Below are 57,671 nucleotides of genomic sequence, written 5' to 3' on the forward strand. Positions count from 1 at the left end.
GAGGCTTATATCGATAGTTGTTATCTCTAATCAAAGGCTTGTGCAACGGTTACCGGTGTTGCCACACGTTTTTATTTTCGTTCGCACCTGCTGAAAATCAGATTTATATCTTGTAGGTTTGACGAAATTTTAAATCTTTTTTCATTGCCTAAATACATAGGAAGTTGGTCAGATGCAACATCATATTTTGCAAATCCATTATTTGGAACAAAACCCTCGACCCAAACTCGGTCATCCCCTGTTAATTCCATTATACACCATTGTCCGTCAGAAGGCAGAGTGATTTCTTTCACAGACCTTGCTCCAATTATCAATCGAATAATGTCATTTTCATTATCCTTTTCGATTTGTGTTTTGGTTTCTGGAAAGTCCTCTAAATTTTGTTGTATAAATTTTATTTCTGCTCTATAATCTTGAGGAATTGCATATTTGTTATTGAAAATCTCTGCATAAACTTTTAGAGCTTCACTTATGACTTTTGATTTTCCTCTTGGTAGTTTATCTCCAAGTTTGGTTTGTAAAGTCAAATATGCTTGATAAGCTTTGTTATAATTCGCATTACCTTTAGATTTTTCAATTTCTAGTGCGTTTTGAGTCAGTCCACGCATTGCCATTGCACTTTCGTAGCTTTTTGTCAGCTCATTTTTGATTTCTATAATTTGTGGCGAATTTGCTAAATTAAATTCTGTAGTTTCCTCGTTTTCAGAATCAGTTTCTTCTTGTCCGTAATTATATTGCTTTGGTTCTACAAACTCTTCTTCTGTTTGGTTTTCAGGTAAGTTTGGTTTTTCGGTTTCTGATTCCTTTTCCGGTGTAAGTAAGGAATAAATAATAGCAATTGCTATAAATGCAATTATTCCGTAAACAATAAATTTAAAACATCCTTTCATTTATTAAAGCTTTTATTTCGTGATGGGTTAAGATTATTAATAAGATAAATTTCTAAAGCCGAAGCAAGACAAAAATGCTCATTTGGGAAGCCAATGGTTAAAATACCTGTTAATTCCTGCCATTTTTCAGTTGGTAAATATTTGTTGGGATTTAGTTGAAGATTATTGTTGACTTTAAAATATCTTTTTAGACGAAAACCCAAGCCGTGGTTTTTATAAATTCCTGAACCTTTACTAATACCAACACCCATATAAATTACTTCGTCATTTTTTAAGAGCGCATAACATCCTTGTTTATCGTGATTGGGTATAGTTCCGTTAAAATTCCATTCAGATTTTTCCCAAATAGGGATTTTTCCGTTTTTTGGATTCCAATAACAACTAAAAAAGTCATTTGTAACTGAATTTAAAAGGTCTGTCGTAATCATCTCTCAAATGTGTGGCAACGGTTAGTATAAGAGCAGTAGCGGATTAAAATGCAACTACTTTTCGGCAAGCAATATACTTAATTAAACGCAAAAACGGTTCGAGTTTGCACCCGAACCGCTATTGCTTTTATACAATGTTATGTGCTGCCTTTCCTTTTCAGGTGCGTTGGCTTGGTGGCTCTTTTGGATTTTTTAGCGTTGGATTGAGGGTTCGGAAAAATACAAATGTGCCACCAAATGTGTTGGCTGTACTTGTCGTTAAAAACTCCATTTCAGCCTTGTGAAAACATAGCTTCTAACTCCATTGTAAAGACTGTTTTTGTCGCCTGTGAATATTTGTGCTGCAATCAGTAAATTAGTATTTTCTGTCAGAGAGAAGTCAATTGTTGGGTTCAAGAAAATAGAGTTGTCGTCAATGTTCCAAATGGAATTTAAGTTGGCTTTTATTAATGGTGTAATGTCATAACCGACAGAAATGAAGGTTGAAACATAGTTGTTGATTAGTCCTTTTGCAGAAACGGGTTGAGTCAAAAATTGGATATTTGTGGTCTTAATAGGATTTGTATTTCCAATGAATTCAAGTCGGAAATTTAATGTGTTTGGCAGTGTGTAATCAAATGAAATGTCGCCTATAAAAGTCGGGTTTACGCCAACATTTTTGTAAGGTTGAAAATAGGTCAATTCTCCTTTAAAACCTGCATTCTTAATTTGGCCTGCCCAACCTGCACCAAGGGCAATATCTGTTTTGTATTTACCAACCAAAAATTGAAAGTCATATTCTTTAATATTTGTTTTGTAATTAGTTGCAAATATCATTTTGTCAAAAGTGCTATCAATGTTGGATGCGAATTCAATAGATGATAATGAACTTATATTGTACTTTACCAATGCAGCATCAGTTCCTCTGCGTTCTTCATAGTCAAAATCGAAAAATGAGTAAGCATTAAACAAATCGTTCGGGTTCCAAGCATACGTTTTCCCCCAATTAATTCGCTGTTTACCAATTATCGCTTGCCATTTATCTTTATCAAGTTTTAAGTTTGCACGGTCTATTGTTGAATGAATGAGGTAAGATTGCCCTTGCGAGACAATACCTCCTAAACGTATATAATCTAACGATTGATTAACTTGCTCGTCAAAATTTGGAATTTGTTGAACGCTATTCCCAAAGTAAATTCTATTTCTTGCTTCAGCATTAAGTGTAAGCCAAGAATTAGCGTAGTATTTAAAATTAACACGGTTATGTATTTGATTATCGAAAGACCATAATCCATTGAAAGAAGGAATAGCTACTGAAACCAAATCTTTCAGATACCCATTTATTTCAAACTTACTTGGATTGTTATTTTCAATTTGTTCTACATCAATTGTGTCTGTTGGATTAATGTTTTCATTTTGGGCAAATAAACCAAGGCTTGGAAAAAGAAGAAGAATTATTATAAGATTTGAATTTCGCATTTTTCATTTTGAAGTATCGCTTATCACTTTCCCATCTGCAAATACAATTACTCGTTTTGCCCTGTCAACTACTCTTTGGTCGTGAGTGGAAAAAATGAAGGTTGTACCTTCTTTTTGATTAAGTTCTTCCATAATGTTTAGCAAATCCGCAGTTGACTTACTATCCAGATTTGCGGTTGGCTCGTCAGCAATTACAAAAGTTGGTTTGTGAGCTAAAGCTCTTGCAACTGCAACTCTTTGTTGTTGACCACCTGAAAGTTTTGCAGGTCTTTCATTTATTTTATCTGCTAAACCAATTTCGGTAAGTAGTACGGTCACTCTTTTTTCTCTCTCTTCTTTTGGTTTCTTTTGCAGTTCCATTATAAACTCAACATTTTCTTTTGCAGTTAAAACTGGTAAAAGATTATACTGCTGAAACACAAACCCAATATTGTCTCTGCGAAATTGTGTCATTTTGTTTTCGGATAATTCGCTTACATTTTTTCCATTGATAAATACATTGCCACTTGTGGGTGTGTCAATGCCACCTATCAAATTAAGTAAAGTTGTTTTTCCTGAACCCGAAGCACCTACAATAGCGGTAAATTCTTTTGCCTTAAATGAAAGGGAAACATCATTTACTGCATTTACTGGAACTGTTTTTTCGTTGTAAATCTTGCGAAGGTTTTTTATTTCTATTACGTTCATTTTATTTTTTTTGTTGTTAATCTCTTAATACTGCATTAGGCTTAATTCTCATTGCTCGGTATGCTGGTATTGAAGCAATTGCAACCGTTAAAATTTTAGCAATTACAATTACCATTATTATAATTTCAGGATTCAATTTAGGATACATCACTGGTCTAATGCCTAACATATCAAGTCCTGAACTTATAGGCACACCTACCTTGCTGGCAATGAGAATTAAAACATAGCCAAATAATATTCCTGAAACTGCACCTATCATCATAAGCACTCCTGCTTCATTTAGTAGCATTGAAAACACCTTGAATTTACTTTGTCCAATGGCTCGTAACATTCCTATTTCGTGCGTTCTTTCTTGAACTATCATATTCATAATATTCATCAAGCTAAACCCTAAACCTAAAATGACAATGATTGTAAAAAGAACTCCAACCATATTTATAAAAGCATCAAAAGCATTGAGTTCTGGCAATAATTCTTTCCAATTATTCACTTCATATTCGGCAGATAGCGTTTCCTGAATACCACTCTGTGTTTCTATTAATTTTGTTGGGTCTTTAATTTTAATAGCGATTTCTTGCGGTTCAGAAATTGAACCCAATTCTTGTAAATCGGTGTAATTTACAATTACCGTATTTTCATCAAAAGGTGTACTTGGTGTTGCAAAAATTCCTGCTACTCTAAAACTTCCGCCAACAATTTCCTCTTGAGTGTTCTTGAGTGTGATAATGATTTTTGATTTCAATTTCAATTTTAACTTGTCGGCAGTTTTCTTACTGATTAGAATTGGCATTCTCATATCTGTACTTAAATAGCTGCCTTCAACCAAAAAATCTTGTACTACACTTATTTCACGTTCAGTTGTAGGTTCAACTCCCTTAATTTCACAACCTATGCTGTTTTCAGGTGAAGCTGCAACTGCATTTGTGGATATGCGTTTTGCAACAACATCTACATTTGCGTTTTCTTTGACTTTCTGAATTACATTTTCTGCGTTAGGAATAAAAAGTGTAATGTCCTTGTCGTCTTGAAATCCCATTTTGTGAATTTGCAAATCACTTGTTTGTAGATTCTTCGCATCATCCAAACGCTGTTGGGATATAGACTTCATTAAATTTAATATGAATAAAGCCATTGCAAATCCAAAGAAGGCTGCCAATAAAAAAACGGTTGTCCGTGTTTTGTTTCGCCAAATATTTCTCCAAGCTAATTTTGTAGTCATATTATTATCGTTTTATGGCTTCAGCCACTTTTTGTTTATTAATGATTTGAATAGGAAGCAAACTTGCAATTAGCATTATGCAGAAAACTATAAATGACATTAAAGCCCATAGTTTCGGTTTGATTCCAAATTGCATAATGGGTTCCGCACCCATTGCCTCAAAAGATTTTGCACCATCTCCTGTCAATGGAATTGGGTGGTAGTACATAAAAATCATAAATGGAATTGCGATTGATAATCCTATAATAATTCCTGTAATGCCCAACATTAAACTTTCTAAAAATATCACAGTTTGTATTTGTGATTTCTGTAATCCGATTGCTTGAAGCATTCCAAATTCTTTTTTTCGTTCCAATGCCATCATTATGATTGTTCCGATTATTCCAAAACCCACAATTAAGAAAAGACACGAGGAAAGCAAAGTAAAAATGGTGGTATCAATTTTGAGCCCGTTCAAAATTTCAGGTATCATTTCATCCCAAGTCATAATTTCATAATTGCTACCCAACTTTGATTTTAGTTCTTTGGAAATTCTGTTTGTTTGGGATTTGTCTTTAATGTTGAGCATTAAAGCGCTACACATTCCAAATGCACTATTGTATTCTTGTGCCAAAGACAAAGGCATATACACCAACATCACGTTCATTTGTGGATTAGGAATTTTTACAATTCCTGATATTGGGTATTTACCTGCTGCTACATTTGCCTGATAACCTTGTCCGATTAACACCAATGTATCGCCTACTGTAAGTTTTAAATATTTTGCTAACCCTTCTGCTATCACTACTTTTTTGCTCTTTGAAGTAAAAAAACTACCCTTTACAATTCTGTCTTTTACTTTGTTAAATTCATTTTCATTATCGCCATCAATGCCCAAAACCAAAGAAGCCTTTGAAGTTTTGTCTCCTGCGGCTAATGAGAAGTTTTGAAGTCGTGGAATAATTTGTGTAACACCTTCTATAGAGTTGATTTTGTCTATCAATTTATCATCATCCAAAAGCAAATCATTGATAGACTTATCTTTCCAATAATCCGCAGTATGTACTTGAATATATCCCACATTCTTTACACCTGCTTCTACCGTTTTATCGCCATTACCAAGCATTAAAGAACGCAGGCTAATTGTAATAATGATAGCAAAAGCAATACTGACAAGGACAATTACACTTCTTTTGCGTTTTCGCCAAATGTTTCGCCAAGCTAATTTTATAAGTTGCTTCATTTTATTTTACGGTTTTCATTTTTTCTTTTGAGAAAAAGTTATTGTCCAATTTCTCACTGAAATTTGCAGCTGAAATTGTTAGGATAGTCTTTTGTCCTTTTTTATTATTGGGTGTCATTTCTAAAGTGGTGGCTATTTTTTTACCTCCTACAGTTTTGAAATCACTATTGATAAGTGTGTTTATCAATGTTCCATCTTCATCATAGTATTCAGCTTTCCGTTGTAATATATCATCTTTGCTAATCCATAAAATGACCTTGCCCCAAACTACCGCTGCATTTGGTTTAGGTGTTGCTTGAATTTTATAACAAGTAACATTTTGAAATTTTTCTTCGCCTAATAGTTTATGCGTGTAGTCGTTCACTATCGAAGCTTCTTTTAATAAATCCTCATTCGTAAAATCTGAACCCATCCAAGATTGGCTCATTTGGGACGGTGAAATTTTGGTTACTCTTTCAATGGAAGGAAGCCAAGTCCAACCTTCCGATTTAATTCTCAAAGTCGAGATTCCTTTGTCTTTTGCAGGTGCTTGGATTACCATCATTCCGTAATCCGCATCTTTTGACCAAGATTTGAAAGTGAGTTCTCTTGTCCATTTTGGACGCACTAATTTCATTGTCATATTCATTGAGTAAGCACTACTTCGAACATTGTAATGAGCCTTTTTTACGATTTCGGTTGGTGTGTCCGCTGGTGCAAACGCCATTAGAAAAATGGCGACTGAAAGAAAACCGTATTTTAGAATTGATTTTATCATATACTTCGTTTGTTTTAAAACTTGTTGTCTGTTATCGAATAACTTGTTTTATTTTTGTAATGCAAAAATAGAATGTCTTAAAAAAACGTACAATAGCTAAATCGACCAAAGTGTCTGTTATGGAACAGATTCGGATAAAAGTTCAGTAAAATGAAGAAGAAAACTCAAAAGCCTGTTGATAGGCGAATTCAAAAATCAAAGAAGTATTTGTCAGATGCTTTTATAGCATTGATTTTAGAGAAAGGGTATGAAGCGGTAACAGTTCAAGAAATAATTGATAGAGCAAATGTAGGTCGTTCCACTTTCTACGCTCATTTTGAAAGTAAAGAACAATTACTCTTTAGTTTGCTTGGAACGATGAACGAGAAAAGTAAAGATGGGATAGATTTTGAAATGCTTTTCAATCACTGCGCAGACAATTTTCAAATTGCAAAAGCAATGTTGGGGAAGAAAGGTGGGGATTTAATTATCGGTCATATTCGAGATGTGATGAGTTTGAAAATTGCCAAAGATTTAAAACGTGATTCATCAAAATCAAAGTCAGAACAACTCAAAATATATTTTACAAGTGAAGCGTTGTCCGCTGCATTGGTCAGTTATCTAACAAATTGGTTGGATGAGGATATGCCTTACAGTTCAGAAGAAATGTCTGCAAAGTGTAATGAACTGGTCGAAAAGTTTACTTGATTGTTGTCAATCCATTCATCTTTTGGGGTGGTGGGTGGGCTTGGGTGCGGTTGGGCAAAATTAAATGTGGTGTTTTAGTGTGGGCTTGTGTGTTGGCAAAAACACCTCTTTTAATTTTGTGAAGGGTTGGCGTTTTGCATTCCTTCCATTTCAATGTTGCACTGTCGTTCGTTTTTTTAGGTTGCACATAACAATTGTATATAGTAACAAGTTACTATATTTCTATTTTAGAAATACTAATCTAATGGATTTTTAATTTTCTTAAAAGTATTGGTCGCCACATGGGTGTATATTTCGGTCGTCTTGCTGGAGCCATGACCTAAAAGTACCTGGATCTGTCTTAGATCTGTACCTGATTCCAAAAGATGGGTAGCAAAACTGTGCCGTAATACATGTGGGGTAACCGTATTTCTTATACCTGCTTTTGCCGCTGATTTTTTGACGATGTTCAATACACTTTCTGCGGTATATTTCGATGCCTTTCTTCCCTCGAACAAGTAATCCTGAGGTTTCCATTCTTTGTAATACAGACGAAGATCAACCAGCGTGGATTTTGATAGTAAAGTATATCTGTCCTTATTTCCCTTACCGTCCTTTACCTTCACCAGCATTCGCTTACTGTCCACATCTGAAATTTTAAGGTTCAAAAGCTCGCTCCGTCTAAGGCCTGAACTATACAAAAGTTTTACAATGCACCTATGCTTAATATTATTGGTGTTCTCGATAATCGCAATGATCTCCTCCTTTGATATAACCTTGGGTAGCTTGGACTCCTTTCTTGGACGTTCTATTTCATAAAATCTATTTGGCATGCCCAGTACTACCTCGTAATAGAATTTAATGGAATTAATCGCCTGGTTCAGATAAGAATTCGATACGTTACGATGAATAAGCTTTTGAAGGAACGCCCTGATATCACTTTCGTTAATGGCGTTCAGTTCCTTATGTTTATAATGGTTAATGAACATTTCAAAGAAAGAAACATACGTCCGTACGGTATTATTGGCATATTTTTTTAGTTCAAGTTTCAGAAGGTACTCTTCTGGACAACATCTATATTGGGGTATAGGTTTCCTCTTGCGATACCATTCCACATCTATCGATTCATTATTGGTGTTCAACGGTCTGTTTGTCAAGAATCGATTATAGTTTATCCAAACTACACCCTTAAAGGTGTTGAAGATAATGGCAAGGTTCGCCTTAGTATTTTCAATATAGGCCATATTGTACTGTTGGCTCCATTTGGGGTTAGGTAGTCCTTTGATTAAATTCTGTATCAACTTATCTGGCGTGAATTTGATACCGATCATCTTTACGTCTTTGATCATTAAATGATACAGGGTTATCGATTTTAAAGTATTCATGTACAAGTTTAACCATGTTTCAATTACTAAGTAGTATATTAACCGTATAATATACTTTTAAAAATGATTAAAATGAAGAACTGCCCGGTTTGTGATACGGAGTTAAAAGGAAGATCGGATAAGAAATATTGTTCTATAAAATGTAAATCCATACATCAGTATGAACAACGTCAAGAAACCGAGGCTTTTTTCCTGAAAGTGGATAGACAATTGAAAATCAATAGAAAATTGTTAAAGACATTTAACAAATCTGGTTTTACTACCATTAGAAGATCCGAATTAATTTCACAAGGATTTGACCCAAACTTCTTTACTCATTATTGGAAAAGTAAAAAAGGAGAGGTTTATTTATTTGTTTATGAATATGGTTTTTTGAGCAAGATTAATAGCGGCAAAGAAAAATACGTTTTGGTTACTTGGCAACCGTATATGGAACATTGATTTTTTACACTTTATACTACCTAAAATATCCTAATACACCTCGTATTCTTTTTTATAGGCTAGGGGAGTACGATCGGTAATGGTCTTAAACTGTTTATTGAAATTAGACAGGGTTTGAAATCCGCTTTCGTAACAAGCTTGTGAAACATTCATTTTTTGCTCAATGAGCAATTTACAGGCATGACCAATGCGTATTTCGCTTACAAACTCAGAGAATGATTTATTGGCATGCAATTTAAAATAGCGACTAAAAGAGGTCGGAGTCATATTGGTCAATTGAGCCAAATCTGATAGCAACATTTTCCTTTTAAAATTCTTCATCACATAAGCATACACCTTAAACATACGTTCCGTATCTGCTTCTCGCAGCGTATTGGTATAACCAGGGCTTGCTAACAATGTATATTCTTTTGTACGGCTTATGAAATCCAATATTTTTAGTAATTGAAGAATACCCTCAAAACCATCCATATGAACAAGGTCTAACATCAATTCTTTTAATGTTAGCGCAGTTTGCTCTGTAAATTCCATGCCTCTAAGGCTCTTGTGAAATACCTGTCGTAACCGTATGGCTTCATCTTTATGTAAAAGGTTTTCGCCCAGAAAATCTTCGTGAAAATATATAACGACCCCTTCAGACCATGCAATATTTTTTTCTTGTTCTTGCTCATTCTCACTACGCCACATGTGCGGTAAATTGGGGCCGGTAAAGGTGATGTCTCCTGCCTTATAGGGCTTTACACTATCACCTATAAAACGCGTACCACTACCTTTCTGTACTAGAAATAATTGATGCTCAGAATGAAAATGCCAATGAGGGTCAAATACCGGTTCGTTTAACGTCCGGGCCAAATAGGCTCTATTTTCGGGTATAGGTGATTTTTGAAGCGCAGATTTCATGATAGGTTAACAAATTTTATTTAGGTGTTAAAAACCAATTGTATACTAATTTATCAATTATTGCCAATAATTTGCAATCAAATGATAAAATACAGTCAGTATGTGATAAGTGAGAGTAAATTTTAAGGCACTATTTTTAGTAATATTGAGAGTAGAAAACAACGCTATTTATGAAACTCAGCCAATCATTTATTAAAATTACCCTTGTCTTACTTTTTTTTGCAGCCTGTACACCAGCAAAAAAGGAACGTTTAGACGATGCCCCTCGTAGAATAGAACTATTATTTTTAGGGCATGAAATTGAACACCACAATTCAAGGGCATACTTTCCCATTTTAGCATCGGCTTTAACAAAAGAAGGTATTAATATAACGTATACAGAAAAGACATCTGATTTGAATTCGGATAATCTAGAGTTGTATGACGGACTTATCGTTTATGCCAATCATGAGGAAATAAATAAGAATGAAGAAAACGCATTGTTGAATTTTGTAAAAGGGGGAAAAGCATTTATTCCGATACATTCTGCAAGTTTCTGTTTCAAGAATTCACCCGAGTATATAAATTTGGTCGGAGCACAATTTATGAGCCACGAAACCGGAACCTTCACAGCAGAAATCACCAATATAGAACATCCTATAACCAAAAACTTAAAACCTTTTGAAACCTGGGACGAAACGTATGTGCATGATAAAATAGCTGATGATATTACCGTTTTAATGGAACGTGTAGAGGGTGATCATAAAGAACCGTGGACCTGGGTAAAGGAAGTTGGCGAAGGAAAAGTTTTTTACACCGCCTATGGGCATGACGAACGTACATGGGAGAACAAAGGATTTCAAGAGTTGGTGAAATCGGGAATACTTTGGGCGGTAGACGACAAAGTTAAAAAGAATTGGGAAGCGTTCATGGTAGCTATGCCAACCTTAAAATATGAAGAGCGCGCGAATATACCGAACTATGAAAAGCGAGATCCGGCACCAAAATATCAATTGCCATTATCGCCAGAAGAGTCTAAAAAGCTTATACAGGTACCGGCAGGTTTTGATGTAGCATTGTTTGCTTCTGAACCCGATATTATAAACCCGATTGCGATGAATTGGGATGAAAAAGGTAGGCTATGGGTTATTGAAACTGTCGATTACCCTAATACGGTGCGTAACGATAATAGTATCGGTGATGATAAGGTTAAAATTCTAGAAGATACCGATGGTGATGGTAAGGCCGATAAGGTTACCGTCTTCGCAGATAAGTTGAACATACCTACAAGTTTTGTCTTTTATGATGGTGGTATCGTGGTTTCTCAAGCGCCACATTTTATTTTTCTAAAGGATACCAATGGCGATGATAAGGCAGATGTAAAAGAGATTCTTATTGATGGATGGGGTACGTTCGATACCCATGCAGGGCCATCTAACCTTCAATATGGCATCGATAATAACTTGTACGGCGTTGTAGGATATTCTGGCTTCGAAGGAAATATTTTTGGAAAAGGATTTAAGTTCAATCAGAATGTATATCGTTTTAATCCGAAGCGTAAAACATTTGAAGTTTTGGCGAATACCAGTAACAATACATGGGGGTTAGGTTTAACAGAGGATAATTCCATTTTTGCCTCCACTGCTAATAATACCCATAGTGTATTTGTAGGTATACCTAATGCAAATTTTGAAAATGTAAAAGGAATAGGTACCGATGGTAGCGCGAAAATTGATGGTCATTATGCTATGCAGGCTATCACTCCGAATGTGAGACAGGTAGATGTTTTTGGAGGATTTACTGCCGCTGCGGGTCACCATTTTTATACCGCAAGGGCATACCCAAGTTGGTACTGGAACACCATTGCATTTGTTTGTGAACCAACAGGCGGGTTGGTACACCAAGCACGAATTGTAAAAGACGGTGCCGGTTATGTAGAAGAAGATGCAGGAAATCTTTTTGCCTCTTCAGATGAATGGGTTTCGCCGGTAGAAGCTAAAACAGGTCCAGATGGTGTGGTTTGGGTAGCAGATTGGTACAATTTTATAGTACAGCATAACCCGACGCCTAATGCTGAACGAGGAGGCTACGATGCTGAAAATGGGGAAGGTAATGCCTATGTGAATCCGTTACGCGATAAAGGGCATGGTAGAATATGGCGTGTAGTGCCAAAGTATGATTATAAATATGAAGCACAACAATTAACAATAGAAGATCCAGAAGCATTGGTAGAAGCATTAAGCAGCGATAATCAGTTTTGGAGGCTTACGGCCCAAAGATTATTGGTCGAAAGAGGCGATACCGATGTGTTGAACGATTTATACCAACTAGTGAATAAAAAAGACGTCGATTCTAATGGCTTGAACAATGCTGCAATGCATGCCCTTTGGACTATTGAAGGGTTAGCTGCTTTAAAAACAGATAGTAATGCATTAGGGGTGGTAAAAGGTGCTTTATTTCATAAGGCATCGGCAGTTCGTAAGGCGGCAATACAAATATTACCGAGAAATGAGGATACCGATAACGCCCTGTTTAAAGCGAACACCTTAAACGATCGCGACCCAAATGTGCAATTGTCTGCCCTCATCTATTTTTCGGAACGACCATCTTCCCAAAAAGTAGGTTCCTTATTACATGACCTTGGCAAGAATGAAGCGGTTTTAAGTGATCTGTGGTTGTTTAAGGCCTTGTATGCGGCATCGGCAAAACATGTAGACGGATTCTTAAATGCGTTTACAGCAGCGAACCCAGATTACAAAAAACCATCCGATGAAGTAAGTGATATGAGTTCTGACACTTATGATGACTCAAATTGGGAAACTATGGAAATTCCTCAATATATGGAAGATGCCGGTGTAGAGATCGATGGGGTAGTTTGGTTTAGAAAAGAAGTGACCGTGCCAGCAAGTATGGCAAATAACGCTACGGTATTGGCATTAGGCCCTATTGACGATTCTGATATAACCTATGTTAATGGTGTAGAAGTAGGTAGTATGGCTTCGAGTTTTAGCTCAAACAGAAACTATGATATTCCAGTAGGTGTATTAAAGACAGGTAAAAATACCGTAGCGGTTAAGGTAGAGGATACTGGTGGAGAAGGTGGTATATATGGAAATTTTTGGCAGCTGTATTTACAATCGGGAGAAGAACTGATAAGAATACATGGTACTTGGAAATATAAAGTAGAAAAAAATTATACGGATCAGGTAAAGAAAACCTATTCTATTTCAGATATAGCGGCACTTTTAATGAAGTATTATGGTGCAGACGTAGATGAATCTTCAGAATTAAAGACCGAGGAAATTTCGAATGCAAAAGTGATTACGATTAAAACCATCACCAATGAAATGAAATTTGATGTCACCAAGTTCGAGGTTAATGCCGGTGAGCAAGTAGAATTGGTTTTAGAAAATCCAGATTTTATGCAGCATAATTTGGTCATTACCAAACCAGGTAAGAAAGAGGCGGTAGGTATGGCAGCCGATAAAATGGCAGCTGATCCAAATGCAGCAGAACTTAATTATGTGCCGCAAACAAGCGATGTACTATTTGCGACCGCATTACTGAATCCTGATGCAACGTATTCATTGAAATTTAAGGCACCGACAACTCCGGGTGAATATCCATTTATATGTACGTTTCCAGGGCACTGGCGCATTATGCAAGGGGTTATGATTGTCAAATAAATTTCAAAACAGTTAGCAAGAGTTTAAATGAGCAATAAAATAGATTTTGGGGTAAGTACATGGTTGTGGCAATCGCCATTTACCAGTAAAAGCATAGAATTATTTCCGAAGATTAAAAAATTGGGGTATGATCTTGTAGAGATACCTGTAGAAGATCCACTTTTAATAGATGCAAGAGAAATTAAAAAAGCCCTTTCTGATAACGGATTAAAGGTTTCGGTTTGTGGTGCTTTTGGTCCTACCAAAGATCTAACCCATGAAGACCCAAAAGTACATAGACAGTGTTTTGATTATTTAGAGCAATGTTTTGAATTATGTAATATTTTAGAAGTAGATTTTTTGGCTGGCCCTATGTATTCTGCGGTAGGTAAGGCACGCATGGTATCACCAGAGCAGCGTAAGGTTGAATGGGATTTAGCGGTGAATAATTTACAGGAAGTATGTATTATGGCGGCCGGTCATGAACTGTCAATAGCTTTAGAACCTTTGAATAGGTTCGAGTCTGATATGGTCAATACTGCAGAAGATGTAATGCGATTGGTTACCGATATCAATCATCCATCAGCACGTGTTTTGCTAGATGGTTTTCATATGACCATCGAAGAAAGGAATATTAGAGAAGCCATTAATACCGTTGGCGATAAATTAATTCATGTGCAGGTTTCTGAAAACCATAGGGGTGTGCCTGGTACAGGGCTTACACCATGGACCGATTTTAAGCTTGGTCTTGATGATATAAAGTATAGCGGAGGTTTGGTTATTGAAAGCTTTACCCCAGAAATAAAAGAATTGGCCGCTGCGGTATGTATTTGGAAAACCATGGCCAAAAGTCAAGATGAATTTGCCCAGCAAGGATTAAAATTTTTAAAACAAACATTTAACGATTAAGAGCATATAATGAGCGAGAAAAAAATAAGAGTAGCAATCGTAGGTCTAGGTTTTGGAGCAGAGTTTATACCCATCTATAAAAAACACCCTAATGCAGAATTGGTCGCGGTTTGCCAACGAAACGAAGAAAAATTAAATGAGATTGCCGATGCTTTTGACATAGTTAAAAGATATACTTCGTTTGAGGAATTGTTGAAAGATGATGAGATAGATGCGGTTCATATTAATACACCAATACCCAATCATGCCCAACAATCTATTCAAGCACTAAAAGCGGGTAAGCATGTTGCATGTACTGTTCCTATGGCGACTACGGTTGATGAATGTAGACAGATCGTAGAACTTACCGAGAAAACCGGACTCACCTATATGATGATGGAAACAGTAGTTTATGCCAGGGAGTTTCTATATATGAAAGAATTGTATGAGAATGGCGAATTAGGAAAGGTTCAGTTTTTAAAAGCAAGTCATCAACAAGATATGGACGGATGGCCTAATTATTGGCCTGGACTTCCACCAATGCATTACGCGACGCATTGTGTTGGTCCTGTGCTTGGTTTAACCAGGGATGAGGCAGAATATGTATCATGTTTTGGTTCAGGTACTATTCGAGAAGAATTGATTAAAGAGTACAACTCTCCATACGCGGTAGAAACCACCCATATAAAATTCAGAAATTCAGATTTGAGTGCCCAAGTGTATCGTTCTTTGTTCGATGTAGCACGACAGTATAGAGAAAGTTTTGAAGTGTATGGTTCTAAAAAGTCGGTAGAATGGCCTTTAATAGAAGGTAAGCCATTAGTAGTGCATACGGCCAAGAAACCAGAACCAGAAATTCCCGAGGAAGTAGAGAGTCCAGATTTCGCAAAACTATTACCAAAGGAGATTCAACCCTTTACAACCCATGGTGTTTACGATGAAGGCGATAATCAGCATTTATCATTTACCCAAGGGGCCGGTCATGGAGGTTCTCACCCACATTTAGTACATGCCTTTGTTGACGGATTGGTAAATGGTACATCACCCTACCCAAATGCAAAACAATCTGCCAATATTACCTGTGTGGGTATATTATCACATGAATCTGCCGAAAAGGGTGGTGAAATCATAAAATTACCAGAGTTTACTTTTTCAAAATAGAATACAACCAACCTTTATATATAGTGAAATACAGTTCGGATGTCTTTATTGACATTTCGGACTGTAATTTTTTTTATACTGAAGTGAATACTGCAAATTTGCTATTTATGAGTCCTTCTATGAATGATTTCACCGTTGTTAATGGAAATCGCTAATTTTAAGCACCATAAGGCAATGTTGAGGAATTCGCACAAAATGGTATAATGCATGGGTAATTTTTTAAAGGTATTGAGAGCAAGTATCGTTATCACTGTTACTATGGTGATAGTTCAATTGTTATTTGCAGATTGGAATACCATAAGCCTATATAGAGAACTTCAATTTACTTGGGTAAGTTTTATTTACGCCCTTGTGCTTACTTGCGTAAATGCCTATTATAATCTATATATCTCAAAGATTTATAGTTGGGACAAGCATACTAAAAAGAGATTGTGGATTGGCGCTTTAGGATCTATTGTACTAACTGTATTGGCTTTTGCCATAGTACGATGGTTTACAGAAGTTGTTTTATTCGGTATTGATTTTAATACGTTTATCGCTACCGAAAAATCTGAGTATTATATTTACGCCATAGTAATAACTCTAATTGTATCACTTTTTTTACATGCTTTTTACTTTTATAAAGCACTACAGGATACCAAAGTAAAAGAGCAAAAAATTATTGCCGGTTCTGCATCCGCTAAATTCGATGCATTAAAAAACCAATTAGATCCTCATTTTTTATTCAATAGCCTTAATGTATTGACAAGTCTAATAGAGGAAGATCCTGAACAGGCACAAAAATTTACAACCTCGCTATCTAAAGTATATAGATATGTGCTAGAACAGAAAAGTAAAAATCTAATTTCTGTAGATGAGGAGCTTCAGTTTGCGAAGACCTATGTGCGCTTATTAAAAATGCGTTTTGAGGACAGTATAAAATTTGAAATTCCTGATAAGGCATTAAATCCTGAGGCTAAAATAGTACCCTTGTCACTTCAGTTGTTATTAGAGAACGCAGTGAAGCATAATGTGGTAACATCCTCTAAACCATTACATATAAAAATTTATGAGGAAGATGATTATTTATACGTAACCAATAATTTACAGGAGAAGCAAGTGGTGAAAAAGAGCAGTGGTGTAGGCTTGCAGAATATACGCCAGCGCTATGCAATTCTAACCAAGAAAGAAATGCAAATCTTTAAAACTGCTAAAGAATTTAAGGTACGTCTGCCTATGTTGACCAGTGCTGTTTCGTTTAGGGAAACCCAAGAAACATTTATTAGTTCTAAACGGTATGAGAAAGCAAAGGAAAGGGTAGAGGCCATTAAAGGTTTCTATGGTAATCTTATGGCATATTGTATCGTAATTCCTGTTTTAGCCTATATAAATTATAGAACAACCAGTTTTACGTGGGTAATTTTTCCGGCACTTGGTTGGGGGTTTGGTTTGTTGGGGCATGGTTTAAAAGCATATGGGTATAACCCTCTTTTCGGTAAAAATTGGGAAGAGAAGAAAATAAGGGAATTCATGGAAAAGGATGACTTCTAATAGTAGTTTAAATCTGATAAGTAATGAAGCTGACAGCAGAGATTAAAGATGGGATAAGCGCAAGAGTCCTGTGCTGGCTTGCCACGTCATCTGCTGCAAATATGCCCAATGTTTCTCTTAAAGAGATTTTCAGCTATTTTGTAAGCGATAGTATCATTGTTGCGAATATTGCATCGCCACAAACCGTGTGTAATATAAAACAGAACAAGAACGTCTGCATTAGCTCTATTGATATATTAAAAACTGAAAGGCTTTCAGGTAAAAGTAACGGCTGAAATCATCTTCAGAATTCTCTAAAATGGAAATTGTTTTGAATACTATGACAGATGGTAAATTTCCGTTTGCCTCTATAACAAAAGTTATAATTAGTGATTCTAAGCACATTTTTGCTCCTAAATTCCTCCTCTATCCAAAACCAACCGAAGCAGAGCAAATTGAAAGTGCTAAGAAAGCATATGGTATTCAATGCTTAAAAACAATATTTGTTCGAGAGGAATAATACGAAGTGAAAAGGTGAAATAAAATTGACTGCCTTGTAGAAGGCAGGTATCGAGAACAATTCAGAACTCTTCAATTCAATTTGCAACCATTTCATTTATACTAGAATTGAGCAAACTTACAATTCAGTCACATAAAGTTACAACTGGGTAGTTCAATTTTTTAAAACCAAGAGTATCTCCCGAAATTTGAAGTATAGAAATCAAATAGTAGTAACCTAAAATCACTTAAAGATGGAATCAAATTTCACAAACAGCCAGAATTATAAATATCAAAAGGCAAAAGAAAAGGTACAGGCAATAAAAGGCTTTTATGGTAATGTATTGGCATATTGTATTGTTATACCAGTTCTAACCTATATCAATTATAGAACAACCGATTTTCCTTGGGCAATATTTCCCGCATTAGGTTGGGGGTTCGGCCTATTGATGAACGGTCTATATGCCTATGGATATAACCCACTTTTCGGAAAGAATTGGGAAGAAAGAAAGATTAAAGAATTCATGCAAGAATCATAACCTAATTAACCAAAGATCATGGATACTACGAAATATTTAAAAGCACGAGAGCGGGTAAATGAAATAAAAATGTTTTATGGTAAGGTAGCTTCAGCGTTGTTTACCATACTCATCGTCGCCTCTATAAACTATTATGTAAATGAATGGGAGCACCCCTGGTTTTTGTGGGTAGTTTTCGGATTAGGAATCAGCTTATTTATAAAAGCAAATAAAATCTTTAACTTGAATCCGTTTATGAACCGAGATTGGGAAGAGCGAAAGATTCAAGAATTTATAAAACAAGAAGAAAATACAAAACGATGGAATTAAACGAATTTGAACAGTCAGACAAATTAGCTAGAGCACAAAAGCAAGTAAAAGAACTAAAGGGATTCTATATTCACCTTTTAGTCTATATCTTGGTGAACGCTTTCATATGTACCATTACCACTATGGCAAGAATGAGTAGTGGTGAATCTTTTAGCGAGGCATTTTTTAATATAGGAACCCTTTCAACTCCTTTTTTCTGGGGAATAGGTTTGGCATTCCACGCGGCAAAAGTGTTTAATTATAGTCCGTTTTTTTCAAAAGATTGGGAAGAGCGACAAATAAAGAAATACGTAGAGAAGGAAAAGGAAGAAGCAGATAAATATAGATAATATGGAAACGAAAAAGGGCTATGAAGATCATAAAGAGATGAAAAATAGTGTATTGTCTAAATATGAAAGAGCAAAAATAAAAGTGGCCTCCATTAGGGGTTTTTACTATCACGCCATAGCATTTGTTATTATAAACCTCATGTTGTACTTATTTAGACATAAATTCACTTTTATTCTGATCAATAAAAATGCACTAGGAAATCCCGAATTTTTAGAGTGGATAGATTGGAATGTATTTGGTACCACCATAGTTTGGGGAGTTATACTCGCTATACACGGAATAAGGGTACTTGGCGAATTTTCGTTACGCGTAAGGATTTGGGAAGAACGCCAAATACAAAAGTATATGAATTCGAATAGTAACTAGAAATTAATTACGTTCTGAAAGTAAAAACCAAACCATGAAGACCATAATAATTGAAGATGAAAAGCCTGCCGCGCGTAGATTAAGTAGAATGTTAGAGGGTTTGGATTTAAACGTATCTACCATGCTACATTCGGTAGAAGAGGCAATAAACTGGTTTCAGAATAATGAACATCCCGACCTTATCTTCTTAGATATTCAATTATCGGACGGTCTCTCTTTCGAGATATTTGATGTTATTGAAGTGCATAGTGCCATTATTTTCACCACCGCTTTTGATGAATATGCCTTACAGGCCTTTAAATTAAATAGTATTGATTATCTATTAAAACCTATCGATGATGAAGATTTAGAGCATGCGGTACGTAAATATCAAACACGATTTAAATCGGCAAAAGAACCCAATACGATAGCTCTAGATTTTGAGGATATTAAAAAATTATTGGTAAATCCTTTAGAGCGGGAATACAAAAAGCGTTTTACGGCTAAAGTGGGGCAACATATAAAAATTATTAATTCGGAAGATGTTGAGTGTTTCTACAGTGAAAATAAAGGGACCTATGCCGCTACAAAAGACGGCCGAGATTATTTGTTGGATACAACCTTAGAACAACTTGAAAATGAGTTAAAACCACAGGTGTTTTTTAGGGTAAGTAGAAAGTTCTATGTTAATATCGATTATATAAAAGATATTATTTCTTATACGAATTCTAGGCTTCAGATTAAATTAAGTAATAATCCCCAACTAGAAATTATTGTAAGTAGAGAAAAGGTAAAGGACTTTAAGCTTTGGTTAGAATAGATCTGTTAGAATTTTGATTAATAGTAAGTTAAAGTATTTATTTTTCTTCGTCAATCCTATTTTCATCAAAAGCAGAAGGTAGTAACTTAGGAATAAGTTTAATAAAAATCGGAAGTAGAATTGCGCCACCTGGTAATATAAAAATGGCCAAAGACGGGATACTCTTGAAAATATCTAAAAGTTGATTTTGAACCTTTTTCTTTTCTTCTCTGCTTAAATCTCGAATGGTCGATTTTGAAAGCAAAGCCACAAGTTCGGCGCTCTGTGATAGTTCTTTATGTAGCCGTTTGCTATTACGTAAGATAAGTTTCTTTACAACTTTTCCCATGCTATCATAGAACTGATGAGCAAGGTTCTTTTCCTTTAAATAAGGTATGGTATCAAGATTTTGCTTAAAAAATTCTGTAACATGCATTATACATTCAGAAATAAGGTGATTTTCAATTCCTAAATCCTTACCAATCCCAAATATAAATTCAGATTCCGTGTAATCTAACGAGTGATCTTCCCAAACTGTCAAACAGGCCATATCTAATAGATATCTATTCTCCCAGGTTTCTTTATTTGCTAGTAGCCTATCTCTATAAGAACCATCAAATGTGCTGCCTGCACTATTAATATAAGTCAATGATGAAGCCAATAATTGAGAAAGCTTATTGTCTTTTCTATTTTGTTCTTTCGAACTAAGAGCGTGATATGTGATATTTATAGCTAAATATTCAATTTCCTCTGCCTTTGTTTTTAGATCTTCAATATTATTTAGGTAGTGTTTAAAAAGTAATACATCTACAAATAATAAGGAGTTGGTAATAAGGCTATTAAAAGTTTTACTAAAAATATTATCCTCGATATAAATTCGAGAGGCCATTAATTTTTCGAGCTTGGCAGAAGTTTTTTTACCGGTAAAGAGCTTTCCGAAGAATCCCGAAGTATCAATTTCTAAAAATTCATAGAACTTATAAACTCGCTCAACAAAGTTATTAAAATCACCTCCATGATTTAAAAAGTATGTAAAATATAGAGCATTAAGTAAATTGATTTTAGCCTTTTCATCTTCAGACAATATATGTTCAGGATGAATAAAATCGGGTATCCCAGAATTTAAACCGTACACGAACCCACTCTTTTTCAGTGTATTATACAAGGCGTCAAAATTTGGAAAAGCATTTTGGTGTTTTTGAACGACGGAGCCATATTTTTCAATCCAACCTGAGGCAGACGGGTTCATATCTATGATATTTAAAGATGCAAAGTTAGCTAATTAAACGGATTAGATTTTATGATTCAAACCTATAAATATTTCTTATTGCATTGGTGCGCTTACGATTATAAAGGAAAAACAATACCAATTTAGTTTTAACATTTGAAACAGAACTTTTAACTTATAGGGGTTATAGGTTTATTTTAGGGAAAATTGTTCTTCAATACTATGAATTTTGAATAATTACATTAAAATTTGTATGTATTTCATCGAAAATTTAACGTTATTTAAGACTTTAATGGTTGAAATACATATATTTATCGACCAAATACATTTAAAGTGCCAGGGCATCTTAAAAATGTGAACTAAAAGTAACCACCTAAAACTACTAGTGTTATGGAATACCTACTTTTTACATTATGGATTAGCTTTATGATTTTTTTAGTTGGCAGAACTATTTTTGCCTATAGATCACTAAAAAGAACACTTCACAGAACAAACAGTTCTATTTAATTAATTTTCTTAGCAGCACAGGTAATAAAAGCAAGTCTAATATTAAAGCTGTCACCAAGGTTACGCTTATTATCAACCCTATGGTTATACTTGGTTGGTGAATAGAAAATAGCATGACCAAAAATCCGAAAAATAGGATAATGGTGGTGATGACCAATGCTCTGCCAGTTTGGGCGAAAGTTTTTTCAAGCGCAGCCTCTTTGTCCAAGCCTTGCGTAATACCTAATTTATACTTTCCTAAAAAATGTATAGTGTCGTCAACGGCGATACCAAATACAATTGCGAAAACTACAGATAACGAAGCTTCTAAGGGTATGCCTAAAAATCCTAAAACTCCTCCTGCAAATAGAATTGGTAGAACATTCGGAACAAGAGAAATTAAAAAGATTTTAATATCTCGAAAAACAAATGCCATAATTACACCAATCAACAATAGGCCATACAATAGGCCTTCTAACAAACTACTTCTAATATATTCTGAGTTTTTGTCCAGTAATATACTTTTGCCGGTCACTTTAACCGTAACGAGAGTAGTATCTAGATTAGTTTTTGCAAAACTGTCAATACTATTATAAATAATTTTTAAGCTATCGGTTCCTACATCTTGTAATTTACCATTAATCCGTGCAACGGTTTCGTCACCATTGATAAACCGAGCCAATTGTTTTCGGGCTAGTTTACGTGAATCTTTTTGATATTCTATAAATGTTGCTTTGTCGTCTGGTAAGGTGAAAAATGCAGCATTATTCAGATTATTAGCTTTATTTATAATTTTGTACGGCAAATTGGCTGACTGTATATTCCCAATAATTTTAATTGTTTTTAAATAGGTAAGGAGTTTTTCAATTTCCTGAACAATTTCGAAATCAGTAACCTTATGGCCATCTGTGCTCATTACCGCAATCTCTATAGGTCTGAAGCCAGCATAGTTATTTTGAAAATATTCGAAATCTCTAGCAATTTCACTTTTTGCAGGTAGCGTTTGTTTAAACTCGTTGTTGGTTTTTATTAGATAAATACCAAGAAAACAGAAAAACGTAAAAACCAAAGTACCCAAAATAATAGCATTGGGATAGTTTTTAGTAAACGTATTTATCTTTAAAAGAGCGTTGACCCAATTTTTAGAAATACTTTTACGTCCAATTAATTTTTTCTCTGGAAGACTTATTAAGAGAGAACCAGTCAATAAAATTACAGTAGTATAGGCCACTATAACCCCAATTGCCGCGTTAATTCCAAATTCTTGAATACTTACTAGTCTAGAAGAAAGAAGAGTCACAAAACCAACGGCAGTGGTAATCGAAGTAAGTAAAGTAGTCATACCAACCTCTTTCAGTGAGGAAATAATTGCATCATATCTAAAAATACCACTTTGCAATTTTCGAATATAACTATCGGTGAGATGAATAACATCGGAAGTACCAACAATGAGCATTAATACTGGGTAAAATGCGGCCATAGCATTCAGTTCTTTTCCTAAAGCAGCTAATAATCCCATGAAAAGTAATAAGGACATGGCTATCGAAAAAACCGAAATCAAAACTACAGGCATACTCCTATAAACTAATAGAAGAATAATGAAAACTAAAATTGAAGCGACTATAGTAGTGGTTAAAACTTCACTTCTTTGCATTTCTACTATGGCTTCATAAAAAAAGGCCCTACCCAGTATATGATAATTAGTTAATTTGTTACTTTTTAAAGAAGTTCGTATTGTATTTAGCAATACCTCAGACTGCTTATAATTTAAGTTATCCACGGTCTGTAAAGCCAGTACCAAAGATTCTCCTTTCTTATCAATAAGGACATTTATGAACAGAGAATCTTCTTGAATTTTATGCCAATCTTTTTGATATTGATGAGGGTCATTTATATGAAATATTGGTAATGTTGTGTAGCCAAAAGAAGTTTTTAAAGGGTAGGAGAGTGTCGTTAAAGAATTACTTTCCAATACATACTCAAAACCCTTACTTTCTTGAGAAAATGCTTGAAATTTATTTAGAAAATCTTGCTGAAATACATTTGGTTTATTTTCAACTGCAATGAGTAAAAAATTATCATCGGTTCCGAACTCTTTAACATATGAATCATAAAATGCTAAATCTGGGTCTTCCTCTGGAAAAAAATGACTGAAATCGAATGAAAATTTTAATTCATCTAATTTAGTGGCAGATAGTATACCTAAAAGGATGAAGCAAACAATGCATATTATTTTGAGGGAACCTAGGCTAGCTTTCATAAATGAGAGCGAAATCTAATTTGCAATTTCAGTTGCAAAGTTACCATTCTAGTTATTAATTTCGGCAAAAGAGGTAAATAGAAAACTTAGGTCATTACGTATAACGAATGTAAAGAAAACTATAAATCAATGAAATTGTCAAGATCTAAAGTCCAATCGTAGTTATCGTAATTAAGTTCAATACCTTCAGTAACAGGAATAAGACCGTTCTTCTTTAATATATTTTTAATTCCTTCTTTTCCGCCAAAATCACCCCTAAACCAACTGAATAAGGAGTTAACTGTAACTTTTTTCGAATCTGCTTTAAATGATGTTGTTCGCACAAGATAGTTTTTAGTGCCTTTACTAAATTGTTCTTGTAAACGTTCCCATTCGTAAATTGCAACAGGGGGGCAATCTTTGGCTCCACAGTTTAATGCAAAATGTACATTGAAAACAGGTTTGTTTACCCGCAGCCTTCTCTCAAATTTGTTAGGGAACCATTTTCTTATATAACCCAAACCATATTCCCATTGCGATTTTCTAATAAGTCCGTGTTCAATTTTGGCAAATGATACCGTTTCGCCTGCAATTTTTATTTGTTCTAATTTGAAAAAAATTCCACGATCATTATATAAATTGGGGTTTTTATTTAAAATAACCTGTATGTAGGCATTGTAGATATTCAGCCAAAAGGCCAAACGTTTATCATTGGTGTCAAGGGCATTTTCTAATTCTTTAATAGAGGTATTTGCTAATACATCTTGTAGATCTTGGGTATCTTCATTTTTCTTTATTCGTTGTAAAAAAGATTCAGATAATTCATTAAAATCTGTAATTGGAGAAGTTGAATTTTGTGCTTGTAGATCGTTCTTATCAGTGAAGAATAGTGTATACACGGTTAGCAACAAATAAAATTTAGTTTTCATGGTCTTTTTTTAAGACAGCCTAGTTATATAATAATAAATAAACGGTTCATGTAGCCTTTTGTCGAATACGTATTCAATAATTTACATATTCTTTTGTTTTATTTTGAAATAGTATTGACTTCATTATTTATATTTTATTGATGGTCTAGGAGTAATACCCTACATATTTATTTGGTAGTGTTAATGAAGAAACTACCAAAGGTGCTGTTTTTCTGAATATGACTCAGTACTAATGAACACTGCTGATTGCTTTGGTATAACCATCTTTACAATTCACCCAAAATTCAATACATTTAAATTTTAGATAGGCGAGTATTGGTAATTTTTAATCCATTTTTAAATAAAAAAAGCTGCTCCTAGAACAGCTTTTAATAAATCCATTTTTAATTCTATTGAATTAAACCGGCACAACTAATACGAGCACCAGCAGCACCACTTGGTTGACTAGTTAAATCATCGGTACCCTGGTGTACGATAAGTCCTTTGCCGACTATATTTTTGTTTTCATCATCACAACCAATACACCATTGGTCCGTAGAAAATTCGACCATACCCTCGCCATTGGATTCTGCCGTAAAATTACCGATATCACCTTTGTGATATCCTTTTGCATCACCCCATTTACCATGTGGTTCATTGGTGGGATTCCAATGACCACCAGTTGAAGAGCCGTCAACAGCAGAGCAATCTGCAGTTTGGTGAATATGAATGGCATGTTCCCCTTCAGTAAGTCCGGTAAAGGTAGCGGTCATGGTAACTTTCCCATCATTCTCAACGAAGCTTACTTCACCAGATACCTCACTATCACTTTTAGGTTCCATTAGCATAGAAATACGGTTGGTCGTAACTTCTTCAGCTACTTTTTCCATTTCACTATCCATTTCGATATTTACGTTGTCGGCCTCTTTCTTTGCATCTTTACAATTATAAAAACCTGCCACAGTTAGAACAAGAACTAATATTTTAATATTTTTCATAGTGTATATATGTTTTAATTATACTTCAAATAAACCATTTTAACAATCAATTTCAAACGAACAAAATGGTTGACGTTATCTATTAAATGGTGAACGTTAAAAATGATCTATAAATGAAACTCCATCAGTATCAATGACTTGGTTTACTAAGTTAGTTGTTTTTTTGTAGTGTAACTTCTGCTTGTAAAGCGACTTCGCTCCAAGTTTTACTAATACCATCTTTACCAGTGTGCAAAACCGCACATGCCTTGTTAATAGACGAAACAGCATCCAAAGCATTCCAATTTTCCAAGTCCATTACTCCTTTAAAAGTGATTTTAGAGTCTCCATTCATCTCATATGAAAGTGGAATATTCTGTGTTTCACCGTTTAAGGTAATATCAATGGAACTTTTGTTGTTTTCAACTTTGAATATCCCTGAAATCAATTCAGTATTTTTCATCACTCCGAAGAAAAATTCTAAAATTTTTGGGTCTCTAGTTCCAGTAGGATCATTGGTAAAAAGGCTACTTACGGGAATACTGAATTCTGTACCGTTTAAAGCTTCCATAGCCGTTTCGCCACTATTGGTTTTTGTAAAGTTGATTTTTTGGAATCGTCCACCAACAGGAAGTTTTTCAGTTGTTTTATATGCCGTAAAACTGACCTTTGTTGAATCTGGAATTAGGCTGAACATTTCGGAAGATTTCGCCGCAACTTCAACGTCTTTATTATCTTGATTTTTTTTGGAATCCTTACAACTTGAAATAAGTATTACTAGAGCACTAAGGAATGTGAATGTTATTTTTTTCATTTTCAAGTGATTTATTTTCATTATAAAGTTACTGATTATATAGCATGACAAAAACAATTACAGGGACTAAATATTAATCAATATTATTTACTTTTTTGTTGAATATTTCTCTCAAATCAGTATTGTAAAAAACACCTAATTGCAAACGGTCAAAATCAGTATTTCTAAAATGATTTTTTAAATAGCCGAATTGCATACTTAAGTTATCGGTAACATTAAGGCCTACGGCCGCATACAAACGATTTTGGCCAAATGCTTCATTCTGAAGATTGATGAAAATTTCATCGTAAAAGTTCAAAAAGAAAATATCTGTGAAAGGAACGGTCATTTGAAGTCTATATCTCGCTCGGTGTAATGTATTGCTTGTACCAGCGTAATTATTTTGCACAAAACGTTGTTCCAATCGATATCGGTGTTCAAAATTAAATTCCCATACTTTATTCTTAAGTATAAACTGTTCAAAAAGCCGATGTTCAGAAATAGAATTATTAGAAATCAAAATATCGCTAGCAATAATATCAAACTCGGTATAGCTTGGGTCCGTCTCAATAAAACCATAACCTAATGTTGCAATTGCATCAGGGTTAATGTGATAGTTAATCCCAGTTCTCAATAGCAGCTGATTGAAATTGGATGCAGTCTCGTAATATCGGAACTGTGCTTCGGTATGTATGCTCCACTTTTCAGCTATTTTATTGGTGCCGAAATACATAAACCAATTACCTAGTGCATCTTCGCCTGTTACCTCGGTTTGGGCATTTGTAGTTAGAATTGCTGTAAATAGTACTAGTAAGAAAAAAACCTTTCTCATTAATTTGTCGTCTAGTATTAGTTTAATTTAAAAACTTTCGTCTCTTTAAACGGTGAAAGTTTCAAGTTTTCCATTTTACTTTTATAATCGCTCCAATCGGTAGAGAAAAAAGAATTGGTTTTTATCAAAGCCGATTCCAATTCCTCTTTTGCAAATTGTATCAATTGTTTTTCGGTATCGGTCATTCCCTTTTTACGAGAACCAACATATCCTCTAGCTGTCCAAATACGTTCCATAACCGTCATTGTCGTATCAAGTGTAATTCCCTGCCTTTTATCTTCTTTACCTAAATATAAGGTCATTACGGTGTCTATTTGTTTAGCTATTTTCCTTGATGCATCAATCTGTTCCTTGTATTTCTTTTCGTCTAGTTTTTTTAAATCCTTCTGAAACTGCTCTGCTACTTCTTTGCTCACCACTAGTTGTTTAACAGCATCGGCAGCTTCTTGCATAAATGATTCAAGTAACTTTCCGTTGGTATAAACCTCGCTTATTCCTGTTGTAGAAACTTCTAGTCGTGGGTCTGGTTTTACTGTTATTTTACGTTCTTCAACCAAATCACCATACATCATTTTAATGGTATAGGTGCCCGGTTTTACAGCTACACCACTAGATTCGTTCTTTTTCGTCTGAACTTTTCTTGAAGGTCTATCCCCACCTTTTTCATCCATGCCCCAATAAATTCTATGGAAACCGGCTTTTTCTGGAGTTTTATATTTTAAGGTGCGCATTAATCGGTCTCCGTCGTAAAAATCGAACTGAACGGAATCTTTCTTTTGTACCCCGGTCAATTCTGGTTTATCGGTTATAGAAGCATCTTCTTTTTTCTCAACATCGTCTTTGTCATTGCTCGCTAGCGAAGCAATCTCTTTGTCTTCATCTTTCGTACCATCTTCTTTTTTCTTCCCTTCTTTCAGGTAATAGGTAATCATAGCGCCAGATTTTCTGTTCTCACCTTGGTACATAGCATCACCACCAAAACGACTTCCTGTAGGTTGCTGGTATGCTGCTTGATACGCAGTAGGGGGAGTAAATAAATCGATTTCCTTATTCAAGATACTTTTATCGGAAGCTAGGGCGCGTAAGGGTCGAATATCATCTAACACCCATGCTGCACGGCCAAAAGTTCCAATCACTAAGTCATGCTCCTTAGGATGAATGGCCAAATCTTTAGTAGAAACGGTTGGGAAGCCTTCCGTCCATTTTTGCCATTTTTCTCCAGCATTAAAAGAAACATACAGACCGTCATCTGTTCCTAGAAACATTAAATTAGGATTTTCTGGGTCTTCAATAATCGAAAGGGCATAGCTATCTACATCATTCGCATCTACAATTCTAGCCCATGTTTTACCGTAATCTTTAGTACGGTAGGCGTAAGGTGTATAATTGAATCTTCTATAATCATTGGCGATTAAAAGTGCTTCACCTTTATTTCGTGAAGAAGCTTTGATCTGCGGAATCCAACTTCCTTTTGGTAAACCTTTAATATTAGCCGTTACATCGATCCAAGTTTGACCGGCATTTTGAGTGTAATGAACACGCCCATCATCAGAACCTGTCCAAAGCATATCTTTTTCAACCGGTGAAGGTTCTATGACCAATATGGTGGTATGGTTTTCTGCGCCTGTAGCATCCATAGACAAACCACCGCTTTCACTTTGTTTTTGCTTTTCTGGGTCATTAGTAGTTAAATCTGGCGAAATAACACGCCATGTTAATCCCTTGTCAGCACTTTTATGTACGAACTGGCTACCAAAATAAATGGTGCTATTATCGAATGGATCTTGACTTATAGCCGAGTTCCAATTAAAACGCAATTTGGTATTCGCATCTGGCGGTGTAGGGCGTACAATATAATTATCACCTGTTAGATAATCAAAACGCTGTACATAGCCCTCTTGGCTCATCGTATAGCCATATCTAGAATCAACAGGATCGGGCACGACATCGAAACCGTCACCAAAACTAATTTCTTGCCAATAACTATTACGTATACCTTGTGCTTTCCAAACATAAGCAGGCCCTCTCCAAGATCCGTTGTCTTGCATACCTCCATAAACATTATAAGGATACTCGTTGTCGGTTGCAATATGGTAGAACTGAGCCACTGGAAGATTACCGATAAATCGCCATGTTTTTCCACCATCTTTAGAAATGTTTAGTCCACCATCATTGCCGTCCATCATAAACTGGCCGTTGTTTGGATGTATCCAAAAAGCATGATGATCTGGGTGAACCCCATTGTCAACACCGTATGCAGGCATTAGTTGATTAAAGTTTTTACCGCCATCTTGTGAAACGTTAACATAGGTAAATACAGAGAAGACCCTATTTTCATTGTCTGGATCTACATAAATTTCAGAATAGTAAAATGGTCGATTTCCGATATCCCCTTTATCATTAATTTTATTCCATTTAAAACCACCATCTTCAGATTTGTAAAGCGCATTTTTTTTCGCCTCAACCAAAGCATAGATAACATTGGGTTTTCCAGGGGCAATGGCAACACCGATTCTACCTAAATCACCTTTTGGTAGCCCGTCTTCTTCGGTCAATTTTTTCCAATTCTTGCCTCCGTCATGGGTCATATACAAACCACTACCAGATCCACCAGAATTAAAAAACCAAGGTTCACGTTTATGCTCCCACATGGCAGCAATTAATTTGTTCGGGTTGGTTGGGTCCATAATTAAATCGGCGACCCCGGTTTTATTATTTACAAAAAGTACTTTCTCCCAAGTTTCGCCACCATCGGTAGTTTTAAAGACTCCACGTTCCGGATGCTCGCCCCACGGAGAACCAATGGCACCAACATAAACGGTGTTAGGGTTCATTGGGTCGATTTTTATACGGTGAATGTGTCTTGTCTTTTCTAGACCCATCGCTTTCCAAGTTTTACCGCCATCTAACGATTTGTAAACGCCGTAACCGCCGTTTAAACTATTTCGAGGATTACCTTCACCTGTACCGACCCAAATAACTGAAGGATTGTTTTGTTGAATAGCAACCGCACCGACAGAAGCCGTAACCTCTTTATCGAAAATGGGTTCCCATTTGATACCTCCCGAATTAGATTTCCAGAGTCCGCCAGAAGCGGTACCAACATACATTATATCAGGGTTGGCATTGACCACATCAATAGCCGTAACACGGCCACTCATGCCACCAGGCCCAATATTGCGGGGTTTCAAGTCCTGTACGAGGTCCATTTTAAATTCTTGGGCAGTCACGAAAAAAGATGCGAATAGCAGCAATAGGGAGAGTAAACTTCTTGTCATTTTTTGGTTTGTTAGTTAGGTGTCTAAATATACTGGAAAAGGATGGGTCGATTTCTTAAAGTGTTGTTAAGACGAGGATATGGAAACGATATTGTTTTAATGGGAAAAAATCATTAGATCGGGGTTGATTGATACTTAGGTTTTTAGAATTAAAGAAAGCTTAAATCAAATATGGGAAATATTATTTTACTTTTGAAAAAATGAATGATTTATGAGCTTTAAAGTCAATAGTATTGGTTTGTTGTTGTTTGCATTTGTCTTAGTTTCCTGTAAAACTGATCATAAGACACCTCCTGTTGCAAAGGTATTGGAGAAATCTGGCAACCCTGTTTTCAATGGTTGGTATGCAGATCCTGAGGCGGTTGTGTTCGAGGATAAGTATTGGGTATACCCGACCTATTCAGACGCTTTTGAAAAGCAACTATTTTTTGATGCCTTTTCTAGTCCCGATTTGGTTAATTGGACCAAACATGAACGCATTTTAGATACTACGAATATACCATGGTTGCGACAGGCCTTATGGGCACCTTCTATTATTAAAAAGGAGAACACGTATTATTTATTTTTTGGAGCCAATGATATTCAACGCCCGGGTCGAAATTCGTATGATCCTAATAACGATATAAACCATTATGGCGGCATAGGTATTGCCGTGGCAGATACGCCTAAAGGACCTTTTGAAGATTATTTGGGCAAACCCTTAATAGCTGATTTTTACAATGATGCCCAGCCAATCGACCAATTTGTTTTTAAGGATGTTGATGGTACTTTCTATTTATTTTATGGTGGATGGGGCCATTGTAATTTGGGTAAGTTGAATGCTGATTTTACAGAAATTACACCTTGGGAAGATGGATCTTTATTTAAGGAGATTACACCCGAGGGTTATGTAGAAGGCCCTTTTGTATTCTTAAGAAATGGAACTTATTATTTTATGTGGTCTGAAGGCAATTGGACCGACAATTCGTATAAAGTAGCCTATGCCATGGCCGATAGCATTATTGGACCTTATAAACGCATGGGAACCATTTTGGAATCTGACCCCGAAATTGCCACAGGTGCCGGTCATCATTCTGTAATCAATGTTCCCAATACTGATGAATGGATTATGGTGTATCATAGAAGGCCCATCCCTAATGAAGGTAGAGATCATCGAGTAACCTGTATGGATCAATTAGAATTTAGAAATGATGGCTCAATAAAGCCTGTTCAAATTACAACTGAAGGGGTAGAGGCAAGACCACTTAACCCTTAAATAGTTGTGAGATCGCTCACCTCATTTTTTTTCAAAAATACCAAACAATTCATTGTCTAGTCTTGGTGCAATAGAATTATAGCAGGGATCGAAAGTGATCGTTTTTAAAAATAAGGATAAATAACTGATATATAGATTTTTATCTCCTCCAAAAGGGCGTTTTTCCATATCATCGGTTAAGGGAATATCAAACCATACTCCAACTAGTTTTCCACTTGGTTTTAAAAGTTTTGCCATGTGTTTGGCATACTCGTTTCTATTCGTTTCTGTAGGTACAAAAGAACAAAAAAAGGTCTGTTCTATAATGAGGTCATACTGACCCTGAAACTCGAAAAAATTGGCATTATGAATATGTGCATCGGGGAAATCTGGGTTTCGCACTTTGAATTTTTTTAAAGGAACATCGGTAATATCAAGAATATGCACATTTTTAAATCCTTTTTTCCATAGGTATTCCGCCTCATAGGCATTACCAGCACCAGGAATCAATATTTCGATTGACTTATCTTTTAATTGGTCTACATACTCTTTTATAGGGGTAGAGGCATAACCAATATCCCAACCTGTTTGTAGGTCTTCGTAACGTTGGGTCCAATAATTCTGTTCTTCTTTCAAGACGATTTCTTCCAGTTTTAAACTATAGTAAATTTATACAGATTTAGTGAGTTTTGGTAGCGTATGTAAAAATGGTAACTATTGGTCACACATTGATTGTAGCAGACAAATCAAATCATTATCTTTCGTAACGACTAAATAACAACCAAGTACTATATGAAATATTCTTTTTTCACTGTTTTATTGTTATGTATAACTTTTATAGGTACCGCACAAACAAATCCGAAATGGGCACGGTACCCATCAATTTCTCCAGATGGTCAAACTATTGTCTTCACTTATAAAGGAAACCTCTTTTCTGTACTAGCTGAAGGTGGTATAGCAAAACAGCTGACGTTTCATTCAGCGCATGATTATGCCCCTGTGTGGAGCAAGAATGGCAAAAAAATAGCTTTTACCTCTAACAGATATGGCAATTTTGATGTGTATGTGATGGATTCTCAAGGCGGGCCAGCAACCAGGTTAACCTATCACAGTACTGATGAAACCCCTTTCAGTTTTTCTGCTGATGATTCTACTGTGCTTTTCGGGGCCACTCGTTTAGATGCTGTTTCCCATAGACAATATCCAACAGATACACAGCCCGAATTATATAGTGTTCCAGTACAAGGGGGACGGGTAGATCAAGTATTAACGGTGCCTGCGGAAGATGTACAGGTGAATACCGATGGTAGTAAAATGGTATATCATGATAAAAAAGGATATGAAGATGCGTTTAGAAAGCACCATACCTCTGCGATAACTAGAGATATTTGGTCATACGAACCAGCCACAGGAGAGCACGTTAAATTAACCAATTTTAAAGGCGAAGACCGTAATCCAGTATTCTCAAAAGATGGTAGTTCTATTTATTACTTAAGCGAGCAAGAAGGCTCATTCAATGTTTTCTCTATGTCTTTAAAAGAAGGGTCACAAATTAAGACTCTTACTAATTTTAAAATGCATCCGGTACGTTCATTGAGTATCGGAAATGATAAGTTGGCTTTTGGCTATGACGGTGAAATATATACACTTAAGGAAGGTGAAGAAGCTAAAAAAGTAGCTATTATTATTAGGACACAAGAAGATAGCAACCCTATAAAATATGTATCTGTAAACGGTGGCGTTCAAGAAATGGATATTGCACCCAATGGCAAAGAGATAGCCTTTATAAGTAGAGGCGAAGTTTTCGTTACTTCTTTCGATGGCTCGTTGACCAAGCGCATTACCAATACACCAGAGCAAGAACGTTTTGTAAAGTTCATGCCCGATGGTAAGGGGGTTGCCTATGCAAGTGAGCGAAATGGTAAATGGTCTATTTTTAAGTCCTCGAAAGTACGATCACAAGAACCGTATTTCTTTGCAGCAACCATATTTAAAGAAGATACTTTAGTAACATCTAAAGAAGATATATACCTGCCAGAATTCTCACCAGACAGCACCTATGTTGCTTATATAGAAGGTCGAAGAACTTTAAAAGTAAAGAATCTTAAAACCAAAAATATTACCACCTTATTGACTCCTAATGAGCTTATTCATATGCAAGATGGGGATCAGTATTTTCAATGGAGTCCAGATAGTAATTGGCTTTTGGTAGGTTGGGGCGTATCATTAAGTAATTCTGAGGTGTTATTGATTTCTAAAGATGGTAAACAACGTAAAAACCTTACCCAAAGTGGCTATTATGACGGATCTCCAAAATGGGTAAATGAGGGCAATCAAATCCTATACTTTTCAAATCGAGATGGATTAAAAAGTTATGCCACCAGCGGACAGTCAGAATTAGATGTGTATAGCATGTTCTTAAATCAAGATTCGTGGGATAAATTTAATAACTCGAAAGCCGAATATGATTTATTGAAAATGATAGAGGAGACCGCCAAAGAAAAAAAGGATAAAGCCAAATCCGAAGATAAAAAGAAGAAAGACGATAAAAAGGAAGAGGTGGAAGTAAAAACTTTGAAATTCGATTTGGAAGATGTAGAACGAAGAAAATCCCGTTTAACCATTCACTCTTCATTACTTGCTGATGCCGTGCTCTCTAAAGATGGGGAAAAATTATACTACCTGACTCGTTTTGAGAAAAACCTAAATTTATGGGAAACCGAAATACGTACCAAGAGTACTAAAATGTTGATTTCATTAGATGCTAAAAAGGGTAGTTTACAATGGGATGCTAAAAAGGAAAATCTCTTACTTCTGGCAGATGGAAAAATTGCAAAGGTAGATGTAGCAGCAGCTAAAACAGACCCAGTGAAATTAAATTCAGAAATGTTTTTAGATGCCGATGCAGAGCGTGAATTTATGTTCGACCATATTTGGTTACGTACCAAGGGCATTTTTTATACCTCTACCTTTCACGGTATTGATTGGAATGCCATGCGTAGCGAATATGAAAAGTATTTACCACACATTGGTAATGACTACGAATTTGCGGAAATGATTTCTGAAATGTTAGGAGAATTAAATGTGAGCCATGCCGCTGGGCGGTTTTCAGACAATATCGATAATGGCGATAAGACAGCTTCTTTAGGCGTGTTCGTTGATTATGCCCACAAAGGGGACGGATTAAAAATCACAGAGGTCGTTAAAGGTGGACCTTTAGATAAATCTGGCTTTAATGTAAAACCAGGTATGATAATCGAAAAAATTAACGGAGTTACTATGGGTAATACTATGGATGCCGCATTTTATTTAAACCGTATTGAAGGTAATTTTACGTTACTTGAAATCATAGAGGAAAACGGTAAGCGAAAGCAAATTACAGTAAAGCCTATTTCTCTTAAAGAAGAAGGCAGTTTGTTATATGACCGTTGGGTGAAAAACAATGAAAAAGAGGTCTTAGCAAAGAGTAATGGAACATTAGGGTATGTACACATTCCGGGAATGAGCGATGGTCCTTATCGTACCATTTTTGAAGAAATGTTGGGCAAGTTCAATGATAAAAAAGGAGTCATCGTAGATACCCGTTTTAATGGTGGTGGCGATTTGGTAGCAGATCTGGCAATGTTCTTTACCGGTGTACCCTTTTTATCATATGAAACGGAGGCTAGGGTAGTAGGTGGTGAACCAACCTCACGATGGACAAAGCCAACCTTGGCCATGTTTAATGAATCGATGTACAGTGATGGCTCTTGTTTTGCTAGTGGTTATGTAGATTTAAAAATTGGTAAAACGGTAGGTATGCCCGTACCAGGTACGTGCAGTTGGGCAGGATGGGAAAGTTTGCCAAATGGTGGCCGTTGGGGTGTAGTTCCCATAAGTTCAAAAAACAAAGCAGGTGAGTGGATGGAGAACAATGAAACTAACCCAGAAATTTTGATTAAAAATCAACCTGAGTTAATCGCAAAAGGGACTGATGAACAATTAGAAAAATCTATTGAAGTTTTGATGAAGGAAGTAGAGTAGGGTTACTTTTTAAATTTAAATTTTATAAACATAAAATAGGGATATAGGTAATTGTGCATATATCCGTACGTTGTGCAAAATTAAAACGAACGTCTGCAAATAATAGATGAAAACAGTGATTAAAATATTGATAATAGCTTTAATGCCATTCATGTACATTTCCTGTGGTAACAAATCAAATACATTGGATAAAGTTGCTCTTGACACCACCAACGCTGTTATACCTATCTTGCACTTAAATGGAACAGCTTATGAAAACGGATTGCAACATGGTAAGCTTTTGCAAAAGGAAATTAATGAGCTAGTTGGTATATGGAAACAAGACCTCGAGGAAAAATATCAAATACCAGCAGATACCTTTATAAAAATATTTCTCGACTCAACAAACTATATTCCTTCAATAGAAAAATGGACGCCTGAACTACTTGATGAAGTAAAAGGAATTAGTAAAGGCTCTGGAATTGATTTTAATACAATGTTTGCATTTCAGTTAATAGATGAAATATGGACAAATGGAAAATTAATTGACAAACCACATCATTGTACATCGGTTGGAATAAATAACTACAAAAAGGATGGAAGTTCAAATTTTATTGCTCAGAATATTGACATAACACCATTCTATCATGGTTTTGAAGTTATATTGGATATTAATAATAGTAATTCAGGCACAAGGAAATTAGTAACAACATTCGCTGGATATTTAGGAGTAAATGGTCTAAATAAACAGATTGGAATTACTGAGAATAGTTTAACGGATTTAAAAAGTTCTTTAGATGGTCTTCCAGTGTGTTTTATTTCCAGGGGAGTTTTGGAAAAAAACTCATTTAATGAAGCTGTCTCTTTCATAAAAAAAGTAAAACACGCATCGGGTCAGAATTATCTAATCGGTTCAAAACAGAATATTATTTCATTGGAATGTGCATCTGATTTAATTACTGAATATTGGCCTGATTATTCAAAACAATATACTTTTCATGCCAACAGACCTTTAATAAACAACTCGTATCATCCTTCATATGTAGATTTGAGTTTTTTATATGGAACATGTAGTAGATTTGAAACTATGAGGAATAGAATACAAAATAACGACTCAATTGATATTGGGACTTTAAAAGAGGTTCTCTCAATAGAACCAGTCAATAATTCTAACACCTTTGCTTCGACAATAATGGAGTTTAATGATACCTATAGCGAATTGAATATTTCCACAGGAAAGCCTGATTCAACAGAATACATAATACTAAGAATAGACAAATAAATTTGCATAACAATGGTAACCGTTGCACAAGCCCCTAATCGGTCAAATAATAGATGAACATCAGCCTCTTTGCGGGGCTTTTTTCTTTTCAGGTCAGAAGTAGTAATGCAATTTTCGAGGATTTGGGCAAGACCCAAATAGCAATCGAAGGATACTTTTCACCAATGCCGCCAAAGCAAGTTTCCCCGCCCCGCTATTTACCCGTTTCCCTTCGAATTTCAGGTACTTCTTCAGGTTGTACGCGATGGCCGATAGGTGCATCACCTTGTTGGCCTGTGCGAGCCCAATGGTATTTATCTTTCGTAGGCCCATGAACTGGGTCAGGGTGCCGAACACGGGTTCCACCGTACTCTGGCGCTTGCCCTTCATGTACCTGCCCTGTGGACTCTCCACCCTTGCGATGTTGCGTTCGTATTCTTCGCGGTAGTAGGTGACGCTGAACTTCTTCTCCTGTGCACTTTTGCCCAGACAGGCACTGCGTAAAGGACAATCGATACAGACATGCTTTCTTGCACGGTACTCCTTCTTCTTGGTACCCGTCCGGTAATCGTTGAACACCTTGGTGAAAGGGATCACCTTGCCCTGGGGACAAACGTAATGGTCCGCCGTTTCAATATATTCGAAGCCCGTTGGCCCGCCCTTGTAGGTGCCATGCGGGGGAATGAAACTTTTAAGGTTCCTTTGTTCCAGCATCGCGTAATTTTCCCCGCTACTGTAGCCCGTGTCGGCCACGCAGTTCTCCCATACAAGGCCTTGCTTCCACAACCGTTTCTTAAGTCTATCGACGATATCGGGCAACTGCTGGTTGTCCTTGCCATCGGCATGATAGGCCCTGATATCGGTGATCACATGATGTGCCGTATCCACGCTCAGTTGTGAGAGGTAGTTCAGCTTTCTCGCCTTCCCGGGCTTGACGCTGATCCGCGCATCGGGGTCGGTGGGACTGTAATGGGTCTTGTTGCTGGTGTACTTGCTCCCCTTGTTGCCGGCACCGGGGCGTTGGTCCTGGTCCTTCGCCCACTTCTTGTTACGGCCCTTTATAGCGGACAGTTCCCTATCGTTGGCCGTAACACTGCGCTGGCCCCTATCGGACCTGTCGCCCTTGCTCTTGCGATGGGGTTCCTCTTTGTCAATCGAACTAAGGGCACGTACCTTCCTTAGATGTGCGTCCAGGTCCTCCTGCGGCACCTTCAGCTCCAGGGTGTCCATACTGGCATTGGCCTTCACGGGGGCCGAATCTATCGCCTGGGTATGGCCGCCCACCATGCCCTTTTCCACGCACATGGCCAGCACCTTGGTGAAGACTTCCTCGAACACCGCTTCCGGGAACAGTTGCCGCGTACGGCTTATCGTACTGTGCCATGGCAGTTCCTCGTCGATATCGTAACCTATGAAGAACAGGATGTCCAAACGCATCGAACAATGGTCGATGAGTTTTCGGTCGCTGATGATGTTCTCGAGATATCCCACCAGACACAGCTTGAAGAACACAACCGGGTCGATGCTCTTCTGGCCGCTCTCCCCGTAATGACCCTTGGTCAGCGGATAGAGGAAGTCAAGGTCGATGGCACCTTTTAAGCGTCTATAAAAATTGTCCTTTGGTATACGTTCGCTAAGCTGGAAGCTTGCGAACAGCTTTTCTTGGTAATCCTTTTTTCCCTGCATACCTAAAGTTACGATCGATCCCCGGATCGGCAATGATCATCAACGAGTTTTTTCGCTAACTTGTGCAACAGGCACAATGTGTAAAAATAATAGCCGAAATAGTAGTAAATTCAAGGGTTGTAGCCCGCTTAAACTTTCTTGTAACTTGACAGGAAAGTACCCCGCAGTCGGCTACTATTCTTACACTAAACGTTAGGCTTAATTATGACTAACCATTAATCAATGATAAAATTATTTAGAAATATTCGTCAAAATTTACTTTCAGAAGGGAAAACCGGAAAGTATTTAAAATATGCTCTTGGAGAAATTTTTCTTGTGGTTATTGGAATTTTGATTGCATTATCAATTAGCAATTGGAGCGAGAGAAATAAGACTCAAGAAAAAGTGAATACTTTCATAACAAGTTTAAAATCAGATTTAATAAATGACCTATCCACAATTTCAGATGTTATTAAAATACAAGAAGATAGACTTAAAGCTCTGGAGGAATCGATAGCTCTTTGAAACAATCCCCAACTTAAAGAAATTCTTAAAAATAATCAAACTGAAGAAATAAGTATAGGGAGAAACTGGACATTCTTTCCTGTGGCAGGAGCATATAAAGCTGCTAGCGGAACTGGATTAATAGAAAGCTTGCAAAATGACAACCTGAAAAAGGACATTATAAATCTTTATGAATACTATTACAATAGAATAAATTATAACGGCCAACTTAGTGATGACCGCAATGAATTATTGGAATGGGAAAGCAGGATGTATGCAAACTATTCAAACAGAAAATTATTCTATGACGAAAAAGGATTATTGGATAAAGATTTTTTAAGGCAATTAGTATATGTTGCAAGATTCACCAATGTTTATATAATGCTATCAAACCAAACAAAATCGGCTATTGAAAACACCATTAAATCAATACAGGCATTTGAAGAGAAACTATAACAAATAAAAAATAACGAAAGCACAACAGCTTATAAAATTAATTGCAAGTGCAAGCCTACCTATGAAAATCCTTGCAGATTTTTAGTTTGGTTTGTACTTGCGTAGTTAAGTACTAAACCACGCAACTATTCATAGCCACAACAGTTGTGCTTGATGATAACCAACCAATAATCAATGATAAAATTCTTTAGAAAAATCCGTCTAAATTTACTTTCAGAAGGCAAAACAGTGAATTACCTCAAATATGCCATTGGTGAGATTATATTAGTAATGATAGGTATCTTATTGGCTCTACAAGTGAATAATTGGAATGAAAATAGAAAGCAATTAATTGCAGAACAAAAAATTCTAATTAGTTTACAAAAAGAATTGGAAACCAATAAAAACAACCTTTCCTTTTATATAAAGAAATACGAAAAGCAATATGAAAATGGTGTTTATTTATTGTCATTATTCTCTAAATATAGCGATACTACACCAACCCTTACTTTAGATAAAGCTTTAGGCAGTATAGAAGAGACATACACTTTTGAAGCAAGCGATGGTATTATTAATTCCATTATTGCATCTGGGCAAATAGACATTATACAAAATACAGAATTAAAGTCAATGATAACCTCTTTTAATGGTGCTGTTATAAACGCTACTCAAGAAGTTGAAAACGTTACGTTATTACTCCATAACCGTCTTTGGCCCACTATTGAAGGTAAAATAAACAGTGCAAATAGGAGTAGAACTTATGAAGGTTTTACTGACTTTCCAAAAGGTTCGTATCCTTCAGATTATACATGGTTTTTTAAATCAAAAGAAATAGAAGATATTATAGGCAACATAACAAGCTGGCATAAAACTATTTATACAGACCAGAATAATCTAATGCAAATAATAGATAAAATGCTTTTGATGACAAAACAAGAAATAAATGCTAACGAATGATAAAATTCTTTCGAAAAATTAGATAAAACTTGCTTTCAAAAGAAAAAACTGGAAAGTATCTCAAATATGCAATTGGTGAAATTCTTCTGGTCATTATTGGAATTCTCATAGCAGTATTCTCATCTAGATTTCAGGAGGGCGGTTCATCATCTTTTTTATGATATTCGAAGATATGGTTTAGAAGAAGAAAAAAAAATAAAGACAACTCTAAACCAAATTATTGAATTAATAGATCAGAATATTGAAAAATATCGAAAGCACAACAATGCATATCTTAAATAGGCGAAACAGTTATAAAATAAAGACTTTATCTCGTATAGCACTTTATTCTTAATTGAAGGTTTTGGCGCTTCAAAATTGCCAACTTTTCATATACTTACCGTTTTTTTTTACTTTAGTCATCAATTTTAAATAAGAATTTCAAAATAAATAATTCACGTCTCAGTGCCCCCCCCCATTCCTTTATAGTACTGTTTTTAGGAATTTTATCATGTTCAGATTCAAAAGAAGGGGATTGGGATAACAACATAAAACTATCCCAAAAAAGAATTTCAATTTTCTTCGAAACAAAGCGATGCCGAAATAACAACCAAAGGTTCGGGATGGTGGATTAGCGGTATTTCTTTGAATGATGAAATAATTGACTAAACAGAAGTTGATAGGACTAAAGAAAACTGTACCATTGACCAACCTGAATTCTCCATAGAAAGAAAAAATTAAACCGAGATTTATATCTCGATGGCTCAAAACCCAATTGAAGAAGATGGGATTTTAGTTATAAGTCTTCAAGCAGGTAATTATTTTGACACTTTTCAAATTACACAATTAGGTAATTGAATTAAAAGGTATTGAATGGTTGCTTTAGTTACATTCGGCATACTTTATTTCTAAATTAGCAAAATTTAAACTTGAACATGGGAAAGAAATTAGAATTTATTACTCCTGAATTGATGAAATTCATTGAAAATCAAAAGATTTTTTTTGTAGGGACAGCTGCAGCTGAAGGCAATGTAAATGTGTCCCCAAAAGGAACAGATTCTTTTAGAGTAATCGATAAGAATAAAATCGTATGGTTGAATTTAACAGGCAGTGGCAATGAAACTGCCGCACATTTGTTGAAGAATAAGAGAATGACCATAATGTTCTGCGCCTTTGAAGGTAAACCTATGATTCTAAGACTGTATGGAGAAGCCAAAATATACCATAAACGTGATAGTGAGTTTAATGACTTTTCTAGTCTCTTCAATGAAAATGTCGGAGCCCGACAAATAATTGAAATGAAGGTGGATTTGGTACAAACTTCTTGTGGTTTTGCTGTACCCTTTATGGATTTTAAGGAGGAGCGAACAACACTAAATGATTGGGCTGTAAAGCAAGGCGAGGATAAAATTGAAGAATATTGGAAAAATAAAAATAACCAAAGTATAGATGGCTTTGAAACCAATATTCTTGAAGATTAAAAGCTGCCATATATTTTTCAAATCAATATTTTTTCATCAAATAACATAAAAGTATGAAACAGTTCATAGCACGTATAGCTGTAGTAGTCGATGACTATGATAAAGCCATTGAATTTTATACCAAAAAAATGGACTTCTTACTAATTGAAGATACCGATTTAGATGAAGGTAAACGTTGGGTTATTGTGGCGCCACAAGGTTCAAATGAATGCGCTTTGGTATTGGCAAAAGCAGACGGCGATGAACAGGCTTCACGTGTTGGTAACCAAACTGGCGGTCGAGTTTTTTTATTTCTGTATACTGATAATTTTTGGAGAGATTATTATAAAATGGTTGAAAGGGGTATAAAATTTAGTCGAGAACCAGAAAAGAAGCCTTACGGTATGGTTGCCGTTTTTAAAGATTTATATGGTAATATGTGGGATCTTTTAGAGCCTATTGAAAGTGAAGAGTAGCCTAAGTCATTTTGATATCAAATAGAAATAATAAAATTTATTAAGAATATTTTCAATTTTACGGGTAGTAAACAGCCGAAAGAGTTTTTATTCTAACCTGGTATTAATTGGGTGAAAAAAATTACGCTGTGGTATGGGAAAATCGGAGATTCAAATTAATAAAATAATATTAAGCGATTATCCTTTTGAGCCATCTTTTGCTTACCTAACAAAATTAGTTAGGCTCAAAATATTAAATCGATTTCTTTGGAATTTGGAGTATGTAAAGTATTTATAGACAACGATATATTCTTTGTTACTGCAGAGAAGAAAAAGGTTTTAAACAATTTGCAGAAACCAATAAAATTAAACCCTATGAGTTTAGGCGTAACAGGGATTGGATTTTAGAACCCTACTTGGCTACCGAATTCACTAAAGAAAATGAGTTGCTCATTTTAGAAAGACTTATTGAAAGCGGATTTGAAATAGCCGAAGCTGATACAATTCATAAGGAGGTAAAAGAGCAGATGTATGTTTGTGATTTTGAAACCAAGTTGAGGGATTGGTATAGTTTAAGTTTGTTTTTTATACTTGTTGCAAAGCGTAAGAAATATACTAAAGCAGAGTTTAGGCAATTTTACGAATGATCCATAGAAATTGAAGTCCGTGGTTAGTTTTTTAATTGGGTTATTTCAATAAAAAAACCAAAATATAGATTTTTTGCTTTTTGGTTAAATTTCATTGCAATCGAATAGAAAAATGATTTTATACGTAACAAAATGATTAAAATAGCGTCAAACCGATGTAGCTGTTTAATCATAGCTAGTAACATTTTCATCCGCTATATATGGTTGAGTTATACAAAAAATTAATATTTAAAGATTTTGAAACTAACAACAATTTTACTTGTACAGCTTTTCATAGGCTGTTTAATTAGCTGCCAAAGAAACATAATAAAAGTACCCGATTCACCATATCCAATTAGCGATGACTCTTTTTCAATGGATACTATTGCAACCGGTTTTGTAATACCCTACGGTATTGCCATATTGGAAGAAGATGAATTTTATATCACCGATAGAATTGGTAAACTGTTTCACCTAAAAAACGGAAACAAAACTGAAATATCTGGTATGCCTAGAGTCGCCACTTTTGGCACACCTGGTCTCCCAGCTATCATGCATGGCGGGTTAATGGACATAAGTCTGCATCCTAATTATGCTTCGAACGGATGGGTTTATATTTCCTATTTAGGTGAAGATGGTTTAGCAAAGGTTTCAAGACTAAAAGTACATGATAATACAGCTTCTGATTTTCAGACAATTTTCGCTACAAGACATACCAATTATACCGGTAACGGCATGCGCATAGTTTGGGAAGATGACACTCATTTTTTTCTTAATGTAGGAAACTCCAACTTTTCTACCAGTACAAATCCGATATTAAATGCCCAAGACCTAAATGACGATGCCGGTAAGATTCATAGGGTATTAGAAGATGGGAGTGTACCTGAAGATAATCCAATTTTTAAAGGTTTTACGTCACCATCAACCATTTGGAGTTATGGACATAGAGATGTACAAGGGTTGGTTTTAGATACATTGACCCATACACTTTATGGTATTGAACATGGACCAAAAGGAGGGGATGAATTCAACATTATTGAAAAGGGCAAGAATTACGGTTGGCCCCTTTTTTCATATGGTATTAATTATGACGGAGCTTGGGTGTCCACAATTTCTGAAGATTCGGCAGCCACATTTACCGTTTTTCCCGAACATTATTGGACAGTTCCAACAAATGACGGAGGACAAGCTATTGCACCTGCATGTTTGCTGCAAGTTACAGGAAGTACTATTACCGAATGGAATAATCATTTTCTAATTGGCTCCTTGGCCTTTAGAAGGCTAATGAAATACAATCGTGAATCCGGAAAAACATTTGGTTTGAAGGTAGAAGGTAGGGTAAGAACTATAAAACAACTCCCAAGTGGAGATGTCATTGCATTAATTGAACGCAATGACCTTAGAGAATCTAATGGGATAATTGTGAAAATTTCAGATTGAGAAATAACCTGTTCAATATACTTCGCTAATTGTATCGAATAGATTTTGTAAATTAGGAAAGCAAAATTATTAATCCCTGTGATGCAGATACCAGAAATACCCAATTTAATTCATTACGCCATTCCTTTTTTTGCAGCAACCGTAATTCTTGAGGTACTTTTAACGGTAAAAATTAAGCTTGAGGACTATGAGTATAAAGATGCTGGCACTTCCATTCTTATGGGTTTGGGTAATGTAGCAATCGGCTTACTTACCAAAGGTTTTGCATTAGGTTTATTTTATCTACTATATAATTTTTATCACCTATTCGAGATACCTTTTGCTTGGTGGTCTTGGTTGATATTACTTTTTGCAGAAGACTTTTGCTATTATTGGTTTCATAGAATAAGTCATGAGAGTCGATTTTTTTGGGCAAGCCATGTAGTGCATCATTCTTCAAAAAACTATAATTTAAGTACAGCATTACGACAAACGTGGTCTGGTGGTTTTTATACATTTATCTTTTGGATTCCTTTAATCATTGTAGGCTTTCACCCAGTTATGGTGTTGGTTCAAATGTCCGTTAGTTTAATCTATCAATATTGGATTCATACTGAAATGATTCGTAAAATGCCAAAATGGTTCGAACTCATTTTTAATACTCCGAGTCATCATAGGGTACATCATGCTACGAATCCTCAATACTTAGATAGAAACCATGCAGGTGTTTTTATTATTTGGGATAGGTTTTTCGGCACTTTCGAGCCCGAAGTAGAAAAACCTGTTTACGGCCTAGTGAAAAATATAGATACATACAATCCAGTGAAAATCGCATTTACCGAATGGTATGCTATGTTAAGCGATTTCTTCACTTCAAAAACCTCATTTATGAATAGGTTAAAGTACCTCATAAAACCACCAGGTTGGCGCCATGATGGTAGCAGTGTTCTTTCTTCAGATTTAAGGCGAGATTGGCAAGAGAAAAACAAAATGGATATTTAGCGTAACAAAATCTATTTGGTTTCATCGAAAAGAAATATTACCAACCAAGCTATTAAAATGAGTAATAAAATTGTAGTCTACTTTGGTATTCTTGGAGTAAGTTTATTTGCAATTGCAGCTATTATTGGTCCATTACTAATTGATGATTATAGTGTTATTAGCCAGTATATAAGTGAATCGTTCGCATCTAACACCGAATATGGCTGGTATCTGCAATACATTGGTTATGTGCCAAGCGGAATATTAACCACAATTTTTTGTTTAAGTGCACCAAAATTTTTTCCAACTTCAAGATTGATAAAAACCGGATTTTTCGGCCTTGCCATTTTCTATGGATTAGGAACCATACTTGTGGGATTATTTCCGTGCGATGCAGGATGCCCGACCAAAATCTTACATTCTAGTACCGCACAACTAATTCATAATGCGGCCTCCACACTAACCTATATCTTTCTTCCTATTGGTATTCTGTGTATTGGACTTGGGTTGAAGAAGTTTGAATCTCATCGTCAATTATCTCAAATTGCTCTGGTAACAGGTATTATCAGTGCCATCTTCATTTTTGTCTTGTTCTCTAATCCAGAATCAGGCTATAGAGGTTTTTTGCAAAGAGTAATCGAAACTTCTTTTATTACTTTCATTATTTCAAGTGCACTAAAAATTATGAATAGCAAGTAGATCAAGAAATGTGTTCAGAATTTATATTTTCAACCAACTTTCAACAAGTAATTATTCCTTATAAATCAACCCATCTTTCATTACAAAAGAAACATTCTTCACGTTAGTGATATCTTTAACCGGATTCCCTTTTACAGCGATAATATCGGCAAGAAAACCTTCTTTTAATTTCCCTAGTTGATTTAAATGAAATATGTTGGCGTTGCCAGAAGTGGCAGATTTTAATACGTCTAAAGGCTTCATTCCGTAATCGACCATGAGTTCCATTTCCCGGTAGTTTTCTCCGTGTGTAAAAACACCTACATCGCCTCCAAACACAATCTGTACACCAGAATCTAGGGCCATTTTAAATGATTTACGTTTTTGTTGAATTCGTTCGGGTTCTGGATCAGTTACTTTGTTCCACCCTCGGTATTGGGTAATGGCATCGCCAGCGGCAAGGGTAGGGCATAGGCCTATTCCTTGATCTTTCATCATCTTAAATATTTCAAGCGTTCCGCCATCTCCATGTTCAATGGTTTCTACGCCACCGAGTATCGCTCTTTTCATACCTTCTGGAGTACCTGCATGTGCAACTACATACTTTCCAGCACTCTTTGCTGTAGCCACCATTGCATCAATTTCTTCCTGTAGAAAAGTAGGTTGGGAATCAGCACCTGGTGTCCAACGGTAATCGGCATAGATTTTTATAAGATCAGCCCCATTGCCCATCTGTCTACGCACAGTTTCAATACATTGGTCAAGCCCACTAGCAGCTTCAGCACCAAGAGGAACGGTAACGCCATCATGAAATCCCTTAGGACCGTATGCGCCAGTAGCTACAATGGCAGGGCCTGCAACTAAAAGGCGTGGTCCAATGATGATACCATCATCAATTGTCTTTTTTAAATATACATCGGTATATCCGGCACCTTCGGCACCAAGGTCGCGCATGGTCGTTACTCCCGCCAAAAGTGAATTTTTAGCATGTACGGTTCCTCTAACGGCGCGTTCTACCGGAGATTCTTTTAGCACCTGGTCATTCCAATCCGTTTCATTATATGGGTGCAATAAAACATGTGAATGCCCTTCAATGATTCCTGGCATCAAGGTGGAACCTTGCAATTCAATTTCGGTGCAGTTGGCCGGTTTCGTAAACGCATTACTATTTCCTGCATATGTTATTTGATTTCCTTCAACGAGAACCACCCAATTTTCATGAATTTCGATACCGTCAAATACACGGTCTGGTTTTAAGAGTGTTTGTGCAGAAACAAGGTATATAGAGAATAGACTGAAAAATAAAATGGATTTCATAGAAGTGATAGAATTAATTTAAAATAGCAGTCTTTAAAAGGTTATCTAAATCAGTTTTAGAACGAGCCGTGCCTTTGGTAAACACCATATAAATGTCTTGCGTGTTTTTGATGTTTTCTAGCGGATTAGTATTGAGTAAAACAATATCAGCAATTTTACCTTCTGAAATAGTTCCATAATCTACATCTTGCTTTAAAAATTTAGCTCCATTATAAGCAGATGATCGCAAGGCGTCTAGGGGAGAAATACCCGTTGCGACCAAAGCCTCCATTTCTTTATGTAATGAAATACCAGGATACGTATAGCTGTTGTATGCACCACTATCTGAGCCGGCCAAAAGTGATACTCCATTTTTATTTAAATTATAAGCAAGTTTTCCAAAAAATTGGTCTAATTTTTTTCTGTCCGCAATCTGCTTTTTTGAAGCATTTTTAACGCGATCAATTCTACCTTGATATGTTTTTTGTACGTCTGAACTCATATATTTTAGGTATTCATCTTTTGTATGGTCAACTTCATCTAAATAGCTCAAAACACTACCAATATGCAATGTGGGAACAACAAAGACATTATTTGTTTTTAAATTTTTAAATGTTTTTAGTGCTGTTAAATCTGAAAAAGAGGCTTGTAAAAGAGGCATGGCATCCCAAAACCCAATTTCCTTTGTTATTAGTTTTTGGGTGATTTCCTCCTCATTCGCAGAACATCCTTTCAAAATGTAGTACAAATGCTCAACAGCATCTAAACCGGCATCAATAGTAGCTTCAAGTTGTACCGTAAATGGCATATGGCCCGATGTGATAAGATTTCTTTTTTCTGCATCGCGAATAGTCCTTAGGTAATTTTCACCCGTAATTTTGCTATCGTATATTTTTACGAAATCTGTAGGGATTGATTGCAAAGAGTCTAACGCTTTAGAAATATCTTGATCATTTTCAACTTCTAATGATCCTGCCCATGTGGCACCAGGGCCATCAATTTTTGGTCCTGATGTGAAAATCTTTGGTCCGACCAATTCATTATTTGTAATTGCTTTTTGCCACTTCATCACAGACGAAGTAAGGTCACCACCAGCATCACGTACCGTGGTAATGCCATTTGCTATAAAAAGGTTCAAGAAGTTTTTATTGGCAGCTATTAAAGAATCACCACCTCTAAAGTGAACATGATTATCCCAAAAACCAGGCAGCGCATATTTGCCAGAACCATCGATAGTCGCTGTTGCTTTTGAGCTTGATTTTTCCACAGTATTTTCTATATGAGCTAAACGTCCATCTTTTAAGTAAATAGTTGACAAATCGATTTGTCCTGTTTCTAAATCAATGAGGTTGACGTTTTCTATGGCGACATCATAAGTAATATTAGGTTCTGATGTACATGATAGCATAGTCGCATAGCAAAATATGCTTAGGCTAATTTGTTTGACAGTACTTGATATGGCCATAGTGTTTTTAGTTCGTTTTGAAAGGTAAAAATAATTAGGTATTCAATACTTGTCTTATTAGGATAAAAACAAAAATCAGTAGACTATATCCTATAAAAAAAGGGATTATATATGCTTTTAAATCAAATACTAAAAAAAGCCCAATGAGCAGTAGTTGAAAGCCTAGGCCAAATGTAGAGACCGCTGTCATTAACCAATTGGGTTGATATTTTCCTTTTATGGCATTTTTATCTAGACCATAAATGATACGATCATATGGGCCATAACAAAATGAATAGATACTGTATAGTAGGTCTACAGTTTCTTGATTTTCCCCACTTAGGGCTGTGGGTGTTTTATTCTCAAATACACGACTTGTAGTATCTCCATTATGTTTATTTCTTAAAATCACATAGTAATAATTGTAAAGGGTACCTTGTAATTCTAGGCCAACGAAAGCTATCAATGCAAAGAAAAAAGTACTGTTGGTAGTATACCAAATAGAAAGTATGAAAAGTAGATTAAGTATGAAGTCTGAAATAGAATCAAAGTAACGACCTATATGTGAAGGTGTATTCTTTATTCGCGCAAGTTCACCATCTGCGGCATCGAGAATCGATTTTAAAACAAGAAAAAATAAAGCTGACCAATAAAACCCGTTTAGTATAGAAGCAATTGCCAAAAGTCCGCAGACCGTAAAGGCCAATGTAACGTGTATCGGCGTAATTGTTGTTGTTTTTAAACGGTTGGCAATAATGAAGGCAAAGGGCCTACCGTAATCAGATAGGTCCAGGAACCGATGTTCCTTAGGTAATTTAGACATTTTAAGACATCTTCGGGAAAACCAATAACGGAAACACGTTGGCTTGGTACACCACAAAAGTGAATGCAAAAATAAGGTTTAATTAACAATTATGTAAATAGGGGTAGCGTAGGGGATTAAACAATTTATTTTCTATTTTATCTTCCACCTCCATTTCTGTATTTCTCATTTGCCGTGCATAACCGAATAATTTCGGTAATTCGTTTTAGTCTGGTTTCCTCTCTTTTAGCTTGGTTAAGCCAGTAAAGATAACTCTTACATTGACTTCGGGTAAAATTAGAATAGTTCTCGAATGCTTTGGGGTTCCTATTTAATGCTATTTGTAAGTCTTCGGGTATAACTCCATTTTCAACATTATCTAGTGAAGTCCATGAACCATTTTCCTTAGCTATTTTAATTGATGCTAATCCGGTAGAATGCATAAGTCCTTCAGCTTTCAATTCTTTTATATGATCTTTATTGACTTTACTCCAAACACTTTTAGGTTTTCTAGGACAGAAATATTGTCGTCTTTTACCATTGCCCAGGCTTTTTACGGTGCTATCAATCCATCCATAACAAAGTGCAACACGCACAGCTTCTTCCCATCGCATACTATCATTTTCGTGTGCTACAGTGAAAAATATAAGATATATTCCTTTATGAATCGAATGGTTGATATGTAACCATTCTTTAAATTCTGTATCATTTCTGAAATATAACTCTGGTAATTTTGTCATAATTCATTAATGTAGATAATTTTTTTATTAAAAATACAATGTTTCATTGATAAAGTATTGGATTATAAAGATTCGAACACTATTTTTATAAATTCTTAAATCAACTAAACAACAACATTTTACGTATGAAAAAACTTTTTAATGCGCTGCTTTTGGGCTTTGCGCTTGTTATTGTCTCATGTGGTGGCAATAAACGTGAAGGGGAAGCTAAGGTTTTGGTATTCTCAAAAACCATGGGTTTTAAACATGCTTCAATTCCTGCAGGAATAGTGGCAATTCAAAAATTAGGTCAAGAAAACGGATTTGCCGTAGATACAACCAAAAATGCAGATCTTTTCACAGATGAAAATTTAAAAAACTACTCAGCGGTAATCTTTTTAAGTACTACGGGTAATGTTTTGGACCAGAACCAAGAAGCTGCTTTTGAGCGCTATATTCAAGCAGGTGGAGGTTATGTTGGGGTACATGCCGCAGCAGATACCGAATACGATTGGGGATGGTACAATGATTTGGCTGGTGCTCAATTTTTAAGCCACCCTAGCGGTACACCTAATGCAGATTTTATCATCAAGGACAAAAATTTTGTGGCGACTAAGTTCTTTACAGATTCTGTTTGGAATAGGGATGATGAACTGTATAACTATAAAAAAATAAATTCAGATGTAAATGTCCTGATGACTTTAGATGAATCTTCTTATGAAGGAGGACAGAATGGTGATTTTCATCCAATTGCTTGGTACCATGATTATGATGGAGGCCGTGCTTTTTATACAGGTGCTGGTCATACTAACGAAAGTTTCTCTGAAGATCTGTTTTTAAAACACCTTTTAGGTGGCATACAATATGCCATAGGGGATAATTTGAATTTGGATTATGCTAAGGTAAAATCACAAATACCGCCGGATACTGACCGTTTTGCAAAAGTTGTTTTGAGCGAGGGTCAGTTTTTTGAACCTACGGAAATGACCGTTTTACCTAATGGAGATGTTTTGGTCGCACAAAGAAGGGGAGAGGTAGTTCTTTTTAATAATGAGACCCAGGAATTAAAAGAAGTTGCAAAATTAGATGTGTATTGTAAAACATTAGAGACCCCAGGTGTTAATGCTGAAGAAGGTCTTATGGGCTTACAAAAAGACCCAGACTATGCTAACAATCATTGGATTTACTTGTATTATGCGCCAACTGGTGATAAATGGATAAATCGTCTTTCACGTTTTAAATATATCGATGGTAATTTTGATTTAGCCTCTGAACAGGTTATTTTAGAAATTGATTCTCAAAGAGAAATATGCTGTCATACAGGTGGTTCAATTGCTTTTGGACCTGATAACTTACTTTACTTATCGACCGGAGATAATTCTACACCATTCAACGAAAAGGATGAAAAATATGTAAACAATGGTTTTGCACCATTGAACGATACACCAGGGCACGAGCAGTTCGATGCAAGGCGTACATCTGGAAACACCAATGATCTTCGGGGTAAAATTTTAAGAATAAAAGTGAACGAGGATGGTAGTTATGCTATTCCAGAAGGGAACTTATTCCCAGTAGGAACAGAAAAAACTAGACCTGAGATTTATACAATGGGACATAGAAACCCATATAGAATTTCTGTTGATATTAAAAGAGGGTATGTATATTGGGGAGATGTTGGGCCAGATGCAAGAGCCGATAGTTTAGGTACAAGAGGACCAAAAGGGTATGATGAAATGAACCAAGCACGTAAACCAGGTAACTTTGGTTGGCCTCTGTTTATTGGGGATAATTATGCATATAACCAGTACAATTATGAAACAGGTGAAAGTGGACCAACTTTTGATCCAGAGAAACCAATGAATACTTCTAGAAACAACACTGGTTTAACTGAATTGCCTCCAGCAACCCCTGCGTACGTGTATTACCCATACGATGAGTCAGCTAGTTTTCCACAAACAGGCACTGGTGGTAGAAACGCAATGGCTGGTCCTACGTATTATTCTGACTTATATACAGGAGAGGAGAAGCTTCCTAGTTATTATGACGGTAAAGTAATCATCTATGATTGGATGCGTGGTTGGATGTTCGCCGTACATCTTAAAGAAGATGGTAGTTTTAATAAAATGGAACCTTTTGCACCAGAAGTTAAATTGAACAATTTAATTGATATGGAGGTTGGTCCTAATGGTAAAATATATTTATTGGAATATGGTAGTGGTTGGTTCTCTCAAAATGCCAATTCTGCCTTAGGCTACATAGAGTACAATGGAGGCAACAGACCACCGGTTATTGATGACTTAATTGTTGAAACGACCTCAGGAAAAACACCATTAACTATCAGTGCCAGAGTAGCGGCACATGATCGTGAAGCGGATAACGTTACTTACAAATGGGATTTTGGAAACGGTGAAACCAAGGAGACTACGGAACCAACTGTAAGTTATGCTTATGTAGATGCCGGAGCATATAACTTAAATGTTACCGTTTCTGATGATAAAGGCGCAACTGCCGTAAGTGAAAGTACAAGTATTGTTTCTGGTAACTCTAGACCAGAGGTAAGTATAGAATTAAAAGGAGGTACACCTGCCTTTTATTTGCCAGGTCAAAAAATTGCTTATGCGGTTAGTGTTAGTGATCCAGATGGTGCTACAATAGACGAGAGTAATATTTTTGTAAGTGTAGATTATTTAGAAGGTATGGACAAAGTGGCGATGAATTTAGGTCACCAACAAGTATCTGCTGCAGTTACCGGAAAAGCTTTAACGCAAGCCATGGATTGTAAGACCTGCCATAAAGAAGCAGAGGCTTCCATTGGACCAAACTACAAAGATGTTGCCGAGAAATATAAAAATAGAAGGGATGCGTTGGCCTACCTTCAATCTAGAATTAAAACCGGAGGTAATGGTGTTTGGGGAGAAGTAACTATGCCTGCACACCCTAAAATTACTTCTGAGGAAACAAGACAGATTTCACAGTATATTCTTTCTTTAGCAGCAAACCAAGAAGAAGAAAAATCACTACCGGTTAGTGGAACGATAACCGCAGAAGCATCTGCTCCTGGTAATATGCTGGTTTTAACGGCTAGTTATACTGATGAAGGTGCTGAAGGAACAATTCCATTGACTGGCTCTAAGGCAATTGTTATACCAAGCAGTACTATAGAGTTGACAGAGGCCATAAAAACTGAAGGTATGCAAGCCATGAATTTTGGAGGTATGAATTTAATGTTAATGAATGCTGCGACCGGTTGGTTTGAATTAGCGGATACTTCTTTGAAGACAATAAATTCTTTGACACTAACTGCCGGATGGCAAAGTCCACCAAGTTTGAGTTTCACCTTTGAAATTCATGAAAATACTCCGGATGGACCCGTTATTGGACAGGCTACATTGCCGGCACAACCCGCAGGTTCCCAAGGTACAAAGGTAAACATTCCAATTTCTGGAACTGTATCTGGAGACGGTCCTTATTATGTTACATATAAGGCAGAGGAAGGTAAAGAGGTGACTGCAATAGCACTTACAGGTGCGATGTTCAGATAATACACAGTAAAGCTCTTATTTGTAAAAAGCCCGCTAATAAAGCGGGCTTTTTTAATGGGTATGTTCAAGCGTTCTATTTTTACTACGTATTATAAATAAAACTAACCATTCAATTTTTGACTAATCGACTCACCGATTTTCATCAATAGTTTGGTTTCCGTTTCTGTAAAGTCATAAGGCACCGGTTTAGCTATACCTATAGTACCATATAGTTTTCCTTCGTGAATTAAAGGAGCGGCTAAAGAGCCTTCCATTTTTGTGTCTTTTGCAGATGGTCTTGCAACTCCTGAATCATCTGTTTGTAAGTTACACATTTCCACAGGTGTTCTTCGCTCCGCAGCAATACCGGCCATACCTTTACCAATAGGGATAGTGGATAATTTTGGAATTAGAAATTCAGGAATACCAATTTGCGATTGTAGTTGAAGCAACGATTCATTATCTAAAAAATGCAATGTTCCTGTAGAACAATTAAAATGCTCTAGGGTTGATTTAAGAAGATTTTCCCAATTCGGATTTTCTTTGGATAATTCATTACGTATTGCTTGTGGAATTTCAGCGTATTCACTCATATTTTATCATTTATTGAAGAACCAATTTTTAAAACTAGCTCTTTACTAACCTAATGATAAAGGTACGTATATCTGTTTTTAGAAGAAACCAATTTTAGGCGACTTTTGTTCGTTTCGGTGGTCTTCGGTAAGCATAGTATCCTAAAACAGCATTTATAGCCTTTGCAATAGCTATTCTAATAGGAAATAACTCTTCGCCTAAAGATTCGTCAATAGAACGTAATTGCATATAATAATTACTGATTAACGGAAAATCTTTTCTTGAGGCAATGTGTGACTCCGCTTTAGCAACGGCAACGGGCATTCCCTCTTTTATGGGCTTACATGTTACCAAAGTAGGTTTATCATTTTTATGTAGCATTGCAGAAAATCCGAATAGCCTACAAATGAGTCCGCGATGTGCGTATTCAGAACAGAAGCCTATAGCGCCAGGCGCAAGGATGGTATTTAAAACGGGACATAGAGTAGTTGATTTATCATTGTTAAGAGTGTCGAGCCATTGTTCAGCTTCACCATTCTTAAAAAGATAGTAGGCCAAGGGTAAGAATTCCAAGGCCGATGCATTAATGTCCGGTTTGCTACAGCATTTGCCGCAATTGGGCATGCAGCCCAGTCCTGTGGATTTTTGAAAGGAGTCCACCTCCTTTTCCAAGTGGTTGAAAACACGTTCTACCGCTCGAACTTTTAGGTATATCGACAAAGTCTAATTTAAGACGGTGAAGGTAGGCTAAGTTTAAATGCGATAGCCAAAAACCTGAAGTATTATTGAAAATATTTTAGAATAGCAAAATGATATTTTCGATATAACTTTTTGACTTTAAGAATACTTTGGGTTTAGAAGCGGTCTGTTCTCAAATTTTTTGGATCGTTTCCAAGACGTTCAATTATATTGAAATTAATACCCCCTAATAGGTGTTCTTCGACAGTTAATACTTGAACTTTACATAAAACTGGTTTTGTATTGTTCTTAAAAGTATAGCCTCTAAATCCGCCATCACGGTCTCCGGTAATATTATATCCGATATCTTCAATGATTTCTCAATCTTTAGTATTTTCATTATACCATTTCCATCTATAAAAAGCAGCTTTTTTTAAATCGGTAGGTGCGAAGATGGAATACAATATATACGCACTTTCATTGGGGCATAGCTAAAATCTAATTTGTGTTTTCGCCAAAATACAAATGAATCCTTAGACTCATAGATAACTAGGTAATTGTTATTTTTCAAAGTAATATTGTAGGCTACAATTCCTTTATCTAGAGCCAATGGAACAGGTGGTATAAGTTTTATAAAATAGAATAGATTAATTATACCGTAGATACTCAGTATAATGATAATCATCTTACCTAATTTTATTCTTGTCGCATACTCGGACTTTTACCATGAATAAACATCAATAAAACTAAAGTAACGGTTAAACTGGCTGCTCCTGAAATTAAAAAAATTATAGTATTTAATTTCTTCAAAAAGACAGGAATCATGAAGGTAAAAAAAGTGAAGCGGTCTTTTAAAGGGAAACACTTCTTGAGCAATAGATAACATAAGCACTAGTGCAGACATAAAATCGATAAATCATAGGTGCGATTTATGCGGCCTAAGGTTGATGTGTCAAAAATAAAACCACCAATAAAGAATATTATTGGTGCATACTTTGAGTTCCTTCTAATAAAATTTCTGAAGGCACTTTTTGTAAATCTAACGATTGATCTTTTTATGAAGCCATAGGGTAATAATCGTTACTTGTAAATTAAATAAACAGGGGTTATTGCTCTAATCCTAGTAAAGATGGGCCCAAACAATAAAATTAATTCGATTTTGAATCGATGTAAAAATTTGGGTCTATGGTAATAGTTTTTAATTCTCCTTTAATTTTTTGTTTTTGCCATGTAGTAGTGGGTTCTAACCATATAGGTTTCTCATCAATATAAATACGTAAAGGAAGGGTGAAGCCTTCTACTACATTAGCGTATTTATATAGTAGCTTCTTTCCTTTTGTAGAATACTCGAAAACAGGAATTTTAGTTGTACGCAAATATTGATTAAAGAATGGCCTTAAATCGCGTTTCATTTGCATACTTATGTAATGTTCAATTTGGTCTGTTGTTACTGTTTTATGATAGAACTCTTTATTTAACCCTCTAAGAATCATTCGCCATTTATCATCATCATTAACTACTTGGCGTAGTGTATGTAATATATTTGAACCCTTATAATACATATCACCACTACCTTCATGATTCACATCATAAATACCAATAATTGGCCTGTCATTATTAATGTTTTTACGAATTCCTTGTACGTAAGCATTTGCTGCTTCTGTACCATAATGATAATCTAAAAACAAACTTTCAGAATAACAGGTAAAGCCTTCATGAACCCACATATCAGCAGCATCTTTGTATGTGATATTATTGGCAAACCATTCATGACCGGCTTCATGAACAATAATAAAATCAAATTTTAAACCCCAACCGGATCCTGATAAATCTCTGCCCAAATATCCATTTATATATTGGTTGCCATAGGTAACAGAGCTTTGATGTTCCATGCCCAAATATGGCACTTCCACCAACTTAAATGAATCTTCATAAAACGGGTAGGGGCCAAACCAGTTTTCAAAGGCTTCCATCATTTTTGGTGCATCTTTAAAATGCTTTCTAGCCTTTTCTAAATTATAGTCTAGAACATAGTAATCCATATCTAGGTTTCCCTTTTCGCCATCGTACTTTTCACCAAAATGAACATAATCGCCAATATTGACATTGACACCATAATTGTTGATTGGGTTCGATACAAACCAATGGTACGTGTTTGTATCTTCA

50 protein-coding genes and 1 pseudogene (1 of these 51 running past the window's edge) are annotated in these 57,671 nt (G+C 35.8%); 25 read left to right on the forward strand and 26 right to left on the reverse strand.

What is annotated here, in order from left to right:
* Window positions 1–71: 71 nt before the first annotated feature.
* The 7 genes from AACZ49_RS13860 to AACZ49_RS13890 form a co-directional block, all read right to left on the reverse strand.
* Window positions 72–890 carry a hypothetical protein gene (locus AACZ49_RS13860; RefSeq protein ID WP_339656015.1) on the reverse strand — a complete coding sequence of 273 codons (819 nt, stop codon included), beginning with the start codon at window positions 888–890 and terminating at the stop codon, window positions 72–74.
* Window positions 887–1,318 carry a hypothetical protein gene (locus AACZ49_RS13865; protein ID WP_339656018.1) on the reverse strand — a complete coding sequence of 144 codons (432 nt, stop codon included), beginning with the start codon at window positions 1,316–1,318 and terminating at the stop codon, window positions 887–889. Before AACZ49_RS13865 ends, AACZ49_RS13860 begins: the two co-directional genes overlap by 4 nt.
* Before the next feature lie 258 nt (window positions 1,319–1,576).
* The gene (locus AACZ49_RS13870; RefSeq protein ID WP_339656020.1) at window positions 1,577–2,776 is read right to left on the reverse strand and encodes a hypothetical protein; all 1,200 of its coding nucleotides are present in this window, start codon (window positions 2,774–2,776) and stop codon (window positions 1,577–1,579) included.
* 3 nt (window positions 2,777–2,779) lie between these two features.
* Window positions 2,780–3,463 carry an ABC transporter ATP-binding protein gene (locus AACZ49_RS13875; RefSeq protein WP_339656023.1) on the reverse strand — a complete coding sequence of 228 codons (684 nt, stop codon included), beginning with the start codon at window positions 3,461–3,463 and terminating at the stop codon, window positions 2,780–2,782.
* Window positions 3,464–3,479: 16 nt separating this feature from the next.
* Window positions 3,480–4,682, reverse strand: a complete 1,203-nt coding sequence (locus tag AACZ49_RS13880; RefSeq protein ID WP_339656026.1) for an FtsX-like permease family protein — start codon at window positions 4,680–4,682, stop codon at window positions 3,480–3,482.
* A gap of 4 nt (window positions 4,683–4,686) precedes the next feature.
* Complete coding sequence (locus AACZ49_RS13885) at window positions 4,687–5,904, reverse strand: FtsX-like permease family protein (RefSeq protein ID WP_339656029.1); 1,218 nt, start codon at window positions 5,902–5,904, stop codon at window positions 4,687–4,689.
* Window position 5,905: 1 nt separating this feature from the next.
* A complete protein-coding gene (locus AACZ49_RS13890; RefSeq protein WP_320556839.1) occupies window positions 5,906–6,661 on the reverse strand; it encodes an outer membrane lipoprotein-sorting protein in 756 nt (251 codons plus the stop codon).
* 150 nt (window positions 6,662–6,811) lie between these two features.
* Between AACZ49_RS13890 and AACZ49_RS13895 the strand changes: the two genes are divergently transcribed.
* Complete coding sequence (locus tag AACZ49_RS13895; protein ID WP_062055926.1) at window positions 6,812–7,348, forward strand: TetR/AcrR family transcriptional regulator; 537 nt, start codon at window positions 6,812–6,814, stop codon at window positions 7,346–7,348.
* Window positions 7,349–7,584: 236 nt separating this feature from the next.
* Here AACZ49_RS13895 and xerA read toward each other — a convergent pair whose 3' ends face one another.
* Entirely contained in the window at window positions 7,585–8,712 is a 1,128-nt protein-coding gene (gene xerA, locus AACZ49_RS13900; protein ID WP_339656038.1) for a site-specific tyrosine recombinase/integron integrase, read from the reverse strand.
* Between the two features lie 63 nt (window positions 8,713–8,775).
* Here xerA and AACZ49_RS13905 point away from each other — a divergent pair, with 63 nt between their 5' ends.
* On the forward strand, window positions 8,776–9,153 hold the full coding sequence (locus AACZ49_RS13905; protein WP_339656041.1) for a hypothetical protein: 378 nt from the start codon (window positions 8,776–8,778) through the stop codon (window positions 9,151–9,153).
* 30 nt (window positions 9,154–9,183) lie between these two features.
* Here AACZ49_RS13905 and AACZ49_RS13910 read toward each other — a convergent pair whose 3' ends face one another.
* Window positions 9,184–10,053 (reverse strand): AraC family transcriptional regulator, encoded by an 870-nt coding sequence (locus tag AACZ49_RS13910; protein WP_339656043.1) that lies wholly within the window; start codon window positions 10,051–10,053, stop codon window positions 9,184–9,186.
* A 170-nt stretch (window positions 10,054–10,223) separates the two neighbouring features.
* Here AACZ49_RS13910 and AACZ49_RS13915 point away from each other — a divergent pair, with 170 nt between their 5' ends.
* The 11 genes from AACZ49_RS13915 (at window position 10,224) to AACZ49_RS13965 (ending at window position 20,096) form a co-directional block, all read left to right on the forward strand.
* Window positions 10,224–13,718 carry a PVC-type heme-binding CxxCH protein gene (locus AACZ49_RS13915; RefSeq protein WP_339656046.1) on the forward strand — a complete coding sequence of 1,165 codons (3,495 nt, stop codon included), beginning with the start codon at window positions 10,224–10,226 and terminating at the stop codon, window positions 13,716–13,718.
* Window positions 13,719–13,745: 27 nt separating this feature from the next.
* On the forward strand, window positions 13,746–14,606 hold the full coding sequence (locus AACZ49_RS13920) for a sugar phosphate isomerase/epimerase family protein (RefSeq protein WP_339656049.1): 861 nt from the start codon (window positions 13,746–13,748) through the stop codon (window positions 14,604–14,606).
* Window positions 14,607–14,615: 9 nt separating this feature from the next.
* Window positions 14,616–15,746 (forward strand): Gfo/Idh/MocA family oxidoreductase, encoded by a 1,131-nt coding sequence (locus AACZ49_RS13925; protein WP_339656052.1) that lies wholly within the window; start codon window positions 14,616–14,618, stop codon window positions 15,744–15,746.
* A gap of 207 nt (window positions 15,747–15,953) precedes the next feature.
* Window positions 15,954–17,276 (forward strand): 2TM domain-containing protein, encoded by a 1,323-nt coding sequence (locus AACZ49_RS13930; RefSeq protein WP_339656055.1) that lies wholly within the window; start codon window positions 15,954–15,956, stop codon window positions 17,274–17,276.
* Between the two features lie 23 nt (window positions 17,277–17,299).
* Window positions 17,300–17,551 carry a pyridoxamine 5'-phosphate oxidase family protein gene (locus AACZ49_RS13935; protein ID WP_339656058.1) on the forward strand — a complete coding sequence of 84 codons (252 nt, stop codon included), beginning with the start codon at window positions 17,300–17,302 and terminating at the stop codon, window positions 17,549–17,551.
* Between the two features lie 23 nt (window positions 17,552–17,574).
* On the forward strand, window positions 17,575–17,775 hold the full coding sequence (locus AACZ49_RS13940) for a hypothetical protein (protein ID WP_339656061.1): 201 nt from the start codon (window positions 17,575–17,577) through the stop codon (window positions 17,773–17,775).
* 232 nt (window positions 17,776–18,007) lie between these two features.
* Window positions 18,008–18,292: a 2TM domain-containing protein gene (locus AACZ49_RS13945; protein WP_339656064.1), complete on the forward strand. Its 285-nt coding sequence runs from the start codon at window positions 18,008–18,010 to the stop codon at window positions 18,290–18,292.
* An 18-nt stretch (window positions 18,293–18,310) separates the two neighbouring features.
* The gene (locus AACZ49_RS13950) at window positions 18,311–18,601 is read left to right on the forward strand and encodes a 2TM domain-containing protein (RefSeq protein ID WP_339656068.1); all 291 of its coding nucleotides are present in this window, start codon (window positions 18,311–18,313) and stop codon (window positions 18,599–18,601) included.
* Window positions 18,592–18,930 carry a 2TM domain-containing protein gene (locus tag AACZ49_RS13955; RefSeq protein ID WP_339656071.1) on the forward strand — a complete coding sequence of 113 codons (339 nt, stop codon included), beginning with the start codon at window positions 18,592–18,594 and terminating at the stop codon, window positions 18,928–18,930. Before AACZ49_RS13950 ends, AACZ49_RS13955 begins: the two co-directional genes overlap by 10 nt.
* Window position 18,931: 1 nt before the next feature.
* On the forward strand, window positions 18,932–19,297 hold the full coding sequence (locus AACZ49_RS13960) for a 2TM domain-containing protein (protein ID WP_339656074.1): 366 nt from the start codon (window positions 18,932–18,934) through the stop codon (window positions 19,295–19,297).
* Between the two features lie 34 nt (window positions 19,298–19,331).
* Window positions 19,332–20,096, forward strand: coding sequence for a LytTR family DNA-binding domain-containing protein (locus AACZ49_RS13965; RefSeq protein WP_339656076.1), 765 nt, complete (start codon window positions 19,332–19,334; stop codon window positions 20,094–20,096).
* A 37-nt stretch (window positions 20,097–20,133) separates the two neighbouring features.
* Here AACZ49_RS13965 and AACZ49_RS13970 read toward each other — a convergent pair whose 3' ends face one another.
* From AACZ49_RS13970 to AACZ49_RS14000, 7 genes are all read right to left on the reverse strand, one after another.
* The gene (locus AACZ49_RS13970; protein ID WP_339656079.1) at window positions 20,134–21,324 is read right to left on the reverse strand and encodes an LETM1-related biofilm-associated protein; all 1,191 of its coding nucleotides are present in this window, start codon (window positions 21,322–21,324) and stop codon (window positions 20,134–20,136) included.
* A gap of 478 nt (window positions 21,325–21,802) precedes the next feature.
* Entirely contained in the window at window positions 21,803–24,049 is a 2,247-nt protein-coding gene (locus AACZ49_RS13975; protein WP_339656080.1) for an MMPL family transporter, read from the reverse strand.
* Window positions 24,050–24,168: 119 nt separating this feature from the next.
* On the reverse strand, window positions 24,169–24,957 hold the full coding sequence (locus AACZ49_RS13980) for a DUF547 domain-containing protein (protein ID WP_339656082.1): 789 nt from the start codon (window positions 24,955–24,957) through the stop codon (window positions 24,169–24,171).
* 389 nt (window positions 24,958–25,346) lie between these two features.
* Entirely contained in the window at window positions 25,347–25,934 is a 588-nt protein-coding gene (locus AACZ49_RS13985; RefSeq protein ID WP_339656083.1) for a superoxide dismutase family protein, read from the reverse strand.
* A 151-nt stretch (window positions 25,935–26,085) separates the two neighbouring features.
* Entirely contained in the window at window positions 26,086–26,727 is a 642-nt protein-coding gene (locus AACZ49_RS13990; RefSeq protein WP_339656085.1) for a YceI family protein, read from the reverse strand.
* A 73-nt stretch (window positions 26,728–26,800) separates the two neighbouring features.
* Window positions 26,801–27,538: a DUF2490 domain-containing protein gene (locus AACZ49_RS13995; protein ID WP_339656087.1), complete on the reverse strand. Its 738-nt coding sequence runs from the start codon at window positions 27,536–27,538 to the stop codon at window positions 26,801–26,803.
* Window positions 27,539–27,555: 17 nt separating this feature from the next.
* The gene (locus AACZ49_RS14000) at window positions 27,556–30,816 is read right to left on the reverse strand and encodes a hypothetical protein (RefSeq protein ID WP_339656090.1); all 3,261 of its coding nucleotides are present in this window, start codon (window positions 30,814–30,816) and stop codon (window positions 27,556–27,558) included.
* 211 nt (window positions 30,817–31,027) lie between these two features.
* On the opposite strand from AACZ49_RS14000, the gene AACZ49_RS14005 reads away from it, so the two are divergent.
* Window positions 31,028–32,071, forward strand: coding sequence for a glycoside hydrolase family 43 protein (locus AACZ49_RS14005; protein ID WP_339656092.1), 1,044 nt, complete (start codon window positions 31,028–31,030; stop codon window positions 32,069–32,071).
* Window positions 32,072–32,092: 21 nt separating this feature from the next.
* On the opposite strand, the gene AACZ49_RS14010 is transcribed toward AACZ49_RS14005, so the two are convergent.
* Entirely contained in the window at window positions 32,093–32,686 is a 594-nt protein-coding gene (locus AACZ49_RS14010; RefSeq protein ID WP_339656094.1) for a methyltransferase domain-containing protein, read from the reverse strand.
* Window positions 32,687–32,842: 156 nt separating this feature from the next.
* Between AACZ49_RS14010 and AACZ49_RS14015 the strand changes: the two genes are divergently transcribed.
* Together AACZ49_RS14015 and AACZ49_RS14020 are read left to right on the forward strand one after the other, a co-directional pair.
* Window positions 32,843–36,073 carry a S41 family peptidase gene (locus tag AACZ49_RS14015; protein WP_339656096.1) on the forward strand — a complete coding sequence of 1,077 codons (3,231 nt, stop codon included), beginning with the start codon at window positions 32,843–32,845 and terminating at the stop codon, window positions 36,071–36,073.
* 106 nt (window positions 36,074–36,179) lie between these two features.
* On the forward strand, window positions 36,180–37,334 hold the full coding sequence (locus tag AACZ49_RS14020) for a C45 family peptidase (RefSeq protein ID WP_339656099.1): 1,155 nt from the start codon (window positions 36,180–36,182) through the stop codon (window positions 37,332–37,334).
* A 93-nt stretch (window positions 37,335–37,427) separates the two neighbouring features.
* Here AACZ49_RS14020 and AACZ49_RS14025 read toward each other — a convergent pair whose 3' ends face one another.
* Window positions 37,428–38,999: an IS1182 family transposase gene (locus AACZ49_RS14025; protein ID WP_339656102.1), complete on the reverse strand. Its 1,572-nt coding sequence runs from the start codon at window positions 38,997–38,999 to the stop codon at window positions 37,428–37,430.
* Between the two features lie 222 nt (window positions 39,000–39,221).
* Between AACZ49_RS14025 and AACZ49_RS14030 the strand changes: the two are divergent.
* The 8 genes and pseudogenes from AACZ49_RS14030 (at window position 39,222) to AACZ49_RS14065 (ending at window position 46,493) form a co-directional block, all read left to right on the forward strand.
* Window positions 39,222–39,938 (forward strand): annotated as a pseudogene (locus AACZ49_RS14030) (DUF6090 family protein).
* Between the two features lie 174 nt (window positions 39,939–40,112).
* Complete coding sequence (locus AACZ49_RS14035; protein ID WP_339656105.1) at window positions 40,113–40,874, forward strand: hypothetical protein; 762 nt, start codon at window positions 40,113–40,115, stop codon at window positions 40,872–40,874.
* Window positions 40,875–41,788: 914 nt separating this feature from the next.
* Window positions 41,789–42,334: a pyridoxamine 5'-phosphate oxidase family protein gene (locus AACZ49_RS14040; RefSeq protein ID WP_339656108.1), complete on the forward strand. Its 546-nt coding sequence runs from the start codon at window positions 41,789–41,791 to the stop codon at window positions 42,332–42,334.
* Window positions 42,335–42,387: 53 nt separating this feature from the next.
* Window positions 42,388–42,789: a VOC family protein gene (locus AACZ49_RS14045; protein WP_339656110.1), complete on the forward strand. Its 402-nt coding sequence runs from the start codon at window positions 42,388–42,390 to the stop codon at window positions 42,787–42,789.
* A gap of 395 nt (window positions 42,790–43,184) precedes the next feature.
* On the forward strand, window positions 43,185–43,415 hold the full coding sequence (locus tag AACZ49_RS14050; protein ID WP_339656112.1) for a hypothetical protein: 231 nt from the start codon (window positions 43,185–43,187) through the stop codon (window positions 43,413–43,415).
* Between the two features lie 237 nt (window positions 43,416–43,652).
* Entirely contained in the window at window positions 43,653–44,834 is a 1,182-nt protein-coding gene (locus AACZ49_RS14055; RefSeq protein ID WP_339656115.1) for a PQQ-dependent sugar dehydrogenase, read from the forward strand.
* Between the two features lie 81 nt (window positions 44,835–44,915).
* Entirely contained in the window at window positions 44,916–45,815 is a 900-nt protein-coding gene (locus tag AACZ49_RS14060; RefSeq protein WP_339656118.1) for a sterol desaturase family protein, read from the forward strand.
* 57 nt (window positions 45,816–45,872) lie between these two features.
* Window positions 45,873–46,493: a DUF998 domain-containing protein gene (locus tag AACZ49_RS14065; RefSeq protein WP_339656120.1), complete on the forward strand. Its 621-nt coding sequence runs from the start codon at window positions 45,873–45,875 to the stop codon at window positions 46,491–46,493.
* A gap of 51 nt (window positions 46,494–46,544) precedes the next feature.
* Here the strand turns inward: AACZ49_RS14065 and AACZ49_RS14070 are convergent, their stop codons facing one another.
* The 4 genes from AACZ49_RS14070 to AACZ49_RS14085 all read right to left on the reverse strand — a co-directional run bounded on the left by AACZ49_RS14070 (window position 46,545) and on the right by AACZ49_RS14085 (window position 50,754).
* Window positions 46,545–47,789, reverse strand: coding sequence for an amidohydrolase family protein (locus AACZ49_RS14070; RefSeq protein ID WP_339656123.1), 1,245 nt, complete (start codon window positions 47,787–47,789; stop codon window positions 46,545–46,547).
* 13 nt (window positions 47,790–47,802) lie between these two features.
* Window positions 47,803–49,233, reverse strand: a complete 1,431-nt coding sequence (locus AACZ49_RS14075; protein WP_339656125.1) for an amidohydrolase family protein — start codon at window positions 49,231–49,233, stop codon at window positions 47,803–47,805.
* Between the two features lie 34 nt (window positions 49,234–49,267).
* A complete protein-coding gene (locus AACZ49_RS14080; protein WP_339656128.1) occupies window positions 49,268–50,035 on the reverse strand; it encodes a CDP-alcohol phosphatidyltransferase family protein in 768 nt (255 codons plus the stop codon).
* 137 nt (window positions 50,036–50,172) lie between these two features.
* Window positions 50,173–50,754, reverse strand: a complete 582-nt coding sequence (locus tag AACZ49_RS14085; protein WP_339656130.1) for a YdeI/OmpD-associated family protein — start codon at window positions 50,752–50,754, stop codon at window positions 50,173–50,175.
* Window positions 50,755–50,879: 125 nt separating this feature from the next.
* On the opposite strand from AACZ49_RS14085, the gene AACZ49_RS14090 reads away from it, so the two are divergent.
* Window positions 50,880–54,275 (forward strand): ThuA domain-containing protein, encoded by a 3,396-nt coding sequence (locus tag AACZ49_RS14090; RefSeq protein ID WP_339656132.1) that lies wholly within the window; start codon window positions 50,880–50,882, stop codon window positions 54,273–54,275.
* A 101-nt stretch (window positions 54,276–54,376) separates the two neighbouring features.
* On the opposite strand, the gene AACZ49_RS14095 is transcribed toward AACZ49_RS14090, so the two are convergent.
* From AACZ49_RS14095 to AACZ49_RS14110, 4 genes are all read right to left on the reverse strand, one after another.
* Window positions 54,377–54,847, reverse strand: coding sequence for a GAF domain-containing protein (locus tag AACZ49_RS14095; RefSeq protein WP_339656133.1), 471 nt, complete (start codon window positions 54,845–54,847; stop codon window positions 54,377–54,379).
* A gap of 94 nt (window positions 54,848–54,941) precedes the next feature.
* Window positions 54,942–55,547 carry a YkgJ family cysteine cluster protein gene (locus AACZ49_RS14100; protein ID WP_339656135.1) on the reverse strand — a complete coding sequence of 202 codons (606 nt, stop codon included), beginning with the start codon at window positions 55,545–55,547 and terminating at the stop codon, window positions 54,942–54,944.
* A 391-nt stretch (window positions 55,548–55,938) separates the two neighbouring features.
* Complete coding sequence (locus tag AACZ49_RS14105) at window positions 55,939–56,190, reverse strand: hypothetical protein (protein ID WP_339656137.1); 252 nt, start codon at window positions 56,188–56,190, stop codon at window positions 55,939–55,941.
* Window positions 56,191–56,653: 463 nt separating this feature from the next.
* On the reverse strand, window positions 56,654–57,671 hold the 3' portion of the coding sequence (locus AACZ49_RS14110) for a M1 family metallopeptidase (protein ID WP_339656140.1). The gene runs 593 nt beyond the window's last position; 1,018 of the gene's 1,611 nt are visible here — the last part of the coding sequence; its start codon lies off the right edge, out of view — the gene reads right to left on this strand; the stop codon is at window positions 56,654–56,656.

Source organism: uncultured Maribacter sp. (assembly GCF_963975365.1).
Lineage (GTDB): Bacteria > Bacteroidota > Bacteroidia > Flavobacteriales > Flavobacteriaceae > Maribacter.

Bases quoted from the DNA above. Each gene is read 5' to 3' on its own strand.
- AACZ49_RS13955 (WP_339656071.1), top strand. From the start codon at position 18,592: ATGGAATTAAACGAATTTGAACAGTCAGACAAATTAGCTAGAGCACAA.
- AACZ49_RS14080 (WP_339656128.1), bottom strand. From the start codon at position 50,035: ATGTCTAAATTACCTAAGGAACATCGGTTCCTGGACCTATCTGATTAC.
- AACZ49_RS13930 (WP_339656055.1), top strand. From the start codon at position 15,954: ATGGGTAATTTTTTAAAGGTATTGAGAGCAAGTATCGTTATCACTGTT.
- AACZ49_RS14085 (WP_339656130.1), bottom strand. From the start codon at position 50,754: ATGACAAAATTACCAGAGTTATATTTCAGAAATGATACAGAATTTAAA.
- AACZ49_RS13905 (WP_339656041.1), top strand. From the start codon at position 8,776: ATGATTAAAATGAAGAACTGCCCGGTTTGTGATACGGAGTTAAAAGGA.
- AACZ49_RS13935 (WP_339656058.1), top strand. From the start codon at position 17,300: ATGAAGCTGACAGCAGAGATTAAAGATGGGATAAGCGCAAGAGTCCTG.
- AACZ49_RS13925 (WP_339656052.1), top strand. From the start codon at position 14,616: ATGAGCGAGAAAAAAATAAGAGTAGCAATCGTAGGTCTAGGTTTTGGA.
- AACZ49_RS13865 (WP_339656018.1), bottom strand. From the start codon at position 1,318: ATGATTACGACAGACCTTTTAAATTCAGTTACAAATGACTTTTTTAGT.
- AACZ49_RS13980 (WP_339656082.1), bottom strand. From the start codon at position 24,957: ATGAAAACTAAATTTTATTTGTTGCTAACCGTGTATACACTATTCTTC.
- AACZ49_RS14035 (WP_339656105.1), top strand. From the start codon at position 40,113: ATGATAAAATTCTTTAGAAAAATCCGTCTAAATTTACTTTCAGAAGGC.
- AACZ49_RS13880 (WP_339656026.1), bottom strand. From the start codon at position 4,682: ATGACTACAAAATTAGCTTGGAGAAATATTTGGCGAAACAAAACACGG.
- AACZ49_RS13915 (WP_339656046.1), top strand. From the start codon at position 10,224: ATGAAACTCAGCCAATCATTTATTAAAATTACCCTTGTCTTACTTTTT.
- AACZ49_RS14025 (WP_339656102.1), bottom strand. From the start codon at position 38,999: ATGCAGGGAAAAAAGGATTACCAAGAAAAGCTGTTCGCAAGCTTCCAG.
- AACZ49_RS13965 (WP_339656076.1), top strand. From the start codon at position 19,332: ATGAAGACCATAATAATTGAAGATGAAAAGCCTGCCGCGCGTAGATTA.
- AACZ49_RS13960 (WP_339656074.1), top strand. From the start codon at position 18,932: ATGGAAACGAAAAAGGGCTATGAAGATCATAAAGAGATGAAAAATAGT.
- AACZ49_RS13940 (WP_339656061.1), top strand. From the start codon at position 17,575: ATGGAAATTGTTTTGAATACTATGACAGATGGTAAATTTCCGTTTGCC.
- AACZ49_RS13945 (WP_339656064.1), top strand. From the start codon at position 18,008: ATGGAATCAAATTTCACAAACAGCCAGAATTATAAATATCAAAAGGCA.
- AACZ49_RS13920 (WP_339656049.1), top strand. From the start codon at position 13,746: ATGAGCAATAAAATAGATTTTGGGGTAAGTACATGGTTGTGGCAATCG.
- AACZ49_RS13975 (WP_339656080.1), bottom strand. From the start codon at position 24,049: ATGAAAGCTAGCCTAGGTTCCCTCAAAATAATATGCATTGTTTGCTTC.
- AACZ49_RS14040 (WP_339656108.1), top strand. From the start codon at position 41,789: ATGGGAAAGAAATTAGAATTTATTACTCCTGAATTGATGAAATTCATT.
- AACZ49_RS13875 (WP_339656023.1), bottom strand. From the start codon at position 3,463: ATGAACGTAATAGAAATAAAAAACCTTCGCAAGATTTACAACGAAAAA.
- AACZ49_RS13885 (WP_339656029.1), bottom strand. From the start codon at position 5,904: ATGAAGCAACTTATAAAATTAGCTTGGCGAAACATTTGGCGAAAACGC.
- AACZ49_RS14095 (WP_339656133.1), bottom strand. From the start codon at position 54,847: ATGAGTGAATACGCTGAAATTCCACAAGCAATACGTAATGAATTATCC.
- AACZ49_RS14005 (WP_339656092.1), top strand. From the start codon at position 31,028: ATGAGCTTTAAAGTCAATAGTATTGGTTTGTTGTTGTTTGCATTTGTC.
- AACZ49_RS13970 (WP_339656079.1), bottom strand. From the start codon at position 21,324: ATGAACCCGTCTGCCTCAGGTTGGATTGAAAAATATGGCTCCGTCGTT.
- AACZ49_RS13870 (WP_339656020.1), bottom strand. From the start codon at position 2,776: ATGCGAAATTCAAATCTTATAATAATTCTTCTTCTTTTTCCAAGCCTT.
- AACZ49_RS14105 (WP_339656137.1), bottom strand. From the start codon at position 56,190: ATGATTATCATTATACTGAGTATCTACGGTATAATTAATCTATTCTAT.
- AACZ49_RS14070 (WP_339656123.1), bottom strand. From the start codon at position 47,789: ATGAAATCCATTTTATTTTTCAGTCTATTCTCTATATACCTTGTTTCT.
- AACZ49_RS14045 (WP_339656110.1), top strand. From the start codon at position 42,388: ATGAAACAGTTCATAGCACGTATAGCTGTAGTAGTCGATGACTATGAT.
- AACZ49_RS14060 (WP_339656118.1), top strand. From the start codon at position 44,916: ATGCAGATACCAGAAATACCCAATTTAATTCATTACGCCATTCCTTTT.
- AACZ49_RS14020 (WP_339656099.1), top strand. From the start codon at position 36,180: ATGAAAACAGTGATTAAAATATTGATAATAGCTTTAATGCCATTCATG.
- AACZ49_RS14015 (WP_339656096.1), top strand. From the start codon at position 32,843: ATGAAATATTCTTTTTTCACTGTTTTATTGTTATGTATAACTTTTATA.
- AACZ49_RS13950 (WP_339656068.1), top strand. From the start codon at position 18,311: ATGGATACTACGAAATATTTAAAAGCACGAGAGCGGGTAAATGAAATA.
- AACZ49_RS13990 (WP_339656085.1), bottom strand. From the start codon at position 26,727: ATGAAAAAAATAACATTCACATTCCTTAGTGCTCTAGTAATACTTATT.
- AACZ49_RS13985 (WP_339656083.1), bottom strand. From the start codon at position 25,934: ATGAAAAATATTAAAATATTAGTTCTTGTTCTAACTGTGGCAGGTTTT.
- AACZ49_RS13890 (WP_320556839.1), bottom strand. From the start codon at position 6,661: ATGATAAAATCAATTCTAAAATACGGTTTTCTTTCAGTCGCCATTTTT.
- xerA (WP_339656038.1), bottom strand. From the start codon at position 8,712: ATGAATACTTTAAAATCGATAACCCTGTATCATTTAATGATCAAAGAC.
- AACZ49_RS14075 (WP_339656125.1), bottom strand. From the start codon at position 49,233: ATGGCCATATCAAGTACTGTCAAACAAATTAGCCTAAGCATATTTTGC.
- AACZ49_RS13910 (WP_339656043.1), bottom strand. From the start codon at position 10,053: ATGAAATCTGCGCTTCAAAAATCACCTATACCCGAAAATAGAGCCTAT.
- AACZ49_RS14065 (WP_339656120.1), top strand. From the start codon at position 45,873: ATGAGTAATAAAATTGTAGTCTACTTTGGTATTCTTGGAGTAAGTTTA.
- AACZ49_RS13995 (WP_339656087.1), bottom strand. From the start codon at position 27,538: ATGAGAAAGGTTTTTTTCTTACTAGTACTATTTACAGCAATTCTAACT.
- AACZ49_RS14090 (WP_339656132.1), top strand. From the start codon at position 50,880: ATGAAAAAACTTTTTAATGCGCTGCTTTTGGGCTTTGCGCTTGTTATT.
- AACZ49_RS14000 (WP_339656090.1), bottom strand. From the start codon at position 30,816: ATGACAAGAAGTTTACTCTCCCTATTGCTGCTATTCGCATCTTTTTTC.
- AACZ49_RS13895 (WP_062055926.1), top strand. From the start codon at position 6,812: ATGAAGAAGAAAACTCAAAAGCCTGTTGATAGGCGAATTCAAAAATCA.
- AACZ49_RS13860 (WP_339656015.1), bottom strand. From the start codon at position 890: ATGAAAGGATGTTTTAAATTTATTGTTTACGGAATAATTGCATTTATA.